Source organism: Galactobacter valiniphilus, assembly GCF_003575975.1.
GTDB classification, from domain to species: domain Bacteria; phylum Actinomycetota; class Actinomycetes; order Actinomycetales; family Micrococcaceae; genus Galactobacter; species Galactobacter valiniphilus.
The window spans coordinates 1-57671 of sequence record NZ_QQXK01000020.1 but is presented as its reverse complement, the minus strand read 5'-3'; the positions used below and the strand labels follow the sequence as shown (position 1 = coordinate 57671).

At 70.9% G+C, this 57671-nt stretch carries 43 protein-coding genes and 6 tRNA genes (1 of these 49 running past the window's edge); 22 read left to right on the top strand and 27 right to left on the bottom strand.

Features of this window, described 5'->3' with window-relative positions:
• Positions 1-201: the beginning of a sensor histidine kinase gene (locus DWB68_RS10630; RefSeq protein ID WP_119425125.1), read on the bottom strand. Its footprint begins 984 nt before the window's first position; only the first 201 of its 1185 coding nucleotides appear in the window; it begins with the start codon at positions 199-201; the stop codon falls past the left edge of the window.
• Positions 202-391: 190 nt separating this feature from the next.
• Between DWB68_RS10630 and phoU the strand changes: the two genes are divergently transcribed.
• On the top strand, positions 392-1063 hold the full coding sequence (phoU, locus tag DWB68_RS10625; protein ID WP_119425111.1) for a phosphate signaling complex protein PhoU: 672 nt from the start codon (positions 392-394) through the stop codon (positions 1061-1063).
• 209 nt (positions 1064-1272) lie between these two features.
• Here the strand turns inward: phoU and DWB68_RS10620 are convergent, their stop codons facing one another.
• A complete protein-coding gene (locus tag DWB68_RS10620) occupies positions 1273-2019 on the bottom strand; it encodes a phosphoglyceromutase (RefSeq protein WP_119425110.1) in 747 nt (248 codons plus the stop codon).
• Positions 2020-2084: 65 nt separating this feature from the next.
• Here DWB68_RS10620 and DWB68_RS10615 point away from each other — a divergent pair, with 65 nt between their 5' ends.
• Entirely contained in the window at positions 2085-2891 is an 807-nt protein-coding gene (locus DWB68_RS10615; RefSeq protein ID WP_199700434.1) for a class I SAM-dependent methyltransferase, read from the top strand.
• A 126-nt stretch (positions 2892-3017) separates the two neighbouring features.
• On the opposite strand, the gene DWB68_RS10610 is transcribed toward DWB68_RS10615, so the two are convergent.
• Positions 3018-3320 (bottom strand): DUF2516 family protein, encoded by a 303-nt coding sequence (locus tag DWB68_RS10610; protein ID WP_199700433.1) that lies wholly within the window; start codon positions 3318-3320, stop codon positions 3018-3020.
• Positions 3321-3333: 13 nt separating this feature from the next.
• Positions 3334-4497, bottom strand: a complete 1164-nt coding sequence (locus DWB68_RS10605) for a trans-sulfuration enzyme family protein (RefSeq protein WP_119425109.1) — start codon at positions 4495-4497, stop codon at positions 3334-3336.
• 54 nt (positions 4498-4551) lie between these two features.
• On the opposite strand from DWB68_RS10605, the gene tmk reads away from it, so the two are divergent.
• The 4 genes from tmk (at position 4552) to DWB68_RS10585 (ending at position 8166) form a co-directional block, all read left to right on the top strand.
• Positions 4552-5250, top strand: coding sequence for a dTMP kinase (gene tmk, locus DWB68_RS10600; RefSeq protein ID WP_119425122.1), 699 nt, complete (start codon positions 4552-4554; stop codon positions 5248-5250).
• Positions 5247-6413: a DNA polymerase III subunit delta' gene (locus DWB68_RS10595; RefSeq protein WP_119425108.1), complete on the top strand. Its 1167-nt coding sequence runs from the start codon at positions 5247-5249 to the stop codon at positions 6411-6413. The genes tmk and DWB68_RS10595 overlap by 4 nt, the downstream gene beginning before the upstream one ends.
• A complete protein-coding gene (locus DWB68_RS10590) occupies positions 6410-7984 on the top strand; it encodes an alpha/beta hydrolase (protein WP_119425107.1) in 1575 nt (524 codons plus the stop codon). The genes DWB68_RS10595 and DWB68_RS10590 overlap by 4 nt, the downstream gene beginning before the upstream one ends.
• A gap of 106 nt (positions 7985-8090) precedes the next feature.
• Positions 8091-8166 (top strand) — tRNA-Thr (locus DWB68_RS10585).
• A 407-nt stretch (positions 8167-8573) separates the two neighbouring features.
• Here DWB68_RS10585 and DWB68_RS10580 read toward each other — a convergent pair.
• From DWB68_RS10580 to DWB68_RS10555, 6 genes are all read right to left on the bottom strand, one after another.
• Positions 8574-9419: an aldo/keto reductase gene (locus DWB68_RS10580; protein ID WP_119425106.1), complete on the bottom strand. Its 846-nt coding sequence runs from the start codon at positions 9417-9419 to the stop codon at positions 8574-8576.
• Positions 9420-9431: 12 nt separating this feature from the next.
• On the bottom strand, positions 9432-9866 hold the full coding sequence (locus DWB68_RS10575) for a hypothetical protein (protein ID WP_119425105.1): 435 nt from the start codon (positions 9864-9866) through the stop codon (positions 9432-9434).
• Positions 9867-9978: 112 nt separating this feature from the next.
• On the bottom strand, positions 9979-12984 hold the full coding sequence (locus tag DWB68_RS10570) for an alpha-mannosidase (RefSeq protein ID WP_119425104.1): 3006 nt from the start codon (positions 12982-12984) through the stop codon (positions 9979-9981).
• A gap of 118 nt (positions 12985-13102) precedes the next feature.
• Positions 13103-13327, bottom strand: coding sequence for a YbdD/YjiX family protein (locus tag DWB68_RS10565; protein WP_233548743.1), 225 nt, complete (start codon positions 13325-13327; stop codon positions 13103-13105).
• The gene (locus DWB68_RS10560) at positions 13324-15672 is read right to left on the bottom strand and encodes a carbon starvation CstA family protein (protein ID WP_119425103.1); all 2349 of its coding nucleotides are present in this window, start codon (positions 15670-15672) and stop codon (positions 13324-13326) included. Before DWB68_RS10560 ends, DWB68_RS10565 begins: the two co-directional genes overlap by 4 nt.
• Positions 15673-15799: 127 nt before the next feature.
• Positions 15800-16783, bottom strand: coding sequence for an NAD(P)H-quinone oxidoreductase (locus tag DWB68_RS10555; RefSeq protein WP_119425102.1), 984 nt, complete (start codon positions 16781-16783; stop codon positions 15800-15802).
• A 365-nt stretch (positions 16784-17148) separates the two neighbouring features.
• Between DWB68_RS10555 and DWB68_RS10550 the strand changes: the two genes are divergently transcribed.
• Both DWB68_RS10550 and DWB68_RS10545 read left to right on the top strand, forming a co-directional pair.
• A complete protein-coding gene (locus tag DWB68_RS10550) occupies positions 17149-21015 on the top strand; it encodes an ExeM/NucH family extracellular endonuclease (RefSeq protein WP_119425101.1) in 3867 nt (1288 codons plus the stop codon).
• Between the two features lie 75 nt (positions 21016-21090).
• Positions 21091-21178: transfer RNA gene (locus DWB68_RS10545), tRNA-Ser, on the top strand.
• Between the two features lie 96 nt (positions 21179-21274).
• On the opposite strand, the gene DWB68_RS10540 is transcribed toward DWB68_RS10545, so the two are convergent.
• Positions 21275-23407 carry an FAD/NAD(P)-binding protein gene (locus tag DWB68_RS10540; protein WP_158588288.1) on the bottom strand — a complete coding sequence of 711 codons (2133 nt, stop codon included), beginning with the start codon at positions 23405-23407 and terminating at the stop codon, positions 21275-21277.
• Positions 23408-23495: 88 nt separating this feature from the next.
• Here DWB68_RS10540 and DWB68_RS10535 point away from each other — a divergent pair, with 88 nt between their 5' ends.
• The 3 genes from DWB68_RS10535 (at position 23496) to DWB68_RS10525 (ending at position 27397) form a co-directional block, all read left to right on the top strand.
• Positions 23496-25628 (top strand): prolyl oligopeptidase family serine peptidase, encoded by a 2133-nt coding sequence (locus tag DWB68_RS10535; protein ID WP_119425099.1) that lies wholly within the window; start codon positions 23496-23498, stop codon positions 25626-25628.
• A gap of 106 nt (positions 25629-25734) precedes the next feature.
• A tRNA-Ser gene (locus DWB68_RS10530) sits at positions 25735-25823 on the top strand.
• 758 nt (positions 25824-26581) lie between these two features.
• Entirely contained in the window at positions 26582-27397 is an 816-nt protein-coding gene (locus DWB68_RS10525) for a CAP domain-containing protein (RefSeq protein WP_147391654.1), read from the top strand.
• Positions 27398-27715: 318 nt separating this feature from the next.
• Here DWB68_RS10525 and DWB68_RS10520 read toward each other — a convergent pair whose 3' ends face one another.
• Positions 27716-28720 carry a cytochrome c-type biogenesis protein gene (locus DWB68_RS10520; protein ID WP_119425097.1) on the bottom strand — a complete coding sequence of 335 codons (1005 nt, stop codon included), beginning with the start codon at positions 28718-28720 and terminating at the stop codon, positions 27716-27718.
• A 162-nt stretch (positions 28721-28882) separates the two neighbouring features.
• A complete protein-coding gene (locus DWB68_RS10515; RefSeq protein WP_119425096.1) occupies positions 28883-31051 on the bottom strand; it encodes a RecQ family ATP-dependent DNA helicase in 2169 nt (722 codons plus the stop codon).
• Between the two features lie 132 nt (positions 31052-31183).
• On the opposite strand from DWB68_RS10515, the gene DWB68_RS10510 reads away from it, so the two are divergent.
• From DWB68_RS10510 to DWB68_RS16755, 3 genes are all read left to right on the top strand, one after another.
• The gene (locus DWB68_RS10510) at positions 31184-32650 is read left to right on the top strand and encodes a phosphomannomutase/phosphoglucomutase (protein WP_233548742.1); all 1467 of its coding nucleotides are present in this window, start codon (positions 31184-31186) and stop codon (positions 32648-32650) included.
• The gene (locus DWB68_RS10505) at positions 32647-33156 is read left to right on the top strand and encodes a hypothetical protein (RefSeq protein WP_119425094.1); all 510 of its coding nucleotides are present in this window, start codon (positions 32647-32649) and stop codon (positions 33154-33156) included. Before DWB68_RS10510 ends, DWB68_RS10505 begins: the two co-directional genes overlap by 4 nt.
• 278 nt (positions 33157-33434) lie before the next feature.
• Positions 33435-34331 carry a hypothetical protein gene (locus DWB68_RS16755; RefSeq protein WP_233548741.1) on the top strand — a complete coding sequence of 299 codons (897 nt, stop codon included), beginning with the start codon at positions 33435-33437 and terminating at the stop codon, positions 34329-34331.
• Between the two features lie 194 nt (positions 34332-34525).
• Here DWB68_RS16755 and DWB68_RS10495 read toward each other — a convergent pair whose 3' ends face one another.
• Together DWB68_RS10495 and DWB68_RS10490 are read right to left on the bottom strand one after the other, a co-directional pair.
• Positions 34526-35986: an ATP-binding cassette domain-containing protein gene (locus DWB68_RS10495; protein ID WP_119425093.1), complete on the bottom strand. Its 1461-nt coding sequence runs from the start codon at positions 35984-35986 to the stop codon at positions 34526-34528.
• 161 nt (positions 35987-36147) lie between these two features.
• Positions 36148-37986, bottom strand: coding sequence for a phosphoenolpyruvate carboxykinase (GTP) (locus tag DWB68_RS10490; RefSeq protein WP_119425092.1), 1839 nt, complete (start codon positions 37984-37986; stop codon positions 36148-36150).
• Between the two features lie 307 nt (positions 37987-38293).
• Here DWB68_RS10490 and DWB68_RS10485 point away from each other — a divergent pair.
• A tRNA-Arg gene (locus DWB68_RS10485) sits at positions 38294-38370 on the top strand.
• Between the two features lie 68 nt (positions 38371-38438).
• Positions 38439-38515 (top strand) — tRNA-Arg (locus DWB68_RS10480).
• A 143-nt stretch (positions 38516-38658) separates the two neighbouring features.
• Here DWB68_RS10480 and DWB68_RS10475 read toward each other — a convergent pair.
• Together DWB68_RS10475 and DWB68_RS10470 are read right to left on the bottom strand one after the other, a co-directional pair.
• Positions 38659-39192 carry a SixA phosphatase family protein gene (locus tag DWB68_RS10475; RefSeq protein ID WP_119425091.1) on the bottom strand — a complete coding sequence of 178 codons (534 nt, stop codon included), beginning with the start codon at positions 39190-39192 and terminating at the stop codon, positions 38659-38661.
• A 97-nt stretch (positions 39193-39289) separates the two neighbouring features.
• Positions 39290-40084, bottom strand: a complete 795-nt coding sequence (locus DWB68_RS10470; protein ID WP_119425090.1) for a winged helix-turn-helix domain-containing protein — start codon at positions 40082-40084, stop codon at positions 39290-39292.
• Positions 40085-40584: 500 nt separating this feature from the next.
• Between DWB68_RS10470 and DWB68_RS10465 the strand changes: the two genes are divergently transcribed.
• From DWB68_RS10465 to DWB68_RS10450, 4 genes are all read left to right on the top strand, one after another.
• Positions 40585-41328, top strand: coding sequence for a response regulator transcription factor (locus tag DWB68_RS10465; RefSeq protein WP_119425089.1), 744 nt, complete (start codon positions 40585-40587; stop codon positions 41326-41328).
• Positions 41325-42983: a sensor histidine kinase gene (locus tag DWB68_RS10460; RefSeq protein WP_233548740.1), complete on the top strand. Its 1659-nt coding sequence runs from the start codon at positions 41325-41327 to the stop codon at positions 42981-42983. The genes DWB68_RS10465 and DWB68_RS10460 overlap by 4 nt, the downstream gene beginning before the upstream one ends.
• Before the next feature lie 218 nt (positions 42984-43201).
• Positions 43202-44587: a glycosyltransferase gene (locus DWB68_RS10455; RefSeq protein ID WP_233548738.1), complete on the top strand. Its 1386-nt coding sequence runs from the start codon at positions 43202-43204 to the stop codon at positions 44585-44587.
• The gene (locus tag DWB68_RS10450) at positions 44584-47073 is read left to right on the top strand and encodes a glycosyltransferase family 39 protein (protein WP_119425088.1); all 2490 of its coding nucleotides are present in this window, start codon (positions 44584-44586) and stop codon (positions 47071-47073) included. Before DWB68_RS10455 ends, DWB68_RS10450 begins: the two co-directional genes overlap by 4 nt.
• A 103-nt stretch (positions 47074-47176) precedes the next feature.
• Here DWB68_RS10450 and upp read toward each other — a convergent pair whose 3' ends face one another.
• Positions 47177-47815, bottom strand: coding sequence for a uracil phosphoribosyltransferase (gene upp, locus DWB68_RS10445; protein ID WP_119425087.1), 639 nt, complete (start codon positions 47813-47815; stop codon positions 47177-47179).
• Between the two features lie 42 nt (positions 47816-47857).
• Between upp and tadA the strand changes: the two genes are divergently transcribed.
• Both tadA and DWB68_RS10435 read left to right on the top strand, forming a co-directional pair.
• On the top strand, positions 47858-48361 hold the full coding sequence (tadA, locus tag DWB68_RS10440; RefSeq protein ID WP_119425086.1) for a tRNA adenosine(34) deaminase TadA: 504 nt from the start codon (positions 47858-47860) through the stop codon (positions 48359-48361).
• Positions 48362-48629: 268 nt separating this feature from the next.
• Positions 48630-48717 (top strand) — tRNA-Ser (locus tag DWB68_RS10435).
• 372 nt (positions 48718-49089) lie between these two features.
• Here DWB68_RS10435 and DWB68_RS10430 read toward each other — a convergent pair.
• From DWB68_RS10430 to DWB68_RS10390, 9 genes are all read right to left on the bottom strand, one after another.
• Positions 49090-49902 (bottom strand): serine hydrolase, encoded by an 813-nt coding sequence (locus tag DWB68_RS10430; protein ID WP_119425085.1) that lies wholly within the window; start codon positions 49900-49902, stop codon positions 49090-49092.
• Entirely contained in the window at positions 49899-50993 is a 1095-nt protein-coding gene (locus tag DWB68_RS10425; RefSeq protein WP_119425084.1) for a C45 family autoproteolytic acyltransferase/hydolase, read from the bottom strand. The genes DWB68_RS10430 and DWB68_RS10425 overlap by 4 nt, the downstream gene beginning before the upstream one ends.
• On the bottom strand, positions 50990-51826 hold the full coding sequence (locus tag DWB68_RS10420; protein WP_199700432.1) for a serine hydrolase: 837 nt from the start codon (positions 51824-51826) through the stop codon (positions 50990-50992). The genes DWB68_RS10425 and DWB68_RS10420 overlap by 4 nt, the downstream gene beginning before the upstream one ends.
• Entirely contained in the window at positions 51826-52302 is a 477-nt protein-coding gene (locus tag DWB68_RS10415) for an Lrp/AsnC family transcriptional regulator (RefSeq protein ID WP_119425082.1), read from the bottom strand. Before DWB68_RS10415 ends, DWB68_RS10420 begins: the two co-directional genes overlap by 1 nt.
• The gene (locus tag DWB68_RS10410) at positions 52302-53321 is read right to left on the bottom strand and encodes a S66 peptidase family protein (protein WP_119425081.1); all 1020 of its coding nucleotides are present in this window, start codon (positions 53319-53321) and stop codon (positions 52302-52304) included. Before DWB68_RS10410 ends, DWB68_RS10415 begins: the two co-directional genes overlap by 1 nt.
• A complete protein-coding gene (locus DWB68_RS10405; RefSeq protein WP_119425080.1) occupies positions 53318-54973 on the bottom strand; it encodes an ATP-binding cassette domain-containing protein in 1656 nt (551 codons plus the stop codon). The genes DWB68_RS10410 and DWB68_RS10405 overlap by 4 nt, the downstream gene beginning before the upstream one ends.
• Positions 54974-54976: 3 nt before the next feature.
• On the bottom strand, positions 54977-55912 hold the full coding sequence (locus DWB68_RS10400) for an ABC transporter permease (RefSeq protein WP_119425079.1): 936 nt from the start codon (positions 55910-55912) through the stop codon (positions 54977-54979).
• Positions 55909-56949, bottom strand: a complete 1041-nt coding sequence (locus tag DWB68_RS10395; protein ID WP_119425078.1) for an ABC transporter permease — start codon at positions 56947-56949, stop codon at positions 55909-55911. The genes DWB68_RS10400 and DWB68_RS10395 overlap by 4 nt, the downstream gene beginning before the upstream one ends.
• Positions 56950-57042: 93 nt before the next feature.
• A complete protein-coding gene (locus tag DWB68_RS10390) occupies positions 57043-57540 on the bottom strand; it encodes a hypothetical protein (protein ID WP_199700431.1) in 498 nt (165 codons plus the stop codon).
• Between the last annotated feature and the right edge of the window lie 131 nt (positions 57541-57671).

Genomic DNA, 57671 nt, shown 5'->3' with positions numbered 1-57671 from the left:
GGCCCTCACGACGCCGTCCACATCGTCCACGAGGACGAAGGCCCGACCGATGACGGAGAGCACGTCGGCGGCGCCGGCGGGCAGCTCCGGCTCGTCGTCGGGCAGGGAAAGCACCCGGCCCGCGCGGGCGTGGCGGTACGCGGCAAGCCCGGCGACGCCCAGGGCGAGGCCGACGACGCCGGCCACCACGGCCGTGATCAGATGCAGGTCCACGTTCGCTAGCCTAACCAGCCCCGCAAGGGGCTTTTGGCCCGAGATGACGCCGCAGAGCGCTCGTTCACCTGATGTTCACCCAGCCCCTTCCTTTGCTTCACCTCCGACTGTGAGAGTTGTTCACGCCGGACGGGCGTGTGCCCGGATTCGGCGCCGCTGACAACGAAAGGACGCGCGCGTGCGCAAGGTTTTTCAGGCCGAGTTGCAGACCATTGGTGAGGATCTCGCGGAGATGACGTCGCTCGTGGCCGATGCCTTCGAGCGCGCTTGGGAGTCGTTCACGACGGCCGACACCGAGCTGGCGCAGGAGGTCATCGCCGCGGATGCCCGCATCGACTTCAAGCAGAACCAGCTCGACGAGCGCGCCATCGACGTGCTCGCGCTGCAGGGACCCGTCGCCTCCGATCTGCGCATGATCGTTGGTTCCCTGCGCATGTCCGCCTCGCTGGAGCGCATGGGCGATCTCGCCCGTCACCTGGCGCAGCTGACGCGCCTGCGCTTCCCGGATCCGGTCGTCCCGGCGTCCGTGCTGCCGACCTTCTCGGAGATGGCCCGCCTGGACCTGACCATCGCCCGGGACCTGGGCGAGCTGCTGGAGACCCGCGACCTCGCGGTGGCCCGCCGCATCATCGAGTCGAACAATCAGATCGACGAGCTGCACGCCTCGATCTTCCGCATCGTCGCCACCCCCGAGTGGAACGAGACGGCGCCGACCACGGCGGACACCACGCTGACGAGCCGCTACCTGGAGCGCTTCGGCGATCACGGCGTCTCCGTGGCCCGCAAGATCACCTACCTCGTCACGGGCGAGTGGGAGCCGGGCCTGAACCTGGACCTGCCGATCGACTGATCGCGTCCTAGAACGCTAGCGACGCCACGAGGGCGGCTCCCCTGTTGGGGGGAGCCGCCCTCGTGGCGTTGTGCTGTGGTCCGAAAACCAGCGCCCTTCGGTGCCGCGTGCGGACCGACTGGTCAGTACGCGGACAAGGTAGGAAGGCTGGTGGGCCCGGGTGCGGTGCCCGACGGCGGGTGGTCACCACCCGCCGTCGGGCACCTGGATCAGGCCTTGCCCTGGTTGGCGACGGCGGCGGCGTTGGCCGCGGCGGCCTCCGGATCCAGGTAGCGACCACCCGGCACGGTGGGCTGGAAGTTCTCGTCCAGCTCGTACACGAGCGGGATGCCCGTGGGGATGTTCAGCGCGGCGATGTCCTCGTCGGAGATGCCGTCCAGGTGCTTCACCAGGGCGCGCAGCGAGTTGCCGTGGGCCGTGACCAGGACCGTCTTGCCCTGGCGCAGGTCTTCCTTGATGGAGCCCTCCCAGTACGGGAGCATGCGCTCGAGCACGTCCTTGAGGCACTCGGTGCGCGGGGCGTCCTCGCCGAGCGCCGCGTAGCGCGGGTCGCCGATCTGCGAGTACTGATCGTCGTCGGCCAGGGCCGGCGGCGGCACATCGTAGGAGCGGCGCCAGACCATGAACTGGTCCTCGCCGAACTCGTCGCGGACCTGGGTCTTGTCCTTGCCCTGCAGGGCGCCGTAGTGGCGCTCGTTCAGGCGCCAGCTGCGATCCACCGGGATCCACAGGCGGTCGGCCTCCTCCAGCGCCAGGTTGGCGGTGAGGATGGCGCGGGACAGCAGGGAGGTGTGCAGGACGTCGGGCAGCAGGCCGGACTCGCGCAGCATGGCGCCGCCGCGGCGGGCCTCCTCGCGGCCCTGCTCCGTCAGCTTCACGTCCACCCAACCGGTGAACAGGTTCTTCTGGTTCCATTCGCTCTGGCCGTGGCGGAGCAGGATCAGCGTGTGGGTCATGCCCCCAGTCTATTCAGTGCGCCGCCGCCCCGGGGCCCACGTGACGCGCCACTAGACTGTCCCTCGTGGTGCACAAGGCGAAGGGTTTCAGCGCGTCGGCGCGAGGCCCCCAGGGCAACCCCACGCGCGGCACCACCCACACCCAGCGCATGCGCCGCGTGGACCGCTGGCTCCTCGCCTCCCACGCCTCCGCGCTGCGGCACGGTTCGCCGCTGTTGGTGGATCTGGGCTTCGGCGCCGCGCCCGTCACGACCGTTGAGCTCTTCGAGCGGGTGCGCGCCCTCAACCCGCGCGCCAGGGTCACGGGTCTCGAGATCGATCCCGAACGCGTGCGCGAGGCCTCCCGCGCCGCCCGCGAGGGCCTGAGCTTCGCCCACGGCGGCTTCGAGGTGCCCACGGCCGAGCGTCCCGCCGTGATCCGTCTCTTCAATGTCCTGCGCCAGTACCAAGAGGCCGACGTGCCGGAGATCTGGGAACGGCTCACCTCCCGCCTGGCTCCCGGCGGCCTCGTCGTGGAGGGAACCTGCGACGAGCTCGGGCGCCGCGCCGCCTGGGTGGGCCTGGACGCCTCCGGCCCGCGCACCCTCACCCTCGCAACGCAGCTCGCCTCGCTCGAGGCGCCCTCCGATCTGGCCGAGCGCCTGCCCAAGGCGCTCATCCACCGCAACGTCCCCGGCGAAAGGGTGCACGCCCTCTTCAAGGCCATGGACGCCGAGTGGGCGGCCTCCACCGCCGTGGCCCCCTTCGGCCTGCGCCAGCGATGGCGCTTCATGGCCGCCCGCCTGAAGGCGGCCGGATGGGCCGTGCTCGACGACGATCACCGCTGGCGGCAGGGCGAGCTCACCTTCGCGTGGGAGGCCGTGGCGCCCTGAAAGGGGGCGCCCGCACACCAGGCAACCACCCGCCGTCGTGCAACCTTCAAGCAACGTACGAGGGGCCGCACCGTGCCCGGTGCGGCCCCTCGCGGGTGTCTTCGGTGAGGCGCGGGCCTCCGCGGCTCAGTACCAGCTGCTCCCCTTGCCGGAGACGGCCGGCTTGACGTCGGCCAGGTAGACGCCGGCGCCCACGGCGGCGGCGATCATGAAGATGGAACTCGGCGACATGAAGATGACGCCGACCGCCGAGACGATCGCGGCGACGCCCGTGATGCCCATCCAGGCCGGCTTGCTCAGCTTGCCCATGGCCGGGAAGTTCGCGGCCGGGCGGCGCAGGCAATCGACCAGGGCCCACACGCTGATCACGGCAACCACCACGCCGGCAGCCATGTAGAGCCAGAAGCTGGCGATCTGAGCAATCATCATGCCGTCAGTCTAGTCAGGCCGCGCCCGCGGTCCCGGCGGCGGCGCGCAGGCCCCGCTGCAGATCCGCCCAGAGATCCTCCACGTGCTCGATGCCGATGCTCAGGCGCACGAGGCTCACCGGCACGGCCTCCGGCTCGCCCGGGTGGCGACGGCGGCGCTCCACGAGCGACTCGACGCCGCCCAGGCTCGTGGCCGGGGTGAACAGATCGAGCCCGCGGACAAAGCGCACCGCCGCGTCCTCGCCGCCCTCGAACTCGATGGAGATCACGGCGCCGAAGCCGCTCATCTGGGCCGCGGCGCGCGCGTGATGCGGGTGAGAGGCCAGGCCCGGATACCGCACGCGGGACAGCGCCGACTCGGCCTCGAGCCGGGCCGCGAGCTCGGCGGCGCTCGCCTCGGCGCGATCCAGGCGCAGGGCCATGGTGCGCAGGCCGCGCAGGGCCAGCCACGCCTCGAAGGGGCCGGGCACCGAGCCGGCGAGGGTGCGGCGCCCGGCCAGCCTGGTCCGCAGGGCGCCGTCGGCGACGACCACGAGACCCATGAGCACATCGGAGTGGCCAGCGATGAACTTCGTGGCGGAGTGAACCACCACGTCGGCGCCCAGCTCCAGCGGGCGCTGACGCAGCGGGGTGCTGAAGGTGTTGTCCACCACCACGAGCACGCCGTGCTGCTTGGCGGCCGCGACCAGCGCGGGGACGTCGGCGACGTCGAGGAGCGGGTTGGTGGGCGACTCGAGCCACAGCAGATCCGCGCCGGGCAGGGCCGCGATGACGTCCTCCGTGTTGGCGGGATCCACCTCGCGCACGCTCAGGGCGCCGTCCTCGGCCAGGGTGCGGGCCAGCCCCACCGTTCCGTTGTAGGCCGAGGCGGGGACCACCACCGTGCCGCCGATCGGCACGAGCGAGAAGGCGGCGCTCACGGCCGCCATGCCGGAGGCGTAGGCCAGGGCCGGATGATCCGAACCCTCCAGCTCGGCGACGGCCTCCTCGAGCGGCTCCCAGCTCGGGTTCGTGTACCGCGCATAGACCCGATCCCCCGGAGCTGGAGCCCCGTCCCCCACGAACGTGGACGAGAGAACAATGGGCGGATTCAGTGGCGCATCCGCGTTTCGCTCGGGGCGGCACAGGGCCACGACGACCGTACTCGGGTGCAGGGAGGAAGAGTCGGCAGAGCTCATGCGCACAGCCTAGGACCGCCGCTAGCGCGCGGGGTGGCCCGTTACGCTGGGGAGGTGAGTTCTTTCCCGCCTGCCACCCCCACCGCCCCCGAGTCGGGCCCCGGTCTCTTCGTGACCTTCGAGGGCGGCGACGGCTCAGGCAAGTCCACGCAGGCCGCGCGCCTGACCACGGCCCTCGTGAGCGCCGGTGAGCGCGTGGTGCGCACCCGCGAGCCCGGCGGCACCCCGCTCGCAGAGACGCTGCGCTCCCTGGTCTTGGAGCACGGGCATGGCCCCATCGACGCCCGCACCGAGGCGCTGCTCTACGCGACGGCCCGCGCCTCCCACGTGGACCAGGTCATCCGCCCGGCCCTGCGCCGCGGCGACGTGGTGGTCTGCGATCGCTTCGTCGACTCCTCGCTCGCCTATCAGGGCTTCGGCCGCGATCTGGGGCTGGACGAGGTCTCCGAGCTCAACCGCTTCGCGACCGGCGGGCTCTCCCCCGACCTGACCTTCCTGCTGGACATCTCCCCCGAGGACGGCCGGGCACGGCGCACCGCCGGGCGCCGCGACGAGGACCGCCTCGAATCCGAACCCGATGCGTGGCACGCCTCCATCCGCGAGGCCTTCTTGCAGCTCGCGGCCGCCGCGCCCGAGCGATTCGTGGTCATCGACGCGACCCTGTCCCAGGACGAGATCACCGCGCGGATCACCGACGCCGTCACCACGCTGCGCCGCACGCGCGCCGAGGCGGCGGCCGGGAGCGCCCGATGAGCGTCTGGGACGATCTGCCGGGGCAGGAGGGCACGGTCGCCACGCTCACCAAGACGGCCCAGCTGGGCAACCCCACGCATGCGTGGCTCTTCACCGGCCCGCCCGGCTCGGGCCGCAGCAACGCCGCGCGCGCCTTCGCCGCCGCGCTCGAATGCGAGGCGCCGGCCGAGCAGCCCCGCGGCTGCGGCGTATGCGAGGCCTGCCGGCTGGTGCTCGGCGGCGCCCACCCCGACGTCGCCATGATCAGCACCGAAAACGTCAGCTACGCCATCGCCGATGTGCGCGAGCTGATCGGCAAGGCACAAGACAAGCCCTCGCGCGGCGACTGGCGCATCATCGTCATCGAAGACGCAGACCGCATGACCGAGCGCACCACCAACGTGCTGCTCAAGGCCATCGAGGAGCCGCCGCCGCACACGGTCTGGATCCTGTGCGCGCCCTCCCCCGCCGACGTCCTCGTCACCATCCGCTCCCGCTGCCGCGGCGTGAGCCTGCGCGTGCCAGACACCGCCTCCGTCACCGAGCTGCTGGTGCGCCGCGACGGGCTGACGCCCGAGCAGGCGGCCTTTGCCGCGCGCGTCTCGCAGGGGCACATCGGCGTGGCCAGGCGCCTCGCCCGCGACGAGGGCGCCCGCACGCGCCGCGAGCAGGTCGTGGCGCTGCCGTTGCACCTGCCCACGCTTCCCGCCGCGATGGAGGCCGCCGCCCGCTTCCTCGAGCTCACCACGGCCGAGGCGGAGTCCGAGGCCTCCTCGCGTGAGCAGGCCGACGAGGCGCGGCTGCGCGCCCAGCTCGGCCTCGCGCCGGAGGAGGCCATCCCGCCGCAGCTGCGCAGCCACTTCAAGGGCCTCGCCGACGCCGCCAAGCGTCGCGCCCGCCGCGGCACCACGGACGCGATCGACCGCGCCCTGATCGACCTCACGACCTTCTTCCGCGACACGCTGACCCTGCAGCTCGGGACCGCGCAGGAGCTCGTGAACGAGCACCTCGGCGAGCCGCTGCGGCGCTACGCCGCCGGCACCTCCGCCGCGCACTCCCTCGCCGCGATCGACGCCATCGCCGTGGCCCGCCGCCGCATCATCGGCAACGTGCAGGCGCTGCTGGCGCTCGAATCGCTCATGACCTCCCTCATCGCCTCGCCCCGTAACGGAGCCACCTCGTGACACCCCCGCGCTCAGCGTCCGCCCGTCCTTCCCGTGCCCCGCGCCGCCCGTTCCGGGCGCTCGCGGCCGGCCTGGCCGCCGTCGGGCTCTTGTTGGCCAGCTGCACGCTGCCCGGCACGTCCCAGCCCTCGGCGTCCGACGGCGCGGGGGACGCGGCAGCCACGCCCGCCCCGGCCGGGCTGGAGAGCTACTACGCGCAAAAGGTGACGTGGGAGGACTGCAACGGCGGCTTCGTGTGCGCCAGCGTCCAGGCACCCCTCGACTACGAGAAACCGGACGGCGAGCGGATCAAGCTCGCCCTCATCCGCGAGCGCGACGCCGTCCAGGGCCGCCAGTCCCTGGTCATCAACCCCGGCGGGCCCGGCGGCTCCGGCGTCTCCTACCTGCGCAACGGCGGCGCGTACTCCTTCGGCGAGGACGTCAGGAACGAGTACGCCGTGGTGGGCTTCGACCCGCGCGGCGTGGGCGAGTCCACTGCCGTCAAGTGCCTCAGCGGCAAGGAGAACGACCAGCGCCGCGCGGCCGCGTCCATCCCCGCCGACGAGGCCCAGGTGGGCGAGCTCCTCCAGGACTCCTCCGCCTACGCCAAGGCCTGCGAGGCCAACTCCCCCGCCGGCCTGCTGGGGCAGCTGGGCACCAAGAATGCAGCGCGCGACCTGGACATCATCCGCAACGCCTTGGGCGACGCGAAGCTGAACTACCTCGGCTACTCCTACGGAACCAAGCTCGGTGCCACCTTCGCGGAGCTCTTCCCCGCCACCGTGGGCCGGCTGGTGCTGGACGGGGCCATGGACCCCTCGCTCGACGCAGACGCCGTGGGCGGTGCCCAGGCCGAGGCCTTCGAGCGCGCGCTCGACCTGTTCCTGCAGGACTGCGTGGACGGCGGGGCCTGCCCCTTCCCGGGCACGGCGAGCGAGGCCCGCGCGGCGCTGACGCAGTGGGTGCACGGCCTCGAAGCCTCGCCCCTGGACCTGCAGGACGGGCGCGTGTTCACGGCCTTCGACGCCGTGCAGGCGATCCTGCTGGCGCTCTACGAGCCGCGCAACGCGCCGCGCGTGACGCAGGGGCTGGCCTCGGCGATCCAGGACGGCGACGCCACGGACCTCATGGCCCTCGCCGACCTCTCGAGCGACCGCGCCGAGGACGGCAGCTACTCCAACACGAACGACGCGTTCACCGCGATCAATTGCCAGGACTACTCGCACGGGGACGGCAATGCCGCCTCGATCCTCGCGCGCGGCAAGGAGTTCGAGAAGAAGGCGCCGTTCTTCGGCCGCTACATGGGCTACGACGACGCGTGCTCGCAGTGGCCCGCCGCCCAGACGGAGGCACCGGCCGCGATCAAGGGCTCGGCCGATCTGGCCCCGATCCTCATCGTGGGGACCACGGGCGATCCCGCGACCCCTTACGCCTGGTCCGAGGCGCTCTCGAAGCAGCTGCCGAACTCGCGCGTGCTCACGTGGGAGGGAGAGGGCCACACGGCCTACGGGCGCTCCAATCAGTGCGTCGCCGCGGCGGTTGACGCCTTCCTCGTGAAGGGGACGCTGCCGGAGTCCGGCGCGCGCTGCTGAGGGGCCGGGCGCCGCGTGGTGACCTCGTTTTGACCGAAGCGGTTTGCACCCGGTAAGGTTTTCTCCTGTGGCCGCAACGCCACAAACGGTGATCTTTTGACCACCGGCCTCCTTAGCTCAGTCGGTAGAGCGTTTCACTCGTAATGAAAAGGTCGCCAGTTCGATTCTGGCAGGGGGCTCCACTTCGAAGGCCCGGAACCGCATCGGTTCCGGGCCTTTCGCGTCCCTGGAGGCCCTGCTCCGCCCCCCACACACACCGCGTACTGACCAGTCGGTCCGGCCCTAGGCCACCGGGAGCAAAAAATCGGACCAGCCGCCGCGCGGTGAGCAGGAGGACGCTGCGCGCTGCCTGGTCCGATTTTCGCCTCAGTCGGGGCCCGCGAGCGGACCTACTGGTCAGTACGCGGACAAGGGGGAGGCACATGCCCGACGGCGCGGGGTCGGGTTGCGCCGTCCAGGCCCCGCGCCCCTCGGGCGCGGCCGCCCGGAAACAACCGGAAACACAAGGTCCGCGAACGGCTCACCGGGGTGAGCCATCCGCGGACCAGATGAGCCAGACGCGGACCACGTGGCCCGCGCACGGCGAGGATCAGGCGAAGTCGGCCTCGGCCGGGTCCGAGGCGATGCGGCCCTCGGCGCCCTTGTCCAGGCCGTCAACGAGCGCCAGGTCGGCGTCGGAGAGCGTCACGGCGAGGGACTCGTAGTTCTCCACGATGCGCGAAGGCGTGATCGACTTGGGGATCACCACGGAGCCGCGCTGGCGGTGCCATGCGAGGACGACCTGGGCCGGGGTGGCGCCGATGCGCGCACCGATCTCGGCGAGCACGGGCTCCTCCAGCAGGCCGGAGCCGTTGCCGAGCGGGGACCAGGACTCGTGCAGGATGCCCTTGTCGGCGCAGTAGGCGCGCAGCTCGTTCTGCGGGAAGTACGGGGGCGTCTCGATCTGCAGCATGGCGGGAGTGACGCCCGTGGCCTCGATCAGCTCGTCCAGGGTCTCGGCGGTGAAGTTACAGACGCCGATGGTCTTCACGCGGCCCTGCTTCTGCAGCTCGACGAGCGCCTTCCACGTGTCGACGTAGGTGCCGCGCTTGGGCTGGAGCCAGTGGATCAGGTAGCAATCGAGGGTCTCGAGGCCGAGCTTCTCCATGGAGACCTCGAAGGCGGCGAGGGTCTTCTCGTAGCCCTGCTCGGAGTTCCACACCTTGGTGGTCACGAAGATGTCCTCGCGGGCCACGTCGGTGGCGGCCAGGGCGCGGCCCACGCCGGCCTCGTTGCCGTAGATCGCGGCGGTATCGATGTGACGGTAGCCGGCGGCCAGCGCCTGCTGCACCACGTCCTCGGCCACGTCGTCCTTGACCTGCCACACGCCGTAGCCCAGCTGCGGGATCGTGTTTCCGTCGTTAAACGTCAGTTCGGGGGAAATGAGTTCGCTCATGCCCCCATCCTGTCACTGCCAGGCGTTCTCCGCCTCGGAGACCCTCGCCTCGACCGTATCGACGCGGCGCGCCACCGTGGCGAGCACGGCGGCGGGGTCGGACTCGAAGCGGGACATGGCTGCTGCCTGCGCCGCCGTGGCTGCATCGTTCGCCGCGCGGGAGAGGGCGCGGTGCACGGGTTCCACGGCGCCGGGGACGTCGGAACCGTCCACGGGGTGCTCGCGGTGCCCGCGGGCGCACACCGTGCGCACGCGATCCACGAGCTCACCGAGGCGGTCGGCCTGCGGCAGCAGCAAGGCGTAGAGCGCGTCGTCCTCCGTGCCCTCGAGCACCTGGTGGAAGCGGTCGATCGCCCGGCGGAAGCGGTCGTGGTCCACCCGCCAGAGGCCGAGCCCCAGCTCGCGGTCCTCGGAGCGAGAACCGCGCAGCGCAGAAAAGAGACCCATGCGCATTAGCCTACAGCCGCGTCACGAAAGGTCCGTGGCCGCAAGGCGACACGAGGCTCTCGCGCAACCACGCGGCGTCGGGCCTTCAACCACGCGCCCGACGCCGCGCGGTTCAGGAGAGCACGAAGCGCAGGGTCCGCACGGACAGGGGCGTGAGGCCGAGCCGCACGGCGCGGTCCTCGCCCACCGAGACGGCCTGCGGCGCGTCCTCGAGCAGCGAGACCTCGTGCACGGCGCTGAAGGGCACATCCAGGCGCACCTCGGCGGCGGCGTGGTGGCCCGTCGCCTCGTGCACGCGCACGATGAGGTCGCCGGAACGATCGGCGGCCGGCTTGACGGCGTCGAGCAGCACGCCCTCGCCGCTCACCGTGACGAGCGGCTCCACGGGGTGGGCGCCGCGCACCGCCCGACGCGGGGCGTTGAGCCCGTGGGCCAGCTCCGTGGCCGTGAGCTCGGTGCCGCCCAGCTGCAGCGCGTAGCGGTGCTCGTGGCGGCCCTGGTCCGTCTCGGGGTCCGGGTAGCGCGGGGCGCGCAGCACTGACAGGCGCAGGGTGGTGACCACGCCGGCGCCGTCCAGGACGTCGCGCGTGACGTCGAAGCCGTAGCTGGAGTCGTTGGCGAGGGCCACGGCGCCGTCGCGGTCCGGGACCATGACCCAGCGCTGCATGGAGGTCTCGAACTTCGCGTTCTCCCACGAGGTGTTCACGTGGGTGGGGCGGGAGGCGAAGCCGAACTGCGTCTCGGCGATCGACTCCTTGGCCCACACGGAGAGCGGGAAAGCGAGCTTGAGGAACTTCTCACGCTCGTTCCAGTCCGTCACCTGGTGCACGCGCACCGAGGTCTCGGACGGGCGCAGCGTGAAGGTCTGCGTCAGCTCCGAAGAACCGAAGCCCCGCCGCAGCTCCAGGCGCGCCTCGCCGTCCTCGACCCAGGCCCGCGGGCCCTGCACCTCCGCCAGGTCGGTGACGGTCTCGCGGTAGAAGCGGTCAACGTCCCAGGCGTCCCACTGGTTGGGGAAGTCCTGGTGCAGCTGGAAGAGGTTGCCCGGCCGTCCGGGCACGGCGTAGTCCCGGCCGCTGCGCAAGTCCACGGCGTGCACCAGCAGCCCGGCCGCGTCGAAGCCGAAGCTGACCTGCTCGTTCTCCAGGTACGTCACGCCGTCGGCCTCGCGCACGGAGGACGCGCTCGGGTCCTCCAGCGCCTCGGACACGGCGCCGGCGGCCACCCCGTCGGTGAGGAAGGAGGTGGGGTTGGCGCTCAGCTCCAGCTGCCCCTCCCCCACGAGCGCGCGCAGGGAGGCCTCGATGATGGCCTCCAGGCGCGCCGCGACGTCGGCGTAGGTCGCCACGGCCTCGCGGTGCACCCACGCGATTGAGGTGCCCGGCAGGATGTCGTGGAACTGGTGCGTCAGCACGATCCGCCACAGGGCCTGCAGCTCCTCGTGCGGGTACTCGAGACCCGCCCGGATCCACGCGGCGGTGGCCCACCACTCGGCCTCGACCAGCAGGTGCTCGCTGCGGCGGTTTCCGGCCTTGGTGTGGTGCTGGCTCGTCGTGACGGCGCGGTGCAGCTCGAGGTAGAGCTCCCCCACCCACACCGGCGCGTCCGGCACCTCGGCCGCGGTGCGCTCGAAGAACTCGTCCGGTGACTCCCAGCGCACCTTGGGCGCGCCGTCCAGGTCGCCGAGGCGCTTGACGCGTTCGAGCATCTCGCGCGTGGTGCCGCCGCCGCCGTCGCCCCAGCCCACGGGCGCGATGGAGCCGCTGGCCCGCCGCGCATCGCGGAACTGCCGCTCAGCGCGGGCGAGCTCGTCGCCCAGCAGCTGGGCGTTGTAGGTGTCCATGGGCGGGAAGTGCGTGAGCACCCGCGAGCCGTCGATCCCCTCCCAGAAGAAGGTGTGGTGCGGGAAGGTGTTGACCTGGTTCCAGGAGATCTTCTGGGTGAAGAACCATTCGAAGCCCGCGCGCCGGATGAGCTGCGGCAGCGCCGGCGAGTAGCCGAAGGAGTCCGGAAGCCAGACGCCGCGGGAGCGCTTGCCGAACTCCTCCTCGAAGAAGCGCTGCCCCTCGAGGAATTGGCGGACCATGGCCTCGCCGGAGGGCATGACGGTGTCGGACTCGACCCACATGCCGCCGAGCGGCTCGAAGCGGCCCGCGGCCACGGCCGCCTTGACGCGCGCGTAGACCTCGGGGCGGTGCTCCTTGAGCCAGGCGTACTGCTGGGCGCTGGACATGCCAAAGCGGAAGTCGGGGTCCAGCTCCAGGAGCGTGGTCATGCTCGACATGGTGCGGGCGACCTTGCGGATCGTCTCGCGCTGCGGCCAAAGCCACGCGGTGTCGATATGGGAGTGCCCGATCGCCGCGATGTGGTGGCGGACCTGGCCGCCGTGGGCCGAGAGCACGGGCGCGAGCTCCGCGCGCGCCGCCGCCGCCGTCCCCGCGATGTCGTCGAGGAGCAGCACGTTCAGGGCGTTGTCGATGCTCTCGAGCATGACGGCGCGCAGCGAACCAGCCGGCTGCTGTTCCTGCAGCTGCAGGAGCAGCTCGAGGTCCTCCACGAGCGCCGCGACCTCGGGCCGGCGCACGGCCAGCTCGGCGCGCACCAGGCGGTACAGCGGCGCCCGCGAGGCCGTGGCCAGGTCACCCTGCTGCGTGGGCAGGAAGGGGTGGCGTTCGAGCAGGATGGGGTTGGAGGCCGCCTCGAGGTACAGCTCCACCGAGCCACCCGGCCCTGCCTCGATGGGCACCCACTGGTTGCGCGGGTTCAGGGCCTTGAGCGGCGTCACGTCGGGGCGGTAGACGAGCGCCTCGCACTGGAAGCCCGGAGTGTCGGCATCGAAACCAAGGTCAACGACGCCCTCGTACTCGAGCCCCGCCCAGCCCTCCGGCACGGTGCCGCGCAGGCGGAACCAGGTGGTCCCCCACGCCGGGCCCCACGCCGATCCGAGCTCGAACGGCGCGTACTCGAGACCGGGCCCCAGCGCCGGTTCGATGGGTTCCCCGGGCAGTTCGGCGGCCTCCAGCGTGAGCTGAACACGCTCGCCGTAGATCTCCGGGCGGATGCGCTCGCCCAGCACCCGGCGCGCCCTCCCAGTGGTCAGATTGCTCTCGTCGTGCACGGTGGTCCCTTCGGAAACGCCCCAGCGATGCCCCTCATCACTCGGATGGACCAAACTACCGCGAAAGCGCAACGGGAGGGCCGCAACGCGACCCTCCCGCCGTTTTTTCTCACGCTGTTCAGCAGCAGCGACCCTCCGGATGGGCGTCCTGGTGCGCGTGATAGGCGCGCCAATATTCGCGCTCGCTCAGGGGTTCCGCGCCGGCGTGGTGGCGCGCATGAAACTCCAGGTAGCGGGCGTAGCGGTCGCCACCCAGCACGGAATTGAGGTAGCGCCCGACGCCGCGCAGGAGCGTGAGCGGGCCCCTCGCCTCCCGGCGCGGGGCCGGGGAGGCGGCGCTCACCGCTCCCCCTCGGCCCCGGCGCCGGAGCCGCCGGAACCGGACGCGCCGTCGCCCGAGCCCGAGCCCCGCCCGGCGGAAGCCGGGCCGTGCGCGGAGGCCGGGCTGCCGCCGTCGTGCGTCGACACGCCCGCCTTGTAGGCGGCCCACTCACCCTCGAGCTCGCGCTCGGCGGCGGAGGGAACCAGCCCCGCCGGCGCAAAGATCGCGGACGGGACAAACGGGTCCTCGGTCGTGTCGCCCTGCGGGCCGCGGAACTGGCGCAGCGTGACCACCACGGCGGTCGCCACGACCGTCAGGGTGAGCACGAGGAACACGATGGAGAGCGTGCCCTGGACCGTGGTGTTGCGGACCACGGCCTCCATGGCCGCAGTGTCCTTCGCGGCGCCGAAGCTGCTCTTGCCGTCGGCGAGGGCCTGGCGATAGGCCGCGTTCTGCGCCCAGTACCCGATGGAGGGAAGCGGCGAGAAGATCTTCTGCCAGGACGCGGCGGTCGTGACCACCACGGTGAAGGCGAGCGGCACGGCAACGATCCAGAGGTACTTGAGCTGGCCGCGCTTGGCCACGATCGCCATGACCACCGCGAGCGCGATCGCCGCGAGCAGCTGGTTGGAAACGCCGAAGAGCGGGAAGAAGGTGTTGATGCCGCCGAGCGGATCGGTCACGCCGAGGATCAGGATGTAGCCCCAGCCGGCCACCATGATGGCGGTGGCGATCCAGGAGCCGAGCTTCCACGAGGTGTCCTTGAACTTCGGGATGAAGTTGCCCACCGCGTCCTGGAGCATGAAGCGCGCCACGCGGGTGCCGGCGTCCACGGCCGTGAGGATGAAGAGCGCCTCGAACATGATGGCGAAGTGGTACCAGAAGCCCATCATGGCGGTGCCGCCGAACCACTGCTGCATGATGTGCGCGATGCCCACGGCCAGCGTGGGCGCGCCGCCCGTGCGGGAGACGATGCTGGATTCGCCCACGTTGGCGGCGAGGTCGGTGAGCTCCTGGCCCGTGACGTGCACGCCGGTCAGGCCGAGCGAGTTCACGAAGGCCACGGCACCCTCGACCGTGCCGCCCGTCGCGGCCACGGAGGAGTTCATGGCGAAGTAGATGCCGCGGTCGATCGAGAGCGCGGCCACGAGGGCCATGATCGCCACGAAGGACTCCATGAGCATGCCGCCGTAGCCGAGGAAGCGGGTCTGGCGCTCCTTCTCCACGAGCTTCGGCGTGGTGCCGGAGGAGATGAGGGCGTGGAAGCCGGAGAGGGCGCCGCACGCGATCGTCACGAAGAGGAACGGGAAGAGCTGGCCGGAGACCACCGGGCCGTCGTTGCGGAAGGCGAAGTCGGAGACCTTGGGCACCTCGAGGGTGGGGTGCACCACGAGGATCGCGATCGCCAGCAGGGCGATGACGCCGATCTTCATGAAGGTGGAGAGGTAGTCGCGCGGGGCCAGGAGCAGCCACACGGGCAGCACCGCGGCCACGAAGCCGTAGATGATGATGGCCCACGCGAGCGTGGTCTTGTTCAGGTGGAAGAACTCGGCGCCCCACGCGGACTCGGCGACCCAGCGGCCGGAGATGATCGCAAAGAGCAGCAGGACGAAGCCGATCACGGAGATCTCCATGACCTTGCCCGGGCGGATCCAGCGCAGGTAGACGCCCATGAAGAGCGCGATCGGGATGGTCAGGCCCACGGAGTAGACGCCCCATGCGGATTCGCCGAGGGAGTTGACCACCACGAGCGCCAGGATGGCGGTAATGATGATCATGATGAGGATCGTGGCGATGATCGCGGCCGTGCCGCCGATGACGCCCAGCTCCTCGCGGGCCATCTGGCCCAGGGAACGTCCGCCGCGGCGCATCGAGAAGAACATGACCAGGTAGTCCTGCACGGCGCCCGCGAGCACCACGCCCACGATGATCCAGATGGTGCCGGGCAGGTAGCCCATCTGGGCCGCCAGGATGGGGCCAACCAGCGGTCCGGCGCCGGCGATCGCCGCGAAGTGGTGCCCAAAGAGCACGCGGCGGTCGGTGGGCATGTAGTCCTGGCCGTTGTCCTTGACCTCGGCCGGGGTGGCGCGGAAGTCGTCGGGCTTGACCAGCTTGCGCTCGATGAACTTGGCGTAGAAGCGGTAGGCCACGAGGTAGGTGCACACCGCGGCAAAGACGAACCAGACGGCGTTGATGCTCTCGCCGCGGTTGAGCGCGAGGACCGACCAGGCCACGGCGCCGAGCAACGAGATCGCGACCCAGATCGCGATGCGCAGCGGCGTGCGGCGGCGCTCCTCGCGGTCAAGGACCTCTGAGTCCACGCCGGCGGGAGGCCGCCCGGCGGTGTGGGTGGATGCATGGGACATGCGGGTGTCCTCCTCGGTGCGGTGATCGGTGCGTGACGACGCGCAGGTCACCCATTGGTGTGACCTATCAGCCTCGTAGCGTACTCCGGTCTGACCACAGCACAAGGGCTTCGGCCCCGACACCCCGTCACACGCGCAGCAGCACCTTGCCCCGATGCTCGCCCGAATCGAAGTACGCGTGCGCCTGATCCGCCTGGTGCAGGCCGAAAACACGGTCCACGTCGGTGCGGATCCGCCCCGCCTCCACGAGCGGCCAGACCCGCTGGCCCACGGAGGCGATGATCGCCGCCTTCTCCTCCTCCGGCCGCGAGCGCAGCGCCACGGAGAAGATGCCACCCTGCTTGTTCATGAGCGCGCGCAGGTCCAGCTCGCCGCGCGTGCCGCCGGTGAAGCCGATCGTCACGATCCGCCCGCCCACGGCGAGCGCGTCAACGTTCGCGGCCAGGTACTTGGCCCCCACGACGTCCAGGATGACGTCCGCGCCGGCCCCCGCGGTGATCTCCTTGACCCGCTGCACAAAGTCCTCGGTGCGGTAGTCGATGGTGTGCTGAGCGCCGTGTGCGCGGGCCCAGGCCAGCTTCTCCTCGCCCGAGCCGGTCGCGATGGTGTGCGCTCCAAGCTCGCGCAGGTACTGCAGGGCAAAGCTGCCGATGCCGCCCGAGCCGCCGTGCACCAGGACCCACTGGCCCGGATGCGTCTGGACGGTGTGGGACAGGTTGGAGACCACGGTGCAGGCGACCTCGGGCAGGCTGGCCGCCGCCTCGAGGCTCACCCCCTCGGGAACGTGCAGCACCTGCGCGCTCGAGACGGCCACGAACTCGGCGTAGCCGCCGCCCGAGAGCAAAGCGCAGACCTCCACCCCGTCGGGCCAGAACTCCTCGCTCACCCCGCGGCCGCGCGCGGCGATGGTCCCGGAGACCTCGAGCCCGGGGATCTGCGTGGCCCCCTCCGGCGGGTTGTAGTGCCCCTGGCGCTGGAGCACATCGGCGCGGTTGAGGCCGGCGGCCGCCACGCGGATGAGCACCTCGCCCGGCCCCGGCTCGGGGACGGGCACCCGTTGGACCTTGATGACCTCCGGCCCGCCAGGCGCCGTGAACAGCGCGGCATTCATGGTGGAGGGGATCGAGTCCGGCGGGGGTAGCAGTCTCATGTGCCCACCGTGCCACGGCGAGGGCGGCGCCACCAGTTCTTGAGGGCTGTGGGTCGTTGAAAGGCACGACGGCGAGCGCTCGCCTTGGGCGGGCCGGGCCCGGGGCCCGCGGGGCCGGGGCCCGCGCCGGGCTTGGACTCCCCGCCGCCCGCCGGCCCCCGCGCTCGCCCACCCGGCGCCCCACCCGGCCACCCACCCGGCGCGCACCGGGCGCGGGAGGTGAGCACCCGACGTCGGGCAGGAGAACTCTGTGTTTCCCCTGCCCCATGCATCACGGTGTGATCTAAGCTCGGACTCGTCACGCTCTCTCCCCCAGGAGGTCTCCCATGCCCGGCTCATCCGGCGTCCTCAAGGCCGGTGTTGGCCTCGGCGCCAGCGCCGCCCTGCTGCTCACGGGGCTTGCCGTCCCGGCCCACGCGGCGCCCGCCCCCATCACGCTGTCCATCGCGTCCTTCAACGACTTTCACGGCAATCTGAGCGACGCTCGCACCGCCACGAAGTTTGCCGCCGCCGTGCAGGCCTGGCGCGCTAAGAACCCCGAGGGCTCGATCCTGACGAGCGCGGGCGACTCGGTGGGCGGCTCCAAGTACCCGTCCTCGATCCAGCAGGACACCCCCACGCTGAAGATCCTCAACGCGCTCGGCGTGAAGGCCTCGGCCGCTGGCAACCACGAGTACGACAAGGGCGCCGCTGACCTCGCGGGGCGCATCAGCGACACCGCCGACTTCCCGTACCTCGCCGCCAACGTCATCGACACGGCGACCGGCAAGTCGGCGCTCCCGGGCTCCGCGACCTTCACCGTCAAGGGCGTCAAAGTGGCGGTGGTCGGCGCGGTGACGAGCGAGCTTCCCACCCTCGTCTCCCCCAGCGGCCTGAGCGGCCTGCGCGTCGAGGACCCGGTCGAGGCCCTCAACCGCGAGGTCAAGGCGTTGCCGGCGGACGTAGACGTCGTGATCGCGAGCTACCACGAGGGCGCGGCCGACGGCAGCTCCCTCGCCGCGGCCAACGCGTCGGTGGGCTTCAAGGACATCGCCGAGAAGACCGACCCGCGCGTCAACGTCATCTTCAACGGGCACACGCACCGCGAGTACTCCTTCTCCACGGGCGGCGGCGACGGCAAGCGTCCGGTGCTGCAGGCCTTCGAGTCGGGCCAGCGCCTCGGCACGGTTGACCTGAGCGTGGACCCCGAGACCCGGGCCGTGACGGTGGGCGCCCAGTCCGTCGTGACGGTGCCGCAGGACATCGACGTCAACGCCGCGGCGGCCGCCGATCCCGTGGTCGCGTCCGTGAAGAAGATCGAGGACGAGGCCCTCGCGACGGCCGCCCAGCTGGGCGACGGCGAGGCGGCCCAGCTCAAGGGCGACCTCACGACCGACTACTACCCCAACGGCGTGGGCAAGGCCGGCGGCGACCGCAGCCAGGAGTCGACGCTCGGCAACTTTGCAGCGACGGCCCTGGCCCACTCCGTGAACGCGGAGGATCCCTCCAAGGTCATCGGCTTCATGAACGCCGGCGGCCTGCGCGACGAGTTCTTCACGAAGCGCACCGGCCGCACCGCCACGAGCGACGACAAGGTCGCCTCCGGCACGGTGGGCCGGCTCTCCGTCAAGGAGGTCTACAACGTCTTCCCGTTCGCCAACACGCTCTCCCGCCTCACCCTCAAGGGTTCCTCGCTCAAGGCCGTGCTGGAGCAGCAGTGGCGCAAGGACGCCTCCGGCACCGAGGTGAAGCTCGCGCTCGGCACCACCAAGAACCTCTCCTACAGCTACGACCTCACGCGGCCCGTGGGCGATCGCGTCACCGCCGTGACGGTCAACGGCGCCCCGCTTGACCCCGCCGCGACGTACACCGTTGCAACGCAGTCCTTCCTGGCCGGCGGCGGCGACGCCTTCGGTGGCTTCACCGAGGCGGTGTCCAACCAGAACCTCGGCGGCATCGACTTCGACGCGCTCCTGGCGTACGTCAAGGCCGGCTCCCCGCTCACGCCCGACTACTCCACGCGCGGCGTGGGCCTGCAGGGCGTGCCCGCTGCCGTGGAACCGGACAAGCAGTACAGCTTCACGGTGCAGCACCCCGACCTGGGTTCCGACGGCGTGCCGGAGACGGCCGCCCTGTCGCTGGTGCTGGTGCCCACGAACGGTGCCGAGCGCGTGCTCGCCTCCGCCCCCGTGACGCACGTCAAGGACGCCACGGGCCGCCTGACGGGTGAGAACTCGGCCACCGTCACGTTCACCGCCCCGGCCGACCTCGCCGCCGGGCGCCTCGAGTTGCGCTCCGCCGCCACGGGCACCGCGGTCCGCCTGCCCTCCTCCGTGGTTCCCGCCGTCCCCGCCCAGGAGCTGAGCATCGCGCAGATCCAGGGCACGGGCTCCGCGACCACCTACGCGGGCAAGAAGGTCAGCACCACGGGCGTCGTCACCGCGACGTACGCCACGGGTGGCTTCAACGGCTACTACCTGCAGACCCCCGGCAAGCCCGGACGCCACGAGAAGGCCAGCCGCGCCGTGTTCGTGTACTCCAAGGACACCGTGGGCCAGGTCAAGATCGGCGACACCGTCAAGGTCACCGGCACGGCCGGCGAGTACTTCGGCCTCACCCAGATGACCGTCCCCGCCGGCGGCGCCACCGTGCTGCCCGCCCAGGGCAAGGTCAAGCCGCTCAAGCTCTCCTGGCCCCGCACGTCCGATGAGCGCGAGCGCTACGAGGGCATGCTGGTCTCTCCCCGCGGCGAGTACACCGTGGCCGATAACTACAAGCTGAACCAGTACGGCGAGATCACCCTCGCCACGGGCACCTCCCGGCTCGTGAAGGGCGTCAAGACACTCTCCCAGCCCACAGACGTGGCCCGCCCGGGTTCGGCCCGCGCGGCGGCGGTCGAGGCGGAGAACCTCTCCCGCGCCGTGGGTCTGGATGATGGATCCACGCTCAACTTCCTCGGGAACGCTGCCGCCAAGGCCACGCCCCTGCCGTACCTGCGCAAGGCGACGCCCGTCAGCGTGGGCGCCACCGCGAAGTTCAACCAGCCGGTCATCCTCGATTGGCGCAACGACACCTGGAAGTTCCAGCCCACCACGCACCTCACCGACGCGAACAAGGCCACCGTCCAGCCGGCCACGTTCAAGCAGCCCAAGCAGGATGCGCCCCGCGTGCGCAGCGACATCAAGATCTCCTCGTTCAACGTGCTGAACTTCTTCACCACGACGGGCGATAAGGTCCCGGGCTGCACGTTCTACACGGACCGCGCCGGCGCGCCGATCTCGGTCAAGGACGGCTGCACCGTCCGCGGTGCCGCGAACGACGCCAACCGCCAGCGCCAGGAGGACAAGCTCGTCTCCGCGATCAACGCGCTCGACGTGGACGTGCTCTCGCTCGAGGAGATCGAGAACGGCGCCCGCTTCGGCACCGATCGCGATGCCACCCTGGCCCGCCTCGTGTGGGGCCTGAACAACGCCGAGAAGTCCTCGCCGAACCAGCGCGGCGAGTGGGCATGGATCCCGAGCATCGGCAACGGCCCGGCCACGGAGGACGCCATCCGCACGGCGTTCATCTACCGCAAGGGCACCGTGAAGCCGAGCGAGGGCCCGCAGCTGCTGCACCACGCGGCGTTCGCGAACGCGCGCGAGCCGCTCGCGCAGGTCTTCGAGCCGGTCACCTCCGGCAAGGGCAAGCACGCCACGGATCAGCGCTTCCTGGCGATCGTGAACCACTTCAAGTCCAAGTCCTACCGCGCCGGTGATCCCATCGATGAGGCGAACAAGGACAAGGGCGACGGCCAGGGCGCCTGGAACGCCGCGCGCGTGGAGCAGGCCAAGGCCCTCGTGGCCTGGGCTTCCAAGCTCCAGGTCGAGAAGAAGGTGAAGAACATCTTCCTGCTCGGCGACTTCAACGCCTACTCGCAGGAGGACCCGATCAAGGTCATCGCCGACGCCGGCTACACCGACCAGGGCGCCCTGACCCGCCAGAGCACCTACCTGTTCGGCGGCCGCACCGGATCGCTTGATCACGTCTTCACCAATGCGGCCGCCACCCAGGCCGCGAAGGACCGCGAGGTCTGGAACATCAACTCCACGGAGTCGGTGGCCTTCGAGTACAGCCGCTTCAACAACAACGTCACGGACCTCTACTCCAAGGACGCCCGGCGCTCCTCGGATCACGATCCGCTCGTCGTCGGCTTCGATCTGAGCCGCCGCTGACGCTGGTCACGGATGCCGCGGCGGGCACCCCGGTGCGCGGGCACGCCGCGGCATCCCCTAGACTGCTTGGGTCGAGGAAGGTTGTCCGAGCGGCCTAAGGAGCTGGTCTTGAAAACCAGTGTGGGGTAATCCCTCACCAAGGGTTCAAATCCCTTACCTTCCGCGGATCAATGACGCAGCCCCCACCCGGAAACGGGTGGGGGCTGCGTCATTGTCGGTTTCGGGGCAATGCCCGACGGCGGGCGGTTGCCTCCCGGCGCTAGGGCAGCACCCAGCCCGGCCTCGCGGCGTCGGGCGCCTCCCCGGCCGCGGCCGGGGTCTCAAACCCGGCCCGCGTGAGGATGCTCGCGGCCACCGCGTCGGCGTCGGCGAGGCTCAGGCCTCCGGCGTGCGGGCCGGCGCCGGCCTCCGCCGCGATCGCCGTGCCCCACTGCACCGAGGAGAGCTGCAGGCCCAGCACGTGCAGGTTCTCGCGCACGGAGCCGTCGGCCCCGACGAGGCGCCGGTCGGCGCCCGAAACGTCGAGCCCCGAGCCGGGCACCTCCTCGCCGTCCGCCGTGACGCGGCGGCGCGGGCGCCCCAGCCCGGAGGCGAGGATCCCGCGCAGCAGCGCCGAGTCCGTCACGGCAACGCGATTGGCGGGCATCATGGCCTCCACCATCCAGCGGGCCTCGACCGGCGGGGCCTGCACCCACGGCGAGGACACGGCAAAGACGCCGCGCTCGTCGTCGAAGTCGTACGCGGGCTCCGGGCCCACGATCTTCACGAGCCCGGCGCGCGCCAGCGCGGCCAACTGCTCGATGCGTTCGAGCGGCGGCCCCGAGGCCAGCCCCTCCACGAGCGGCTCGAACCAGCCGCGCACCTGCACCGCAACGGAGCGCTCGTCCACGATGCCCTCGGCCACGAGCCGCTTGGCCAGCAGACGGCCGGCGTGCAGCGCCCCGATCGCCAGGTGCTCGGGATCCGCCTCGCCGCGAGCGGCGCCCGCGGCGTCCGCCTCGAGCAGTTCGATCACGGCCTGGGCGTGGCCCTCGGCGCTCGTGTGACCCACCCCGGCGAAGGGCCTGGCGAGCGAACGGATGTCGAAGAACTCCGCCTCCGGCGCGGCCTCGCGCAGCAGGTCGCGGACGCGGATGGTCCAGACCTCGTCGCCGATGTCCGACGGGGCGTCGAGGATCTCGGCGAGCTCCTCGAGGAAGCCGTCCGGCCCGCCGCCGAAGAGGTGCGGCTCGGCCTGCGCCAGCGCGCGGTAGTAGTGCTCCACCACATCGCGCTGCAGGAGCGGCCAGACGTGACGGTCGAAGTCCACGGTGCCGCGCACCCGGCCGGCCACGCCGTGCCCGGCCGCCGCCACCACGCGCTCGTAGCTCAGGTGACGCAGCAACACGTCATGCGGCACAAAGCTATCGCCCACGCTCTTGGCGCGGTACGGAGCGCCGCGGCGGGCACCGGCCACGAGCACCGGCTCCCGCCCGGACGGCACGTAGCGCAGGGCCCGACCCGCCGGCTCGCCCGTTGACTCGAAGCGGCCGCCGCGCCCCACGCTGAGGGCGATCATGAGGTCGAAGAAGTTCAGGCCCATGCCGCGCACCAGCACCGGCTCGCCCGCGGGGAAGACGGAGTGGTCAACGTCCGCCGGCACGTGCGGGGGAAGGTAGCCCGCGCCGAGGCCCGCACTGGCCCGGCCCACGGCCTCCTGCTCGGGGCTCAGGCGCGCCGGCACGTGCCCCAAGGCCAGGATCACCTCGTCCGCATGCAGCACGGTCCCGTCGTCCAGCACCACGCGATACCCGCCGTTGACGTCGGGATCCACGGCCACGGCCGAGCGCGCGTGGTGGTTCGGGCCGTCCACGCCGGCCGTGCGGGCGGCGAGCGCGGCAACCCGGCGCCACAGCTCGCGCAGATACGCGCCGTAGAGCGCGCGCGGAGGGAACTGATTGCGCCCCAGGGCCTCGAGCTCCGCGGCCTCGGTCTCGCTGAGTTTGGCGCCCCCACCGCCCGCGGCCCGGAAGTCCTCGAAGCTGAAGCCCGGCGCAGCCGTGGGATAGAAGCTGGGCGTGTTCATGAGGAAGAGCCGGTTCTGATCGGTGGCCCACACGTGGCCGGGTCCCGGCTCGTGCGGATCCACGACGTCGAGGCGCACGCGCGGCGCCGCCCCTTCGCTGGGCGAGCCGCCCGCGGCCGCCGCCGCGCGTGACACGATCCGCTCCACGGCGCTCGTGCCGCGCGGCCCGGCGCCGATCACGACGACGCGGCGCGGCGCCGCCAGAGGGGCCTCGGTCCCGGCCCCCGCCGGGGCGGGGTCCGCACCCCAGCCCTCGCGCGCCGTCGTGCCCTGTGCCGTGTCCATGCCGCCTCCGCCAACGTCCTTGCCGCCGGGAATGCCCGGCACCGCCATGCTCCCACCCCCGCGCGTGGGCGCCCAAGCCGCGGCGCCGCGCGGCGCCATCCAGCGGCGCACCAGGACCTAGCCTGGTGCCATGGAGACGCAACGCGGCACGCAGGACCGGGACTGGCTCGACGAGATGCACGGGGAGCGCGCGCTCGCGTGGGCCCACCGCCGGGCGGCGGCGACCGACGCCGTCCTGGATTCGGAGGAGCATCGGCGGATCGTGGGTGAGATCGCCGAGGCGCTCGACGCGCCCGACCGCCTGGCGCTCGCGACGAAGCACGGCCGGCGCTACACGAACTTCTGGCAGGACGCGGGCCACCCGCGCGGACTGTGGCGCAGCACCGACTGGGACTCGTACGCCGCCGGTGACCCCGCGTGGGAGACGCTCCTCGACCTCGATGCACTCAGCGCCGAAGAGGGCGTGGAGTGGGTCTGGGCCGGCGCCCACTGGCGCCCCGAGCCCGATGGCGCCGAGCCGCACCGCGCGCTCCTGAGCCTCTCCCCCGACGGCGGCGACGCGACGCGGATCAGGGAGTTCGACGTCGAGACCAAGGCCTGGGTGCCGGGCGGCTTCGACCTGCCGCTCGGCAAGACCAACGCCTCCTGGTCCGGGCCGGACGAGCTGCTCGTGGGGGCCATCACGGGCGAGGACGATGTCACGCGCTCCTCGTATGCGCGCTGCGTGCGGCGCCTCGCGCGCGGGGAGGCCCTGGCCGACGCGCCGGTGGTGTTCGAGGTGGACGCCTCCCACGTGGCCGGAGGCGCCGGGCACGAGCACACGCGCGGATTCGAGCGCGAGCTGGCCTGGGACAGCATCGACTTCTACGAATCCATCACCTACCTGTGGGTGGACGACGCCGGGGAGGCGGGGACGGGAGCGTGGGTGGAGATCGAGGTCCCGAGCGACGCCCGCGTCTCTCTCTTCCGCGAGTGGCTCGTGGTGCGGACCATGAGCGAGTGGTCGGTGGGCGGCGCGGTCTACGGGCCGGGAACGCTGCTCGCGGCGCCGCTCGCCGACTGGATGGCCGGGGAGCGCGCACTGACGCCCGTGTTCGTGCCCGGTGAAGGCGAGGCCATCGCCGGCCTCACCTTCACCGCCTCGAAGGGCCTGCTGACCGTGCTCAAGGACGTCGCGAGCCGCGTGCTGATCCTCGACCCGGCCGAGGGCTGGGCGATCACCGAGCTGCCGGGCGTACCGGAGCTCTCCAGCGTCTCGGTGTGGCCCGTGGACGACGAGGACGAGGAGTGCGGCGAGGATTACTGGATGCTCTCCTCCGGCTTCCTGCAACCCTCCACGCTGTGGCGCGGCACGCTGGCCGGCTCGGCGGCGCAGACCGAACCGGCCTCGCTCATCGCGGCCGCGCCCGCGCGCTTCGACGCGAGCGGCTTCGAGGTGAGCCAGCGCTTCGCCGTGTCCGACGACGGCACGCGCGTCCCCTACTTCCTCGTGGCGCCGCGCGGCGTCCCGCTGGACGGGCGGACCCCGGTGCTGATCAGCGCCTACGGCGGCTTCCGCACCTCCCTCACGCCCGGCTATTCGCCGGCCGTGGGCCTGGGATGGCTTGGGCGCACGACGGCGGACGGTCGCCACCCCGCCTACGTCCTCGCCAACCTGCGCGGCGGCGGCGAGTACGGGCCGGCGTGGCACGCGGCCGCCCTGCGGGAGAAGCGCCCCCGGGCCTTCGAGGACCTCGCGGCCGTGGCGCGGGACCTGCAGGAGTTCGGGCTGAGCTCGCCCGCCACGACCACCATGATGGGCCGCTCCAACGGCGGGCTGCTGGCCGGCAACGCCTACACGCGCTACCCCGAGCTCTTCGGCGGCATCAGCTGCGGCGTGCCGCTCCTGGACATGCTCCGCTACACGACCCTCTCCGCCGGGCACTCCTGGATCGCCGAGTACGGGGACCCCGAGGTGCCGGAGGACGCCGTGTTCCTCCGAGAGATGTCTCCCGTGCACCGGCTCATCGACCACCCGCAGTCCGTCTTCCCTCCATTGCTCGTCTGGACGACGACGAGCGATGACCGCGTGGGGCCGGTCCAGGCCAGGCACATGGCGGCCGCGCTGGACGAGCTCGGCGTGGACACCGCTTGGTACCACGAGGAGGAGGGCGGCGGGCATGCCGGCAGCGTGGACCACGCCGATACCGCCCGCATGCTCGCCCGCAGCTACACCTTCCTCTGGCTCGCGGCGACCGCGCCGGAGCGCCTACGCCGCGGCTGAGGCCGCCCGGCGCGGCGCCCGGAGGGGCTTTTCCCGCCACGCGGAAGCGCCATTTTGGTGCGTGGGGCCCGGCTCCGCTACGCTGGGCATGTTGCTTCGGCAACGTGGACACGTGCCAGAGCGGCCGAATGGACTTCACTGCTAATGAAGGGTCCGCCGAAAGGTGGACCGGGGGTTCAAATCCCCCCGTGTCCGCGAACATGAAGGCCCCGGAGTCTTGAGCGATCAAGACCCCGGGGCCGTTTTCGTGCCCTCGCCGCGGTGAGATGCCTGCTGCGGGGGAGCGCCGGCGCGGCGCCGCTGCGCCGGTACGCCGGTGCGATCCGTCGCCCCGCGACTTTTTCGTCCCTCCGCGACTCTTTGTCGCGGAGGGACGAGAAAGTCGCGAGATGGCCGAACGGCCGGATCCGGCCGACGGTTTCGACGTGCCCAAAACCATGTCCAGAATACCGGACACAGGCCCCGGGGCGCCCCGCGAGCACGCGGGCCGCCCGTGATCGCGCTCTCACGCGAGCTCGCCTGCCGAGCCGGCAGCCGACGACCGCAACCCACATCCCTGCTCGGCCGACGCCCCCAGACGCCGACCCTCCGCGAGACGTTCTCGCGCGACTTTTTCAAAATGCTTTGGAAATACCTTTGGCGTATCCAATATCGCCCCAGCAGGCCAATCCGAGCGTGAGAGCGCTCTTTGGCACCCCTCTTACAAATTTTTTTTGAGGGAGTTTTCGCAAGGTGCATGCCGAAAGATCCTTGAAATCTCGGGGATCGTTGGAACGCAGGCTTCCTCACTAACAAACGAGGCTATCGAAAGCGGCTTGCATATAACCGGAGACGGGGCAATGTCTTCTGCAACGGACATCCCAAAGTCCATTTCAGAACCCCCGCCCTAAAGAGGCAGTCATGAAGACCACCACCCGCTTCTCCGCATCGCAGCCAAGCTGATCGCCGGTTTCGTGGCTGCTGGCATGCTGGCTGGCGGCGCCGCCGCCTTCGCTCCGGCTCCCGAGGCCGCCGCGGCCACGATGACCCAGGCGCAGAAGACCTCCATCGAGCAGAAGGTCGAGGTCGAGCTGGTCAAGCTCACCAACACGACCCGCGCTCGCGTCGGCCTGAAGCCGCTGAAGGTGGACTACCTGCTCACCAAGTCGACCCGCTCCTGGTCCCGGGTGATGTCCTCGAAGAACTCGATGTTCCACAGCACCACCTACCCCTTCCCGGCTCGCACCGAGTCGGCCGGCGAGAACGTGCTGCGCGCCCCCGTCACCGCCTCTGCCGCTCAGATGCAGGCGGCGTGGGAGGCCTCCCCGACCCACTGGGCCAACCTGGCCGCCAAGCGCTACGGCTACGTCGGCTTCGGCGCCGAGATCGATGACCGCGGCAACATCTGGGTCACGGCTCACTTCCTGGGCGATGTGAACGGCGACTACAAGCCGCAGTCCACCCCCTCCACCAAGGCCGTCGCCGGCTCCAAGGTCACCGCCTCCAAGTCCGCCACCGCCCGCCCCGCCTTCTCCAAGCAGCTCACCGCCCAGAAGAAGGCCGTCGCCTCCGCCAAGGCCACCGCCAAGAAGCTGGCCAAGAAGGCCACCACTTCCTCCAAGGTCCGCAAGGCCGTCTCGGCCCTGAAGTCCTACGAGTCCTACGTCGCCAAGCACACCCCGAAGATCACCTCCAAGACCGCCGTCAAGACGGTCCAGAAGAACACCGCCACGGTGAAGACGCAGACCACCAAGCTGAACAAGCTGATCAAGGCTGCCAAGAAGGCCTGATCACCACAGACTCCGGTGAGGGGCCGAGGGCGATTCTTGGGGGATCGCCCTCACCCCGAACCGAAGAAACCACCGGCGGACCGGCCCGCAGCGCCCTTCGGGGGTGGGGCCAGGACCGGTCCGCCGGATCCGCAGGGCACCGGGCCCGGGAAAGACGGGGGTGTTTCCAGGGCCCACCGCCCACCCTGTTGGTCGGAGGCCGACGGCGGTTCTTGGGGGATCGCCGTCGGCCTCCGCGGCCGTTAACGAAGAAAACTGCCCGGCCGCTTCGCCCCTCACGGGGGGAAGCGGCCGGGCAGTCGAGCGGAGGTGGGCCTACTACTCGCGGCGGTGGCGGAAGGACTCGAGCATGCCCAGGGCTTGCTCGGGCGAGATGCCGGTGTGGCGGGAGACGAGCTGGGCCGCGGCCACGAGGTCGCCGGCGCGCAGAGCGGAGAAGAAGCTCTCCCGCTCGTCCTCGGGCAGCGCCTGAGTGGAGAAGTCCACCTGCTGGCCGTTGCCGAGATCGAAGCGCAGCGAGATGCCCTGGACGTGCTCGGGGCCGGCCTCGAGATTGGCGCGGAGGGCCTCCTCCACGGAGGCGGCGTCCGCACCCATGCGCTCGGCGATGAGGCCCGCGGCCTCCGAGAACTCGCCATCGCGCAGCTGGGACATGAACTGATCGCGTTCCGCGGCGGGCAGCTCCAGCGTGGAGAAGCGGCGCAGCTCGTCGCCGTCGAGGCGCGTGAGCTCCATGTTCAGCTCGCTCGTGTTCTCGCCGCCGTACTCGTCGGCCCAGTGATCGGGGATGACCCACTCCCCCGTCTCCGTGCCGTCGCCGCTGGTCTCCGCGGCGGAGGTCTGCGCCTCGAGGGCGGCGGCCTCCGGGGAGGCGGACGCCTCCGGCTCGGAGGCCTGAGCCGCGGGGCCCGACGGCGCGGCGAGGGTCCCGGCGTCCGGCTCGCCCGCGGCGGGCTGAGGGGTGTCGGAGGCGGCCGGACCGCTCGGCTCCTGCTCGGAGGCGGCCGAGGCGGCGGCCGCGGGTGCCACCCACACCTGCGGGAAGCTGCGCAGCGCCTGCGCGTCCAGCAGGCTCTCGCGGACACCGGCTCCCGTGGCGAGCTTGATCGCCTGGGCCGCGGAGAGGACGTTATCCGCGGCCAGGAAGCGGTAGACCTCGCGGTGCTGGGTCTCGCTCAGGCGCGCGGAGGCCGCTTGGGCGCGCTCGGGCGTGAGCGCGGCGGAGAAGCTTTGTGCGTTGCGCCGGCGCAGCCCACGCAACCAGAACGAGGCGCCGCCCACGGCCACCACCAGCCCGAGTACCAACCACAGCCAGAAATCCATAGCTTCCAGTCTAGGGGCGGGCGCTGTGGGCCGCCCGGGCGTTGCGCCTTGGCCCCGGCCGGAGCGGTCCGGGCCCGAGCCGGGGAGCCGGCGCCGAGCGCGAGACCGCGCGGCCGGGCACCCTGTGGGCGCAGTGGCAGGCGCCCGGCTCGGCGCTCTGGCTCAGCCCACCAGGCCGAGTGCGAAGGGAAGTACGCCGGGTGCGCCGGCCTCGCGCAGCAAACGCGCGGCCTCGGTGAGGCTCCAGCGCGAATCGCACAGATCGTCCACGAGCAGCAGCGGGCCAGGGGCCTGGGCCAGGTCCTCCGCCCACTCCTGCGGAACCCTGAACGCGCCGCGCACATCGGCGAAGCGGTAGGCCGAGTTGCCCCCGGGACCGAGGCGCGGGCCCTCTCCCGCGTACTCCAGGGAACCGAGGTACCGCAGGCGGCCCAGCTCGGCGAGTCCCTGTCCGAGCGAGTGCACGAGCTGCGGGCGCTGGCGCGACGGCATGGTCACGACGCCCACGGGGCGCTCGGCCCAGCCCCACTGCCCCAGAACGATGGCGCAGGCCCGCAGCAGCTCGGGCGAGACGGGGCCGTCCGGCGTTTGGTTTGCTGCCTCGAAGATCTTGCGCAGCGTGCCGCCCCAGCCGAGGTCTGTGAGCCTGGCCAGGGCCCGCCCCTCGCTCGCCTGCTCGGCCTCGGAGATCTTGCCCTTGACCGGCACCCCGAGCCGGTCGGCGCCCGTGGGGTAGAGCTTACGCGGCTCGATCGCCACGCCCACGCGGTCGAGGCCCTTCGTTGCGGCCTGCAGCGCACCCTCCTCGACGGAGCCGGGGAACCAGCGACCCGCGCAGTTGTCGCACCGCCCGCAGGCGGTGGCCGTGGGGTCGTCCAGCTGGCGGGCCAGGAACTCCATGCGGCAGCCCTCGGTGCGCTCGAACTCCAGCATGGCGTTCTGCTCGTCCAAGCGCGCCCGGGCCACACGGGCGTAGCGCTCGGCGTCGTAGGTCCACGGCACGCCGGTGGACTGCCAGCCGCCGGCGACGCGCTCCACGGCACCGTCCACGGCGAGCACCTTGAGCAGCAGCTCGAGCGGCGTGCGGCGCAGGTTGACCCGCACCTCGAGCGCGGGGACGGAGAGCGCCCCGCCCGCCTCGGCGAGGGCCGAGAGGACAGCGTGCGCGCGGGCCTCATCCGGCATGGAGGCCGTGGCGAAGTAACGCCAGATCTCCTTGTCCTCGGGGCCGGGCAGGAGCAGCACGTCGGCGCTCTCGGTGGCGCGGCCGGCGCGGCCCACCTGCTGGTAGTAAGCCACGGGCGAGCCCGGCGCCCCGACGTGAACCACAAAACCGAGGTCCGGCTTGTCGAAGCCCATGCCGAGCGCGCTCGTGGCCACGAGGGCCTTGACCTGGTTGTCCTTCAGGGCCTGCTCGGCACGCATGCGCTCGTCCGTGTCGGTGCGGCCGGTGTACGCCAACACGTCGAAGCCGGAGCGGCTCAGCAGGGCTGCGATGTCCTCGGCGGCGGAGACCGTCAGCGCATAGATGATGCCGCTGCCCGGCAGCTCCGCCAGGTGCTGCACGAGCCAGCCCAGCTGCGCCCGCGCCGAGGGCAGCCGCAGCACCCCCAGGCGCAGGGAGGCACGGGCGAGCGGGCCGCGCAGCGTGAAGACCTCGGTGCCGCCGACCGCGAGCTGTTCCTCGATGTCGGTGACCACGCGCGCGTTGGCCGTGGCCGTGGTGGCCAGGACGGGAACGCGCTGGGGCAGGCGGGCGATGAGGTCGCGGATGCGGCGGTAGTCGGGGCGGAAGTCGTGGCCCCAGTCGGAGACGCAGTGCGCCTCGTCCACCACGAGCAGGCCCATGGTGTCCAGGAGCCGCGGAAGCTGGGTCTCGCGGAAGGAGGGGTTGTTGAGGCGCTCCGGGGAGACCAGGAGGACGTCGATCTGGCCCGCCTCCAGCAGCCCCTGCACGCGACCCCACTCGGTGGCGTTGGCGGAGTTGATGGCCTCGGCGCGCACCCCGGCCCGTTCGGCGGCGGCGACCTGATCCCGCATGAGCGCCAGGAGCGGCGAGATGATGAGCGTGGGGCCAGCCCCGCGCTTGCGCAGCAGGAGCGAGGCCACGAAGTACACGGCCGACTTGCCCCAGCCGGTGCGCTGAACCACGAGGGCGCGACGGCCGTGGGCCACGAGCGCCTCGATGGCCTCGAATTGACCTGCGTGGAACTCGGCGTCCGGGCGGCCCACGAGCGCCCGCAGGATGGCCGTGGCCTCCTGACGCAGCTCGGAGTCCGCGCCCGCCGGGGCGGGCTGCGCTGGGATGACCGGGGGCTGGGTATCGCTCACGCCCCCAGTATCCCAGCGCGACCCGACAGCACGACGGCGCCCACGCGCCGCATGTGCTCTCACCCGCCCTGTGAGGGACACGGCCCCGGGCCTTCCGGCCGCCGCCCAGGCGGCACCGCGTACCCTAGGGGCGTGACTACTCTCGACCTCTCAGCCTCGTTCAAGGCCTACGACGTGCGCGGAATCGTTGGCGACACCATCACGGAGGACTCCGTCCGTGCCGTCGGTGCCGCCTTCGTGGACGTCCTCGGCCTCGCGGGGCAGACCGTGCTGATCGGCGGCGACATGCGCCCCACCTCCACCACCTTCGCGCGGGCCTTCGCGGAGGGTGCCGCCTCCCGCGGCGCCTCCCCGCAGCTGCTCGGCCTCATCTCCACGGACGAGCTGTACTTCGCGTGCGGCCGCCTCAACGCCGCGGGCGTGACGTTCACGGCCAGCCACAACCCGGCGGGCTACAACGGCATCAAGATGGCCAAGGCCGGCGCCGTGCCGGTGTCCTCCGACACCGGGCTCTTCGACATTCGCGACGTGGCCCAGCGCTACCTGGACGAGGGCCTCCCGGCGTCCGTCGAGTCCCCCGCCGAGCTGCAGGAGATCGACGTCCTCGCCGACTACTCCGCCTACCTGCGCGAGCTCGTCAACCTCGAGGGCATCCGCCCGCTCAAGGTCGTCGTCGACGCCGGCAACGGCATGGCCGGGCTCACGACGCCCGCCGTGCTCGGCGACGCCCTGCTGCCCGCGCTCCCCCTCGAGATCGTCCCCCTCTACTTCGAGCTGGACGGCACCTTCCCTAACCACCCGGCCAACCCGCTGGAGCCAGCGAACCTCGTGGACCTGCAGAAGGCCGTCGTGGAGCACGGCGCCGACCTCGGACTGGCCTTCGACGGCGACGCCGATCGCTGCTTCGTGGTGGACGAGCGCGGCAACGCCGTCACCCCCAGCGCCATCACCGCGCTCGTGGCTCGCCGCGAGATCGCGCGCGCCAAGGCCGCCGGCGAGGACAGCCCGGTGATCATCCACAACCTGATCACCTCGCTCGCCGTGCCGGAGCTCGTGCTGCGTGAGGGCGGCCGCCCCATCCGCACGCGCGTTGGCCACTCCTTCATCAAGGCCGTCATGGCCTCGGAGAGCGGCGTGTTCGGCGGCGAGCACTCGGCGCACTACTACTTCCGCGACTTCTTCAACGCCGACACGGGCATGCTGGCCGCGATGCACGTGCTGGCCGCCCTCGGCGAGCAGGACGGCACGCTCTCGGCGCTGGCCGACGAGTACGAGCCCTACTCCCCCTCGGGCGAGATCAACTCGGAGGTCCAGGACAAGGCAGGCGCCGTGGCGCGCGTGCTCGAGGTCATGGCCCCCGGCGTCACCGAGGGCGCCGGCGCCGTCTCGGCGGATGCCCCGGCCGGCCTGGCCGGCACCGCCGTGAGCGTCGACCACCTGGATGGCACCACCGTGGCCGCCGCCGACGGCGCCTGGTGGTTCAACCTGCGTCCGTCCAACACCGAACCCTTCCTTCGCTACAACGGCGAGGCCAAGACCCCCGAGACCATGGCCGCCGTGCGCGATCTGGTCCTCTCGATTGTCAGGAGCGCAGCATGAGCGAGACCCCCGAGATCCAGCCGAGCGCCGAGGCCGACGCGGCCCAGGACCTGGACGGCGTGCTGGGCACGGCCCTGTCCATCGCCCAGGAGAACCTGGCGCAGATGGGCGGCATCATGCCGTTCGCCGTGGTGCTGGAGAACGAGGCCACCGTGGCCCGCCGCATCGCCGAGAACGACGACGCGCCGGAGGAGGGCGAGCCCTCCCTGCGCATGGTGCTCGTGGAGCCCACGGGCGATGACGAGGACGCCGAGATCGACGGTGGCGTGATCGTGGCCGAGCTGCTCGAGGCGCTGCGTGCCCAGCGCGGCGACCTTGCCGCGGCGGCCGTCGTTTCGGACGTCACCCTGCTGGAGGCCGACACCGACGCGATTCACGTCGAGGCCGTGCACGTGCTCGGCCCCACGGCCGCCCTGGTGCAGCCGTACACGCTCGGCGAGTCCGGCCCGGTCTGGGGCCAGCTGGACGGCGACACCCCCGAGGGCCTCGGCATCTGGGACGACTGATCCCGAGCCGGCCCCGCGGCCGCAACACCCACGCAAAGGGGCCGATCGAGAACACTTCTCGATCGGCCCCTTTCGGCTTTTAGCAACACTGTTCCCTCTTTGGCATCTTTCCCGTACCTTGATGCTGTGGGTTCATCCCACGATCATCATCACTTCACGTTCTTGGGGAATCAGTGAATCCGCCTTCTAAGGCGCGGTGGCGGCGGCGTGAGGCCGAGCAACCGGGGGGAACCGATGTTGCGGCCGATGCGTCCCTGTCCAGCGCGCCCCTTCCTGTCGTGCCCGACGCGGCGCCTGACGCGGTGCCCGAGGAGGCACCGGACGCGGTGCCCCTGACCGGGCAGATCGCGCAGTCTTCGTTCGCGCCCGTCGACCTGCCACGCCCCCAGGGGCGTGCCCCGGCCATCGCCCGCGAACCCTCCTTCTGGGAGACGTTGCGCCCTTCCGAGCCGCACGGCGCACCGGTCCCGGCCCAGACCTTCCCCGCGCACGCCGCACACGCCGCTGACCCGGTGAGCGACGCCCCGAACTTGGCGCCCGGCTACACGGGCGCCGCGGCGCCGCCACGCGCCGTCGTGCATCCGCCCATCCAGGCACCCCGCGAACCCACCCTGGCCCCGGCCAGCTTCGGTTCCACTCCGCTCTACGACGCGCTCGAACGCGCCGCGGCGGACCCCATGCCCCCATCGGCCGAGGCGGACACCGCTGCGGCCCACGCTCCCACCAGCAGCGAGGCGGACCGTCCCCCGCAGCAGGCCGAGACCCCATCAGTCCCGGCCACCGATCCGAGGAAGGATTCACCCACCATGAGCAATCTCGACGAGGCCATCAAGTCCCTGCTGAGCATCGAGGGCGCCACCGGCGCCGCGATCGTCGATGTCTCCAGCGGCATGGCCCTGGCGCAGGGCGGCAACCCCGGCTTCGACCTGGGTGTCGCCGCCGCCGGCAACTCCAATGTGGTCTCCGCGAAGCTGCGCACCATGCGCGATCTGGGCATCAAGGATGAGATCGAGGACATCCTCATCACGCTCTCCTCGCAGTACCACCTCATCAACATCCTCAACACGAAGGAGACGAGCGGCCTGTTCATCTACCTCGTGCTTGATCGCAACTACGCCAACCTGGCGCTCGCGCGTCACAAGCTCAAGGGCGTCTCCGCCGAGGTCTCCATCTGAGTCCCGGCGTGCCCTGACGGGGCCGTCCCGCTCGCCGCTCGCGCGGCACGCGGGGCGGCCCCTTTGCCGTGTGGGAGCGGACCGGCCCCGCGGGCCCCGCTTCCTCCGCACAGCACGACGACGCCCGCGCACCTGGGGTGCGCGGGCGTCGTCGAGCGGTGGCGAGGGTCTCTGCACCCGCCCAGCGGGCCGCGTCAGCGGGCCCGGCGGGCCGTCCCGGAGTAGATCGCGTGACCGAGCATCTGGGCGGCGAGCGAGTCCTCGTCCACGTCCTGGTTGGCGGCATTGACGACCACGCGGCCCTCGCGCATCACCACCACGCGGTCGGCCCACTGCATGACCTCGGAGAGGTCCGTCGTCAGGACCACCACGGCGGCGCCCTGAGCGGCCATGCTGCGCAGGACCTCGAAGACCGTGCCGCGGGAGACCACGTCGATGCCGCGCGTGGGGTGCACCCGGACGAGCAGCTCGTGTCCGGCCTCCATGCGCCGCACGAGCGCCGACTTCTGGCGGTCGCCGCCGGAAAGCGGCTCGACGCCCTGCGTGATGTCGGTGGTGCTGATGCGCAGCTCCTTGACGAGCTCGATCATGCGCCGGGCGCGGCGGATCTCGCCCTGCAGGTTGCCTGCCTTGCCGGCCTGGTCCACGAGGCGGCCCTCGTCCTCGTCGAACTGGTCGGGCAGGTATCCGATCCCGAGCGCGTCGGAGCCCTTGAGGAAGTCGAGGGGCCAGCCCTCGCGCAGCACCGTGCCGCTGTCCACCATGCGCTGGGCGCCGAGCACCTCGGCGACCTCCCGGGCGCCCGAGCGCGGCGCCCCCACGAGGGCCGTAATCTGGCCGCGGGAGAACTGCAGGGAGACGTCGTCGAAGGCGCCCTTGACCCCGGCCGAAACGAGCTCGATGGCCGGGGCGGCCCCGGAGACGGGGGCGAGCGGATCGGGGCGCGTCGGCTCCTTGTGCGCGGCGTCCAGCAGGCGCGCGAGGTCGTGAACGTTGGTGTTGCGGGCGCTGCGGGCGCCGGTGATCTTGCCGTCGTTGAGGAGCACCACGCGGTCGGCGATGGAGAGCAGCTCGTCCAGGCGGTGCGTGATGTAGAGGACGCCGCGGCCCTGACGGACCAGCTCACGCATGACGTGGTGGAGCACCGCGATCTCGTGGTCGGCGAGCGTGGCGGCGACCTCGTCCATGATGACGAACTGGGCCTCCTCCGCGAGCATGCGGGTGACCTCGACGAGGGCCTGTGTGCCGCGATCCAGGTCGCCGATGCGCGCGTCGACGTCCAGGTCTACGCCGGCCTCCTCGACGAGCTCCAGGGCGCGCTCGCGCAGCTCCTGGTGGCTCTGCCCGGCGCGGAAGGTGTTGGCGAAGAGGACCTCGGTGACCCGCTTGGTGGGGTCCGGCGCGAAGTTCTGGACGATGAGTCCGATGCCGGCCGCCTGCGCGGCGGCGGGCGAATCCGGCTCGAAGCGTTCCCCGGCAAGCAGGCGCTCGCCCGTGCTCGGCTGGATCATGCCGGCGAGCACGCCAACCAGGGTCGACTTGCCGGCGCCGTTCATGCCGATGAGGCCGACGACCTCGCCGTGCCCGACCCCGAGATCGACGCGATCCAGGACCTTTTTGTGGCCATACGACACCGAAGTATCGGTGGTGGTCATGAGACTTTCCACGTTCGTCCCCCCCGGATCACGTGTTCTCTAACAGGTTCGTGACAGCAGTCACACGGCGTGAGATTATCACGCGCGCCGCCCGCACGCGCGTGGGGCCCCTTCTGCAGTTTCCTGCGGAAGGGGCCCCACTGTGGTTCAGGCGGTGCGGATCAGCGACCCAGGCGCGCGGTGAGCTCGTCGAGCTCGGTGCGCAGGGAGGCCGGGAGGGAATCGCCGAAGCGGGCGAACCACTCCTCGATGCCCGGCAGCTCGGCGCACCACTCGTCGACGTCCACGTGCGTGGCCTCGGCGACCTCGTCCTCGCTCAGGTCCAGGCCCTTGATGTCCAGGGAGCCGGCGGCGGGCACGAAACCGATGGGGGTGTCCACGGCGTCGGCCTTGCCCTCGAGGCGCTCGATGGCCCACTTGAGCACGCGCGAGTTCTCGCCGAAGCCCGGCCAGGCGAAGCCGCCCTCGGAGGTGCGGCGGAACCAGTTCACCAGGAAGATCTGCGGCAGCTGATCCTCGGCCAGGTGGGAGCGGATGGAGTCCCAGTGGTTCAGGTAGTCGCCCGCGTCGTAGCCGATGAAGGGCAGCATGGCCATGGGATCGCGGCGCACGAGGCCCACCTGGCCGGCGGCGGCGGCGGTGGTCTCCGAGGAGAGCGTGGAGCCCATGAAGACGCCGGAGGTCCAGGAGCGGGCCTGGGTCACGAGCGGCACGGTCGTCTTGCGGCGGCCGCCGAAGAGGATCGCGTCGATCTTGACGCCCTGCGGGTCGTTGTACTCGTCGGAGAGCATGTCGATCTGGGCGATCGGCGTGCAGAAGCGCGAGTTCGGGTGCGCGGCGGGACGATCGGACTCGGGGGTCCAGTCGTTGCCGAGCCAGTCGGTGAGGTGCGCAGGGGTCTCGTCCGTCATGCCCTCCCACCACACGCCGCCGTCGTCGGTCAGAGCGACGTTGGTGAAGACCGAGTTGCCCTTCTCGATGGCGCGCATGGCGTTGGGGTTGGTGGACCAGCCGGTGCCGGGGGCCACGCCGAAGAGGCCTGCCTCGGGGTTGACCGCGCGCAGCTCGCCGTTGGCGCCGACGCGCATCCAGGCGATGTCATCGCCCAGGGTCTCGACCTTCCAGCCCTCGATCGTGGGGTCCAGGAGCGCGAGGTTGGTCTTGCCGCAGGCCGACGGGAAGGCAGCTGCCACGTGGTAGTCCTTGCCCTCGGGCGAGGTCAGCTTGAGGATCAGCATGTGCTCGGCGAGCCAGCCCTCGTCGCGGGCCACCACGGAGGCGATGCGCAGCGCGAAGCACTTCTTGCCGAGCAGGGCGTTTCCGCCGTAGCCGGAGCCGTAGGAAACGATGGAGCGCTCCTCGGGGAAGTGAACGATCCACTTCTCCGGGTTGCAGGGCCACGGCACGTCGGCCTGGCCGGCCTCGAGCGGGGCGCCCACGGAGTGCAGGGCCGGGACGAAGAAGGACTGCTTCTCCTCCAGCTTGCGCAGCACATCGGTGCCGATGCGCGCCATGATGCGCATCGAGGCGACGACGTACTCGGAGTCGGTGATCTCCACGCCGAACTTGGGATCCTCGGCGTCGAGGTGGCCCATGATGAAGGGGATGACGTACATGGTGCGCCCGCGCATGGCGCCGTCGAAGAGGCCGTTGAGCTTGGCCTTCATCTCGTTCGGCTCCATCCAGTTATTGGTGAAGCCGGCGTCGCGCTCGTTGACGGAGCAGATGTAGGTCTGCTCCTCGACGCGGGCCACGTCGCTCGGGTCGGAGAACGCCGCGAAGGAGCCGGGGAACTTCTCCTCGTTGAGCTTGATCAGCGTGCCGGCCTCAACGAGCTGCGCGGTCAGGCGATCGTTCTCTTCCTGCGAGCCGTCGACCCAATAGACGCGGTCAGGCTTCGTGAGGGCCGCGACTTCCTCGACCCACTGCGCCAGCTTGGCGTGCGTGGTCGGGGCGCTGTGCCCGGAATCCTGGACCTGGCGATCGGCGATCGTCGTCATTGAACAATCCCTCCATTGGGTTCGTCGGTGGATCGATCGTAGGGCCGGGGCCTGGGCGGGCGCTGGCCGTGGCTGCGAGCCGGATCACAGGATGGGGGCTTCGCGAGACATCTCCGGTTCAACTTCCGCGGAATCACGGGAAACTCTCCCGCTCGCTTCGTGACTAAGGTCACATAGACCGGTATATCTGCCGCCCGTTCGTGGCGCGTCATGTCCAGCGAGAGGCGACCTCGATTTGGCCCCCGAGCGGGCAAGCATGTAAGGTTGATCGAGGTCGAGCAACCGCCACGGCGGAAGCAAAGATCATGCGCCCATAGCTCAGCTGGATAGAGCGTCTGTCTACGGAACAGAAGGTCAGGGGTTCGAATCCCTTTGGGCGCACCAATCACGAGGACCTACTCGCATCGAGTAGGTCTTTGCGGTTGAGTGAGCTCGTCTCGAGTTTGCAAACTGCGCCCATAGCTCAGCTGGATAGAGCGTCTGTCTACGGAACAGAAGGTCAGGGGTTCGAATCCCTTTGGGCGCACCAAGAGAAAAGGCCGGTCCTCGCGGACCGGCCTTTTGCTTTGCCCGGGCCTCAGGCGCGCCGCGCGCCTGAGCCAAACGCACGACGTCGGGCGCTCGCCTCGCGCCGGCCCGACACCCTAGGCGCCTGGGCGCCACCCGTCCGGCTCAACCCTCCCGCGGGGGAACGAGGTACTCGAGGAGCTTCGCGTCACGCCCGTCCAGCGTGGCCCACTCCCCCGGCACCTCGAAGACCGCCAGGCCGGCCGTGGGATAGTCCCAGGACGCCTCCATGATCGCCTCGGCGTCGGAGTCCGGGCTGGCGAGCCGCAGCACGACCTCCTGCACGGCCGGCTGGTGCGCCACCACGATGAGCGTGGACACCGTCTCGGGCGTCTCGTTGATGCTCGCCAGGACGCGCGAGGCCGGGGCGTCGTAGAGCCGCTCGTCCAGATAGGCGCTGGGGGCAGCCTCGCCGAGTCGCGAGGCCACCCACGCGTACGTGGCGCGCGTGCGCCGGGCGTCGGAGACCAGCGCGCCGTCGGGCAGGAGCTCGCCGCGGCGGGCCAGCAGATCGCCGATCCAGCGGGACTGCACCCCGCCGCGTTCGGTCAGGCCGCGCTCGCGGTCGGGGGTGCCCCACGGCGCCTCCGCCTTGGCGTGGCGCAGGATCAGGAGCGTGTGGCGGGCGGGGGTGGACATGAACCCAGTCTACGAAACGGCGCACCAACGCCACGGGCCCCGCCCGGCGTGCAGCCGAGCGGGGCCCGTGAGGATCCGGGGGCGTCCCCGGAAAGCATCAGATGGAGTACTCCGGGGCGGCCCAGACGGTGACCTCGGGGTGCTCGTAGAAGCGGTAGCCCTGGCCGCGCACGGTGCGGACCGTGTTGGAGAGGCGACCGAGCTTGGCGCGCAGGCGACGGATGTGGACGTCGATGGTGCGCTCGTTCGGGATCTCGTCCGCGCCCTTCCACAGGTTCTCGAGGAGCTCCTCGCGACCCACGGTGCGCGTGCCGTTCTCCACGAGGTAGTTCAGAAGCTCGAACTCCTTGTAGGTCAGGTTCACGACCTCGCCGTCCAGCTGCACCTCGCGGCGGGACAGATCGATGAGGACGCCGGAGGCGGCCGGGGCGTGCTGCGACTGGCGCTGGAAGGTGCGCGGGGCGCGGGAGACCGTGGGGTCACCCAGGGCCTGGCGGACGACCTCGAGATCGGCGCCCGGGGCGCCGGCTGCGGCCAGTGCCACGGCGGCGTGCGTCTGCGCCTCGGGGGCCAGGGTCTGCAGGAAGCCGCGCACCTGGGTGGCGAGCTTGGTCAGTGAGGTGCCGGCGGCGGCGGCCGCCGCCTCGTCCAGGCCCACATAGAGCACAAAGCCGCGAGCCTTGGTGTCGCCCACGCGCTCCGGGCCCGGGCGGGACTGGCTCAGCACGGCGGCCGGACCGGCCTGCTGCGTGCGTGCGGTAACCTCGGGAGACATGGGCGTGACGCCCATCCCTGCGGCCTGCTGCTGCCAAGCGGCCTGACGGCGAGCGGCGGCCGCTCGGGTCTGCGCGTTGCGGACGGAGATGTGGACGTATCCGGCGTTCGTGCTCATGCTGCTACCTCAGGGGATCAGGGTGCCTTGCGGCGTCGAATGGGGCGGGTCAGCCGCGCTCAGTGCGCGGCGTGTGCATTCGACAGCGGCGACCATCGCGGGCGGGGACTCCCGTGATCGATGGCGTCGTGTGCTGCTTCACACGTGTCATCATGCGCGTAATAAAGCGTCCACGCAAGGGTGCATTATGCATTTGTCTCGCATGGTGAGACATGGGCTACAGATTGTGATACAGGCCACATTCCGGGGGGATTGTGAAGGAACGGCTTGATATCGGCCCGGATATGCCCCTCTGAGCCGCCAGGTGACCCCTCGAGCCAACTCTCGAGTAACTTCTCCATCCAGAGAATTCCCAGCCTCGATCGCATATTCATGCAGGCCGCCGAATATCTAGGCCGCCACACCTTGACTCGCGCCGGCCCCTCGTGTAACGCATGACACATAGCCGCTTCACAGCATCGTGACAGGATGACCCCACGTCCCACAGAGAAGGTGAATCCATGAGCACCTCACGTTTTTCCCCCCAACAGCTTCCCCGCCTCGAGCACCCGGATGGATCCCCCATCCGCGCCCTCGTGGTGGACGACGAGCCCTCGCTCGCCGAACTGGTCGGCATGGGCACCCGCATGCTCGGCTGGGACGTGACCGTGGCCCATGAGGGACAGGAGGCCGTTCGCCAGGCCCGCGTCATCACGCCGGACGTCCTGGTCCTCGACTGGATGCTTCCCGGCATCGAGGGACCCGAGGTGCTGCGCCGCGTGCGCGCCTTCCTTCCCGACGTCCCCGCCCTCTTCCTGACGGCCAAGGACACCGTGGACGACCGCATCGAGGGCCTCGCGGCCGGCGGCGACGACTACGTCACCAAGCCCTTCAGCCTCGAGGAGGTGCTCCTGCGCCTGCACCGCCTGGTCCAGCGCTCCGGCGCCGCCACGGCGGATGAGGCCGAGCTCGTCATCGGCGACCTCACCCTCAACACCGACTCCCGCGAGGTCAGCCGCGGTGGCGACTCGATCCAGCTCACCGCCACCGAGTTCGATCTGCTGCGCTACCTCATGGAGAACGCCCGCCGCGTGGTCTCCAAGCCCCAGATCCTCGACGCCGTCTGGAACTACGACTTCGGCGGCCAGGCCAACATCGTGGAGCTCTACGTCTCCTACCTGCGCAAGAAGATCGATGTGGACCGCGAACCCATGATCCACACGGTGCGCGGCGCCGGCTACGTCCTGAAGCCGGCCTCGGCGTGAGCCCCAGCGCTCGCCCCGTTCCCGGCGAGCAGCTGCCCGTGGCACCACCGGCCCCGACCGCGGCCCCGACCGCGGCCCCGGGCGCTTCCGCCCCCGGCACCCCGGCGCACGGCACCCAGGCCGAGCCGGCGTCGTCGGGCCTTGATCGCAGCTTCGCCCCCGCCAAGGCGTGGGACACCCTGCGCCGGCAGCGTCCCCTGTCCCTGCGATCCCGGCTGGTGGGCATGCTGCTCATCCTGCTCATCGCCGGCTTCGCCGTGATCGGCGGCGTCACCCACGCCTCCATGGCCGCGCGCCTGAACGCCCAGCTCACGGAGGACCTCAGCAATGCGGCCCAGCGCGTGATCGGCCAGATCAAGCGCCAGTTCTCCCCCAACGCCCCCAGTGATCCCACGGGTCAGCAGCAGCTCGGCACGCTCAGCGCGCTCTACCTGCAGGGCAACACCTCGTTCGCGCCGAGCTACACGGACCCCAAGAACCCCGGCCGGGACTCGATCGCCCTCGGCGCCTCTGACACCGAGCAGATCGAGCGGCTGGCCTCCGGCGCCACGAGCTCGCTGACCGTCGACCGCCGGCTCGAGATCGGCGACTACCGCGTGCTCGTCCAGCCCGTGACGCTGACCTTCGGCAACGGGAGCGTGGTGCAGGGCGTGCTGGTGGTCGGCCTGCCGCTGGACGAGGTCCGCCGGACCCTCGGCACCCTGGACCTGTCGATGATGCTCGTCTCGCTCGGCGGGATCGTGCTCATCGGCACGCTCGGCACCGTGCTCATCTCCCGCGCCCTGCGCCCCCTGGCCCGCGTCTCCGCCGTGGCCTCGGCGGTCGCCGAGCAGCCGCTCGAGAAGGGTGAGGTGGACGTTGCCGTGCGCGTCGCGCCCGAGGACGCCATTCCGGGCACCGAGGTCGGCAACGTGGGCGCCGCCCTCAACTCCCTCCTCGACAACGTGGACGGGGCACTGGAGGTGCGTGCCCGCTCCGAGGCCCGCATGCGCCGCTTTGCAGCGGACGCGAGCCACGAGCTGCGCACTCCGCTCGCCGCGATCCAGGGGTACTCCGAGCTCATCGGCGCCACCGAGGCGCTCTCCGACGACGGCGACCGCTCGCTCGGCCGCGTGCGCGAGCAGACCCGGCGCATGACCGAGCTCGTGGAGAACTTGCTGCTCCTGGCCCGCCTGGATGAAGGCCGCACCCCGGCCTCCGAACCCGTGGATCTCACGCGCCTGGCCGTTGACCTCTCGCGCGACTTCACGGTCGCCGCCAAGGATCACCGCTGGAAGCTGGAGTTCGACGCCGAGCATCCGGTGCTCGTGACGGGCGACGAACCGCAGCTGAACCGCGTGCTGCAGAACCTCATGTCCAACGCGCGCAAGCACACCTCGGACGGCACCACCGTCACGGTGGGCGTGGGCACCACGGCAGACGGCCAGGCCCTGCTGACCGTGACGGACAACGGCGAGGGCATCGACCCCGAGTTCCTCGACAAGGTCTTCGACCGCTTTGCCAGGGCCGACGCCGCCCGCTCGGGTTCCCTGCCCACCACGGGCCTGGGCCTGTCCATCGTGAAGGCGATCGTGGACTCCCACGGCGGGCGGATCTCCGTGGAATCGGAGCCCGGCCGCACGCGCTTCTCCGTGCGCCTGCCGCTCGCACCGTAGCCTCCGGAGGCCTGACCGACAGGGCGCGGGGTCGATGACCCCGCGCCCTGTCGCGCCTCCTTCGCGCCCCTTCGGCCGGCACGGCGAGCCCGGCCCGGCGAGCCCGGCCCGGATCCACCGCTCAGGCACAAGCACTCGCATCCTCATTCACATCACTGCTGATCAAGGTAAGTGGCACATCGCCCACCGCTTCACGACCAGCAGACGAGGAGGCATCCGTGCTCCCCACCCCAGCGGCTTCCGCCCCCACCACCAACGCTGACCCGGTGCCCTTCCCGCCGCCCCTTCCGGCGGCGAGCGCCCACGTCGGCCAGCCCGCTGGCCGGCACAACGGCCAGCAGGCCGACGCGGGCACCACCCACGAAACCCCGCCACGCGCCGTCGTGCTGGTTGACGTGGTGGTCCCGGTCTACAACGAGGAACGCGACCTCGAGGCCTCCGTCCGGCGCCTCGACGCCTACCTGGCCGGGCTCTACCCGGCGGGTGGGCCCGGCTACCGGATCACCATCGCTGACAACGCGAGCACCGACTCCACACGGGAGGTCGGCGCGGCGCTGGCTGCTTCGCTCCCCCACGTGCGGCTCCTGCACCTGGAGCAGAAGGGCCGCGGCCGCGCGCTCCGGGCCGCCTGGGGCGGCTCCGACGCAGCGATCCTCGCGTACATGGACGTGGATCTCTCCACGGGCCTGGACGCCTTCCCAGCCCTCGTGGCCCCGCTGCTGTCCGGGCATTCGGACGTGGCGATCGGCTCGCGGTTGGCGTCCGGCGCGCACGTGCGGCGCGGCCCCAAGCGCGAGTTCATCTCCCGCTCCTACAACCTCCTGCTCCACGGGAGCCTGGGCACCGGCTTCTCCGACGCTCAGTGCGGCTTCAAGGCCATCCGGGCCGACGTCGCCAAGCGGCTGCTCCCGCTCGTCGAGGACGAGGCCTGGTTCTTCGACACCGAGCTGCTCGTCCTCGCCGAGCAGGCGGGACTGCGCATCTCCGAGGTCGCCGTGGACTGGGTGGACGATCTGCGCTCCTCCGTCCGCATCGCCGGCACGGCGTGGGAGGACGTCAAGGGCGTGGCCCGGCTCTCCTGGGGCTTCCTGCGCGGGCGCATCCCGCTGTCGGAAATCCGGCGGGAGCTTGGCCGCGACCCCGAGCGGGACGAGGAGCGCGGGCTCTCGTCCCACCTCGTGCGCTTCGGCGCCGTGGGCATAGCGTCCACCCTCGCGTACCTGCTGCTCTTCGCGCTCCTGCGCGGGGCGCTCGGCGCACAGCTCTCCAACTTCGTGGCGCTGCTCGTCACGGCCGTCGCCAACACGGCGGCCAACCGGGCATTCACCTTTGGCGTGCGCGGCCGCGCCGGCCTCATCACGCAGCACCTGCAGGGGCTGATCGTGTTCGGCATCGGCTGGGCCCTCACGGCGGGGGCGCTCGGCGTGGCCCACGCATCAGGCTGGCACGGCGCGCGGGAGCTCGCGGCGGCCGTGGCCGCCAATCTCCTCACGACCCTCGTGAAGTTTGTCCTCTTCCGGCAGTGGGTCTTCGCCCGCCCGGAGAACCCGACCCGTTCGGCCGGTGCTCAGGCGCCGACCGCCCTCACCGAGGAGCAAGCATGAGCACCACCCTCCCGGCCGGTTCCCCGGCCCCCGGCAGCCCCGCCGGGTCGGGGCACGACCCCTCCGCGTACCTGGCCCCCGCGCCCACGGCGCCCGCCCCTCCCACGCACGGGGCACCGGGCGTCGCCGGGGCTCCCGGCCAGCCCCTCGGCGCCGTGCCTTCACCTGCCCGACGCCGCCCGCGCCCCGTGGGCGCGTTCCTCACCTCCCGCTCGGAGCGGCCCACGCTGGCCCAGCGCGTGAGCCTGATCGCCCTGGTGCTCGGCACCGGCGTGCTGTACCTGTGGAACCTGGGCATCAACGGCTGGGGCAACGCCTTCTACGCCGCGGCCATCCAGGCCGGCTCCCAGGACTGGACGGCGTTCCTCTTCGGCTCCTCGGACGCCGGGAACTCCATCACCGTTGACAAGCCACCCGCCTCGCTCTGGATCCCCGCCCTCTCGGTGCGACTCTTCGGTCTCAGCTCCTGGTCCATCCTCGTGCCGGAGGCGCTCATGGGCGTGGCCTCGGTCTGGCTGCTCTACGCCACCGTGTCCCGCGTGAGCGGCCGCTGGGCCGGGCTCCTGGCCGGCGCCGCGCTCGCCACGACCCCCGTGGCGCTGCTGATGTTCCGCTACGACAACCCCGAGGCGTTGCTCACCCTGCTCACGGTGGCCGCTTGCTACGCCACGGTCCGCGCGGTGCAGGCCAGCACGCCGGCGGCGGCGGCCGCGGCCCGCGCCGAGGCCAAGGCCACCCGGCCCCGCTGGCGCCGGCCGCTGGGCCCCGTGGGCTGGCTGGTCCTGACCGGTGTCTTCATCGGCTTCGGGTTCCTGACCAAGCAGCTGCAGGCAGTGGTGGTCGTCCCCACGCTCGCCCTGGCCTACCTGCTCGCGGCCCGCGTGGGCTGGGGTCGGCGCGTGCTGCACCTGCTGGCCGCGGCCGCCGCCATGGTGGTCTCCGCGGGCTGGTGGGTGGCGCTCGTGGAGCTCTGGCCCGCGGATTCCCGCCCCTACATCGGCGGCTCGCAGAGCAACTCCTTCCTCGAGCTGACCTTCGGCTACAACGGCCTGGGCCGCCTCAACGGCGAGGAGGAGGGCTCCGTCGGCAACCAGTGGGGCACCCCGGGCCTGCTGCGCCTCGTCTCTGGCAACTACGTCTCGCAGATCTCCTGGCTCCTGCCCGTTGCTGTGCTGCTGTTCGTGGGGGCGCTCGTCATGATGGTGCGCTCGCGGGCCTGGCGCAGCGACGCCGGCCGCGCCCGGATCGGGGCGTTCATCGCCCTGGCCGGCTGGCTGGTCGTGGAGGGCCTGACCATCTCGCTCATGCAGGGCATCACGCACGAGTACTACACGGCGATCCTCGCCGCTCCCGTGGCGGGCGTGGTGGCGATCGGCGCCGCGTGGCTCTGGGAGAGCGGCGGCTGGGGCGCCTCGATCACGCTCGGCCTGGCCGTGGTCGTCGCCGCGCTGACCGGCTGGTGGGCGCTCGCGAGCGCCGGCTGGGGCGTCTGGTGGGGCGGCGTGGCCACCGCCCTGGCGCTCGTCGCGGGCCTCGGCGTGGCGCTGCGGCCGCTCCTGCGCCGCCGTGACGCGGTGAGCTGGGACCGTCCGGTCGGCTACGACGGCGGCGTTCCCGCCGCTTTCGCGCCCGACGCCGCGGCGGCCGGTTCGGGGGCCGGCGCCGGTCACGGGTCAGTCGGCCTCGCGGCCGGACACCCGGGCGGCGCGGCTCCGGGCGGCGCCCGCCGCTGGGCTCCCCGGCTCCTGGCCGGGGCCGCTGGCCTCGCCGTGCTCGGCGCCCTCGGCGCGCAGAGCGCGTTCGCCGCCTCCACCACCACCGTGGCCAAGACCGGCTCCATCGTCTACGCCGGACCGAGCGATCGGATGGGCATGGGCGGCGGCCGCGGAGGGGGCCCCGGCGGGCAGGGCGGCTTCGGCGACCAACGCGGCGGTCAGGGCCCCAACGGCCAAGGAGGCACGCCCCCGGCGATGCGGGGCGGCCAAGGTTTGCCGGGTCAGGGCTCGACCGGCCAGGGGACGTCCGGCCAGAACGGCACGGGATCCAACGGTGCCACCGGCCAGGGCGGCTTCGGCGGCTCCGCCGGACGCGGCGGCATGGGCGGCGGCGCGGGAGGCCTGCTCGGCGCGTCCGCCCCGGGCACCGAGATCGTGAAGCTGCTGCAGGAGAACGCCGGCGACTACCGCTGGGCCGCCGCGACCACCGGCTCCCAGAACGCCGCCGGGTACCAGCTGGCCACGCAGGCCTCGGTCATGCCGATCGGCGGCTTCAACGGCACCGACCCGTCCCCCACACTCGAGCAGTTCAAGGCATACGTGGAGCAGGGAGAGATCCACTACTACCTCGCCTCCGGCTCCGGCCTGGGCGGCGGGCGCGGTGGCTCCGACGGCACCTCCTCGCAGATCAGCAGCTGGGTGCAGGAGAACTTCACGGCCACGACCGTGGACGGCGTGACGGTCTACGACCTCACCCAGCCCGCCGGCTGAGGCGAGCCGGGGGCCGGCCCGGCCACCCGCCGTCGGGCACTCATCACAGGAAAGGGGCCGCGCACCGGTTCGGTGCGCGGCCCCTTTCGTGGGTCCTGAGGGACTACTCGGCCAGGCCGTAGAGGCGGTCGCCAGCGTCGCCCAGGCCCGGGGTGATGTAGGCCTCGGGGGTGAGTCCGTCGTCCAGGGCGGCGACCACGAGGTGCACGCGGTCGTCGTCGCCGTGGGCCTCTTCGAGGCGGGCCACGCCCTCGGGGGCGGCGATGAGGCAGATGCAGGTCACCGAGTCGGCGCCGCGGTTGAAGAGGTACTTAATGGACTCGACGAGCGTGCCGCCCGTGGCGAGCATGGGGTCCACCACGAAGACCTGGCGGCCCGTGAGGTCATCCGGCAGGCGCTCGGCGTAGGTGATGATGTCGAGGGTTTCCTCGTTGCGCGCCATGCCCAGGAAGCCCACCTCGGCGGTGGGGACCAGGCGGGTCATGCCCTCCAGCATGCCGAGGCCGGCGCGCAGGATCGGGACGACGAGCGGGGTGGGCTTGGCGAAGGCAGTGCCGACCGTGGTGGCGACGGGCGTCTCAACCGTGATGGGCTCCGTGCGGACCTCGCGGGTGGCCTCGTAGGCCAGGAGCGTGACCAGTTCGTCGGTCAGCTGGCGGAACACCGGCGAAGGGGTGTTCTTGTCTCGCAGGACGGTGACCTTGTGGGCCACCAGGGGATGATCAACGACCTGTACGCGCATGGGGGACATTCTACCGCCGCGCGGCCCGATACGGTGGGGGTTATGAGCTCGCTGACACCGCCCACCGGGGCCGAGGCCTGGATGGAGGCCGCCCTCGCCGAGGCGCGTGCCGCCGGTGCGGCCGGGGACGTGCCGATCGGGGCCGTGGTGACGGGGCCCGACGGCGAGGTGTTGGGTGTCGGACGCAACATCCGTGAGGTGCACGGGGACCCCACGGGTCACGCCGAGGTGGTCGCCTTGCGCGACGCTGCCGCGACCCTGCGCGAGCGGGGGGACGACGACGGCTGGCGGCTCGAGGGCTGCACCCTCACCGTCACGCTGGAGCCGTGTGCTATGTGCGCGGGCGCCATCGTGCTCGCGCGGGTGCCGCGTGTGGTGTTCGGCGCGTGGGACGCGAAGGCCGGTGCCGCCGGTTCGGTGTTCGATGTGCTCCGCGAGCCGCGCCTGAACCACTGGGTTGAGGTCTACTCCGGGGTGCGCGAGGACGAGTGCGCCTCGCTGCTGCACGAGTTCTTTGCCGCACACCGGCGCGGGGCCGAGGGCTGAATCCGGCCCGCCTCCGGGTTCTCGCGCCTGTTACTTCAGCGTAGGCACCGTTTTACACACTCTGTCATTTCCCACGGTTCACCCAGCCTGTTTCCAGCTTCGCTCCGTAGTGTTGAAGGCACCTCAAGGGTGCGAGTGGTGTTGAAGCCCCGACCGGTTCGCCGGCCGGGGCTTCACAGCGTCCGGGGGTCAATGAGGGCGTGTGAGTCACACCCGGGACGCCCCGGTTTGGGACTCACCCGCCCTGTGCCGTAGAGTAATGAGGCCTGGTGACGTGTCCGAGCGGCCGAAGGTGCAACACTCGAAATGTTGTGTACGGTAATCCCGTACCGTGGGTTCAAATCCCACCGTCACCGCGTTTGCGAAGGGCCCCGAATCTCATTGAGATTCGGGGCCCTTCGGCTTTGTCCGGGGGACGTTGTGGCCGCCTGCGGCGCAGCCTACCGGGTGTTTTGCATCCTGTGCCGTGGTCCCTGTTCACGGGGCCGGCCACGGGCGACCCCGGACGGCCACCGCTGGCGAGCTCTCAGGTGCCGACCGAGAAGCCGCCATACCCCTCGACGGCCGGCCAGGCCACTTCGTCCCTCCGTTTCCCCTGATGCGGCGGCATAGCCTGCCAAGGGCGCTGGTCTGGGGTCTCGGCATGCGCGCGCTCCGGCATAGGCCGAGAGTCGCTCGCGTCTCGTTCGCCGCGGCCGGGGACAGCCGAGGGAGGAAATCGTGAGGTCCTACGCTGAGGCTAGGCCGAGTTCGGAACGGATCTCCTCACCGGCGGCGCGCATCAGCGCGAGCACGCCGTCGCGGGCGTCCACCCCCCGCTCCCATTCGGCCAGCACCGCGTACGCCACGCGTCGGGTAGGCGTCATGACCAGACCCATGTCTGCACGGACGGTGGAGATGGTTCCGGTTTTGTTCCAGAGCCACACATCGCGGTCGAAGTAATAGTGCGCCAGCGGGTCCAGGTTGAAGGCGGAGGCAACCATAGACAGATCCATGCCTGCGCCCAGCCAGCGTTGGAGAGTGTCCGTGGAGGACGCGCTCAGGTCCTCCCCCATCGCCGTGCGACGAACGAACCGCACCAGGTCAGCGGCCGTAGAGTGGGACAGTGTCCTGGGCGCCCCGGGCGGCAGCGGCCAGCGCACCACGTCGTCAAGCCCGGAATCCAGGTACCCCAAGGCCTTGGTGTGCTGCTGCACCGTGTCCAGCCCCACCACACGGGCCAGCGTGTTGGTTGCGGCGTTGTCGCTCACCGCGCCAATCAACGCGGCCACGTCGTACAGCGACAGCGAATCCTGCTGCAGCAGGTACCAGAGCCCGGAATTGTCCATCCATTCAACGGGCCGCCGAATGGCGCGGTCTTCAAGGCTGCGGGTCCCAGCGTCCACCTCGGTGAGCAGCCGATGCAGCAGGAAGATCTTGCCCACGCTGGCGGTATCAAGCGCCAGCCCCGGCTGATGCGAGAACAGCTCCGCGCCGGAATCAACGTCCACGGCCAGCGCGGAGAACCGCACGCCGTCCAGGGACCCAAAGTCCACACTCATGCCGCCACCCGCTCGCCCCGGGCAAACGCAGAGAGCCACCCGGCCCACACCTCACCGCTGCCCTGCACCCAAATGGTGTCCGCTGCGGTGTCCACCACGCACGTTGCGAAGGTGTAGATGTCCTCGGAGCGGTTCAGCACCCCGGGCGCGCGCAGCGCCGTGAGCACATCGGCGGCGGAGCGCACGGAGGGCGCCGCGGAGACCAACGCCCGCAGGCGGCCCTGGCTCTCTCCGAGCCACTCGTCGTCAGCCGCAACGGCCAGCCCGTCCTCGGTGCCGTCCACCAGGCGCAGGTGGTTGGTGTGCAGCAGCGCGCCGCCCTCAGCGGGCGCATCGGACGCCGCAGCAACCGCGGATGCAACGGAGTACCGCCCCGCCACGTTCTCAATGAGATCTCCCCGCCCCAGCGCATCCGCCACGTCGAACGCGAAGCCGCCGGCGCACGGGACGGCGGAGAGCACCGCGCGGGCCACCACGCCTTCCTCCTGCCGCTGGGCGCGGCGCGCCACGAAGTGCCGCCCGCAGCCCTCTGTGTTCGGCACGGACACGGGGACGTGGTCCATGCCGAAGCTGAGGCCGGCGGAGGTGGTGACGAAGGAGTTGGCGGGGAGCATGCCGGGGTACCAGACCACGGTCATGGACGGGTCGCCGTCGATGACCAGCGTGATGAGCCGGATGGCGCCCTCCAGATCGCCGTCGCCGTCCTCGTTGTGGCCCATGACCACGCCGGTTTCGGTGACGGCGCAGACGTCGGAGCAGCCGGTGCCGTCGCGGCCCAGATCGCCGCGCAGGTTCAGCGCCCAGAGTTCCCGGACGGGCACGCCGGCGCCCTCTGCGATCCACGTCAGTTCCTGGGCTTCCAGCGGCAGGCGCGCCGTGGTGGCCTCAACGATGGCCTCGAACCGCTCCTTCGCGGCCCCGGCGGTGCGCTCCAGGAGCCGCTGCCAGGCGCCGGTTTCGCGCTCCCGCCACGCGCGGATGGGTGCGGCGTGCAGGGCCCCGAGGGCGCGCATGACGTCCTCGCGGGTCCCGCTGAGGCGGGTCCATTCCAGCCCGGAGACGGGTTCAAGATGCTCGACGGCGGCGGTCACCAGGGTGCCTCCGCTCGCTCCGCGCCGGTCACGTAGGCGCGGATCTGCTCGCCGATGGCGCGCATGGCGTCAACGGCGGGGGCGCGCAGGTCCTCGGAGGCGCCTTTCCAGTTGGCGGCCACGGCGTAGGCCACGGCCCCGGCGGGGCCGGACACGTGGCCCACGTCGATGCGGGCCACCGAGGTGGAGCCCGTCTTGTGGCGCAGCACCATGCCCTGGTATTCCGGCTCCACGTGGGCCAGCGGGTCAAGCAGGAACGAGTCCGCAAGCATGGAGGTGTCGGTGTCCGCTGCGAGCCACTCCATGACCTGCGCACTGATCTCCGGGGAGAGGATCTCGCCGGCGCCCAGGCGGCGCATCAGGTCGGAGAGCTCGGAGCCCGTGCCGAAGGACGGCGTCCACGGCATGTCCTCGGTGCGCTCGTCCCGGATGTAGTCAAGCAACGAGGTGTCGGTGTAGCCCAGGAACGGGGCCATGCCCTGCACCACCTCGAGGCCGCAGAGGGCGATGAGGGCATTGGTGGCGAGGTTGTCGCTCACCGCACCCACCAGCAGCGCCGCGTCCCACACCGTGAGCCGCTGATCCAGCATGCGGTACAGCAAGCCGGAGTCCGCCACGCGGTGCTCCTCGGGGATCTCGATGCGCTGGTCCGGGGCCAGCTCGCCCTCCACCAGGCGGCGGGCCACCTCGATGAGCAGGAAGACCTTTCCCACGCTTGCCGTCTCGCACACTGTGTCCGGGGCATGGGAGACAAGCACCCGGCCGTCCGCGGCGTCCAGCACCTGCAGAGAGAACGTGATGCGGGGATCGAACGGGGGCAACTGCAGGGACATCAGCGTCCTTCCAAGACGGGTTCCGCCGGCCAGGCCGTGCGGCGATCAACAAGCGTGCGCAGCACCAGGGAGCTGCGCGTGTGGGACTGGAGGCTGGCCCGCAGGGAACTCAGCAGCTCCTCCAGTTCCTGGACGCCGGCCACCCTGACCAGCGCCACGTGGGAGGCCTCGCCGGTAACGGCCCAGCAGGCCGCTACCCCGGGCTCGTCCTCCAGGATGCGCCCCACCTCGTCGGCGTGTTCCGGCGCCGGGACAACCTCCACGAGGGCCTCCACCGTGGGCCCAAAGACCTCCGGCGCAATCTCGGCGCGGTAGCCGCGGATGGCCCCGACCTCCTCCAGCCGGCGCACGCGCGCCTGCACGGCGGAGGTCGAAAGGCCCGCGGCAGCGGCGAGCGTTGCCAGCTTGGCCCGCCCATCCGAGGCCAGGACGCGAAGCAGCAGACGGTCAACGTCCGTGTGCGTGGCTGCCCGCATCAGCCGCGCCCGCCCGCGGAGCCCGCGCCGGCGTCGGGCACCAGGAAATCCCCCGCGCCCACGGTGAGCCGCGGAGCGCCCTGCGCCGGGGCAACCAGGACGCCGTCCACGTTCAGGGGGATGCTCAGCGCCTCGGGGTCGTGTCCGAAGCCCTGCTCCCACAGCACCGGCACGCCAAGGTGACCCAGGTACTCCTCCATGAGCGCGCGGATGGCCTCCGGCTCGCCGCAGCGGAACCAAGAGCCCAGCACAAAACCGCTTGCAGCATCCAGGCGACCGAAGCGCTGCAGCTGCAGCAGCAGGTTGTCCAGGCGGTAGATCTCCTCGTCGATGTCCTCGAGGAAGCACAGCGCGCCCTGCGGCACCGCGGACTCCACGGCGCCCACGGCCGCGGACATGAGCGAAAGGTTGCCGCCCGTGAACCGCCCGGACGCCTGGCCCGGAACCATCACCTCGGTGGCCGCGCCAATGATCTCGCGGCCACGCCACGGCTCCATGAGCCACCGCTGCACGTCCGGGCGCACCGTGGTGGCCTCGTTGAAGACGTCGTTGCCGGCCATGGGGCAGAACAGCGTGGGCACATCCAGGTGGAAGCGGAAGGCCTCATGCAGCGCCGTGATGTCCGAGGACCCGGTCAGCAGCTTGGGACGGCCGTCGCGGCGCAGCGCGTTGGCTCGCATGAGCTCCCAATCGATGCCATCCAGCAGGCGCATGGCGCCGTAGCCGCCGCGAATGCACACGATGGCGTCCGCGTCCGGATCGCACCACGCCTGAACGAGGTCCGCACGGCGGCCCTCGTCCGGGCCGGCCAGGTACGAGGCGCGAGGGTGCGGATCCAGCACGTGCTCCCCCACCACCACGTTCAGGCCCCAGGCCTCGTAAAAGGCAACGGCCCGCTCCAGGGACTCCTTGGAACCCAGGCCGGACGGGGACACGAATCGCACCGTGTCGCCCGGCTTCAGCGGCGCCGTGTCCAGGTAGGCATGACGGTCGACGCCGGTGGTTGCGGGGGCGCTCACGCGCGGGCCTCCTCGATGCTTGGCGCCGCGGCAAGCAGGCGCTTGGTGTAGGCGTGCTGCGGGTTCAGTAGCACCTCCTCGGTGGGGCCCTGTTCCACGATCTCGCCCTGGTACATGACCGCCACGGTGTCCGCGATGTTCCAGGCCAGGCCCAGGTCATGCGTAATGACGAGGGCGGTGAGGCCCAGGTTCTTGCGCAGGTCAAGGAGCAAGGAGAGGATCTCGCCGCGCACGGAGGCGTCCAGCGAGGCCACGGGCTCATCAGCGATGAGCATCTGCGGCTGCACCGCGAGCGCGCCAGCAATGACCACGCGCTGACGCTGGCCGCCGGAGAGCTCCTGCGGGATGGCACCGAAGTACTTCTCCGCCGGGATCAGCTCCGCCTCCTCAAGGGCTGCCTTCACCCGGGCGCGCTCGTCGCCCTGGTAGCGCTGCACGCGCAGGCCCTCGGCCACAGACTCGTACACGCTGAGCTTGGGGTTCAGCGCCGCCGAGGGATCCTGCAGTACCAGCTGGACCTCCTTGCGGAAGTCCTTCAGCGCCTTGCCCTTGGTGGGAAGAGCCTTGCCCGCGAAGGTCACGGCGGAACCGCCATCCGCTGCCTGCAGGCCCAGCAGCGTGCGGGCCAGCGTTGACTTGCCGGAGCCGGACTGGCCCACCAGCGCCATGATCTCGCCGCGGTGCAGATCCAGGCTCACGTTGTTCACGGCCCGCAGCGAGTGACCGCCGGTGTGATAGGTCACGTTCAGCCCGCGGGCCTGCAGCAGCACCTCGTCACTCTTGGCAAACGTCTGGGCGTTGGGGTCCCTGGGGGTTTGCTCACGGCGGGTGACGGGCTTCATGCGGGAGGCCGGGTCACCAATCACCGGGAAGGCCGCCGCCAGTTGCTGCGTGTACGGCTCCTTGGGGTCGGTGCAGATCTGGTACGAGGGCCCCACCTCCACCAGTTCGCCGTTGCGCATCACCGCGATGCGCTCACACGCGGTGGCCAGCACCGAGAGGTCGTGACTGATCATCAGCAGCGAGATGCCACGCTCCGTGACCAGTTGGTTGATCATGTCCAGGATCTGCTTCTGAACAATCACGTCCAGAGCGGTGGTGGGCTCGTCCGCGATGATGATGTCCGGCTCGCAGGCCAGCGCCATCGCGATCATGGCGCGCTGCTTCTGCCCGCCGGAGAGCTCATGCGGGAACGAATCCGCCTTCTTGGCCGGCAGGTCAACCGTGGCAAGCAGCTCCTTGACGCGCTCCTTGCGGGCCTTCTCCGTCTTCCACTTATCCGTGATGTGCAGCTCCAGGGCCTCCAGGATCTGCCAGCCCACCGTGCGCACCGGGTTCAGCGAGTGCATGGCGCCCTGGAACACGATCGAGGCCTCCGCCCAGCGCACCGCGCGCAGCTTGCCGAAGGACAGCTCCGCCACGTCCGTGTCGCCCATCATGACGCGGCCGGAGAGCTTGGCGCTCTTGGGCAGCAGGCGCAGGGCGCTCATGGCCAGCGTTGACTTGCCGGAGCCGGACTCGCCGGCCACGCCCAGCGTGCCGCCGGCGGGAAGGTCAAGGCTGATGCCCTTGACCGCAGGCACCTCTCCGCGGTCGTTGCGACCGGAGGTGCGGTAGGTGATCGAAACGTTCTCAAACTTCAGATCCGGCATGACTCAACGGCTCCTCAGCGTGGGGTTGACGATCTGCTCAACGGCGCGGCCGACGAGGGTAAAGGCGAGCACCACCAGGACGATGGCGATGCCAGGGACCAGCACGTACCACCAGTAGCCACTGGTGGCAGCGGAGACGTCCATGGCGTTCTTCAGGATGGTTCCCCAGGACTGCAGGGTGGTGTCACCCAGGCCCAGGAAAGATAGCGTCGACTCCGAGATGATGGCCGAGCCCACCGTCAGGGTGGTATTGGCGAGCACCAGCGGCATCACGGCCGGGAGCAGGTGCTTGACGATGATGTGCCAGTGCCCGGCACCCAGCACGCGGGAGCGCTCCACGTAGTCGCGGGACTCCACCGAGAGCGTCTGCGAGCGAACCACGCGAGCCGTGCCTGCCCAGGAGGTCAGGCCAATGGCGATGACGATGGTGAGCACGCCGCGGGACAGCACCGAGGAGAGCACGATGGCCAGGATCAGCGAGGGCAGCACCAGGAAGAAGTCGATGATGCGCATGACCAGACCGCCGGTCCAGCCGGTGAAGTGGCCGGCGGCGATGCCCATGATGGTGCCGATGACCATGGACATGATGGTGGCGGCGAAGCCAACAATCAGGGAGACCTGGGCACCCCAGAGCATGCGGACCCAGAGCTCACGGCCCTGGTGGTCCGTGCCGAGCGGGTGTTCCCAGGACGGCGGGGCGAAGCGGGGGGAATCCAGCAGCTGGGTGACATCCAGCATGCGGGACGGGGCGATGAAGGGCGCCAGGGCGGCGGCCACAATCACCACGGCCAGGAAGATGAGGCCAACCATGCCGGCCTTGTGGTGGCTGAACTCCTTGCAGAATCCGGCGAAGGCCGCGCGGCGGCGCTGCCAGACGACCTGGCGGGCGCTAGCCGTGCCAGCGGGCGTTGCGGTGGTGGGGGCGTTGGAGATACTCATGCGCGCTTCACCCTCGGGTCGAGCTGGCGGTAGATGAAGTCTGCTAGCAGGTTCATCACGATGATGATGGCCGAGAACACCACGAAGGTGCCCTGCAGCAGCGGGAGGTCCGGGCCGCTAATGGCCTCGAAGGTGAGCTTGCCCAGCCCCGGCCACGAGAAGACCTTCTCCACGGTCACGGCGCCGGCGATGAGGCCGCCGATGTGCATGAAGACGAGGGTCACGGTGGGGAGCAGGGCGTTGGGGACGGCGTGCTTGCTGCGCACCAGGTCCTCACGAAGGCCCTTGGCGCGTGCCGTGGTGAGGTAGTCCGCGCTCATCTCCTCCATGAGGGAGGCTCGCATGACCATGAGGTACTGCGCGTAGACCACCGCAACCATGGTGATGACCGGGAGCACCATGTGGCTTGCCACGTCCGCGGCGTTCGCCAGGAAACCGTCCGGCGGATTGGGGCTGTGCATGCCGGCGGTGGGGAACCAGTGCAGGGTGCCGCCGAAGACCATGAGCAGGATCAGCGCCAGCCAGAAGGTGGGGACAGACCAAAACACCAGGGCGATGCCGGAGTTGGCCTTGTCGAAGAACGAGCCGTTCTTCCAGGCCGCCTTCTGGCCCAGCCAGAGGCCCAGGGCGATGGCCAGGATGGCCGCCGTGCCCGTGAGCAGGACCGTGTTCCAGAAGTACTGGCCAATGAGGTCCGAGACGGACTGCTTGTACACATAGCTGGTGCCGAAGTTCAGCGTGAAGACGTTGCCCAGGTAGTCAACGAACTGGCCCCAGAGCGGCTTGTTCAGGCCCAGCGACTCACGCAGGGCCTCCATCTGTTCCGCGGACATGGGCTTGTCCTTGGCCATGGCCTTCACCGGATCGCCCGGCAGAATCTTGAAGGCGAAGAAGCCAAGCAGGATCACCATGACCATGCTGATGGCGGCACCGCCCAGCTTGGTGCCAAAGTACTTCAGCGCCGAGGTATTGCGGGTTGGCGTCTCCGCCGCTTCTTCGACGATCACCGCCCCCGCTGGGGGCACGGCGTTGGTCATGTTGTTCTCCTTGTTCCTGCTCCTGCTCATGTGCCTGCAAGCGCCGGGTGTGGGGCGGGCAGCCGCCCGCCCCACACCCGGGAAGGTGGAGGACTACTCCACGTCGGAGATTTTGCGGCGACGCAGCAGGAACACCACGACACCGGCAATCACCACAACGCCCACCACCACACCGGCCACCACGAGGCCGGTGTTGACGGCGCCGCCGCCGGCGGTGGAACCCTCAACGCGCTCCACGGAGAGGAAGCCCCAGTAACCAGCCTGGTTGGCGATGATGCCGCCCTCCTTCGGCATGAGGCCGAAGTTGGTGAAGCGATCCGAGCGGTAGGCTTCCAGGCCGTTGGCGTACCACGTGGCCACCTGCACGGTGTCCTCGTAGTTCTGGGCCAGCATCTGCTGCACCAGCTCCTGACGCTTGGTCTCATCCATCTCGGAGTGCTGCTTGTTGTAGAGCTTGTCGAACTCTTCGTTGCAGTAACCGTCCTGCGTGGTGCCGCCCGTGCCGTCCGTCTTGGTGGGCAGGTTGAAGCAGGTGTTGATGCCCAGCTGGTAATCCGGGTCCGGGTTCACCGACCACCCGGAGAAGTACATGTCGTAGTCACCCTCAGTGGACTTCGTGGAGATGGTGTCGCCATCGCTCGACTGTGACGGCGCTCACTGAAATTCCTCGGTTCTGCTCATCGAAATTCCCCACTCTGGGTCGCTCCGCCGCATGAGGCGGG

Coding starts and splice junctions, on each gene's coding strand:
- DWB68_RS10475 (WP_119425091.1), bottom strand. CDS start 39,192: ATGTCCACCCCCGCCCGCCACACGCTCCTGATCCTGCGCCACGCCAAG.
- DWB68_RS10390 (WP_199700431.1), bottom strand. CDS start 57,540: ATGTACTTCTCCGGGTGGTCGGTGAACCCGGACCCGGATTACCAGCTG.
- DWB68_RS10465 (WP_119425089.1), top strand. CDS start 40,585: ATGAGCACCTCACGTTTTTCCCCCCAACAGCTTCCCCGCCTCGAGCAC.
- DWB68_RS10420 (WP_199700432.1), bottom strand. CDS start 51,826: ATGTCCCTGCAGTTGCCCCCGTTCGATCCCCGCATCACGTTCTCTCTG.
- DWB68_RS10470 (WP_119425090.1), bottom strand. CDS start 40,084: ATGAGCACGAACGCCGGATACGTCCACATCTCCGTCCGCAACGCGCAG.
- DWB68_RS10605 (WP_119425109.1), bottom strand. CDS start 4,497: ATGAGCTCTGCCGACTCTTCCTCCCTGCACCCGAGTACGGTCGTCGTG.
- DWB68_RS10595 (WP_119425108.1), top strand. CDS start 5,247: ATGAGCGTCTGGGACGATCTGCCGGGGCAGGAGGGCACGGTCGCCACG.
- DWB68_RS10610 (WP_199700433.1), bottom strand. CDS start 3,320: ATGATGATTGCTCAGATCGCCAGCTTCTGGCTCTACATGGCTGCCGGC.
- DWB68_RS10575 (WP_119425105.1), bottom strand. CDS start 9,866: ATGGGTCTCTTTTCTGCGCTGCGCGGTTCTCGCTCCGAGGACCGCGAG.
- DWB68_RS10620 (WP_119425110.1), bottom strand. CDS start 2,019: ATGACCCACACGCTGATCCTGCTCCGCCACGGCCAGAGCGAATGGAAC.
- DWB68_RS10535 (WP_119425099.1), top strand. CDS start 23,496: ATGGAGACGCAACGCGGCACGCAGGACCGGGACTGGCTCGACGAGATG.
- tadA (WP_119425086.1), top strand. CDS start 47,858: ATGAGCTCGCTGACACCGCCCACCGGGGCCGAGGCCTGGATGGAGGCC.
- DWB68_RS10490 (WP_119425092.1), bottom strand. CDS start 37,986: ATGACGACGATCGCCGATCGCCAGGTCCAGGATTCCGGGCACAGCGCC.
- DWB68_RS10395 (WP_119425078.1), bottom strand. CDS start 56,949: ATGACCAACGCCGTGCCCCCAGCGGGGGCGGTGATCGTCGAAGAAGCG.
- upp (WP_119425087.1), bottom strand. CDS start 47,815: ATGCGCGTACAGGTCGTTGATCATCCCCTGGTGGCCCACAAGGTCACC.
- DWB68_RS10495 (WP_119425093.1), bottom strand. CDS start 35,986: ATGACCACCACCGATACTTCGGTGTCGTATGGCCACAAAAAGGTCCTG.
- DWB68_RS10450 (WP_119425088.1), top strand. CDS start 44,584: ATGAGCACCACCCTCCCGGCCGGTTCCCCGGCCCCCGGCAGCCCCGCC.
- DWB68_RS10520 (WP_119425097.1), bottom strand. CDS start 28,720: ATGGATTTCTGGCTGTGGTTGGTACTCGGGCTGGTGGTGGCCGTGGGC.
- DWB68_RS10580 (WP_119425106.1), bottom strand. CDS start 9,419: ATGAGCGAACTCATTTCCCCCGAACTGACGTTTAACGACGGAAACACG.
- DWB68_RS10405 (WP_119425080.1), bottom strand. CDS start 54,973: ATGCCGGATCTGAAGTTTGAGAACGTTTCGATCACCTACCGCACCTCC.
- DWB68_RS10550 (WP_119425101.1), top strand. CDS start 17,149: ATGCCCGGCTCATCCGGCGTCCTCAAGGCCGGTGTTGGCCTCGGCGCC.
- DWB68_RS10400 (WP_119425079.1), bottom strand. CDS start 55,912: ATGAGTATCTCCAACGCCCCCACCACCGCAACGCCCGCTGGCACGGCT.
- DWB68_RS10560 (WP_119425103.1), bottom strand. CDS start 15,672: ATGTCCCATGCATCCACCCACACCGCCGGGCGGCCTCCCGCCGGCGTG.
- DWB68_RS10415 (WP_119425082.1), bottom strand. CDS start 52,302: ATGCGGGCAGCCACGCACACGGACGTTGACCGTCTGCTGCTTCGCGTC.
- DWB68_RS10555 (WP_119425102.1), bottom strand. CDS start 16,783: ATGAATGCCGCGCTGTTCACGGCGCCTGGCGGGCCGGAGGTCATCAAG.
- DWB68_RS10505 (WP_119425094.1), top strand. CDS start 32,647: ATGAGCGAGACCCCCGAGATCCAGCCGAGCGCCGAGGCCGACGCGGCC.
- DWB68_RS10430 (WP_119425085.1), bottom strand. CDS start 49,902: ATGAGTGTGGACTTTGGGTCCCTGGACGGCGTGCGGTTCTCCGCGCTG.